The organism is Microbacterium sp. SA39 (genome assembly GCF_000967865.1).
Taxonomy (GTDB): Bacteria; Actinomycetota; Actinomycetes; order Actinomycetales; family Microbacteriaceae; genus Microbacterium.
In genome coordinates this window covers 55,203-109,957 of sequence record NZ_JXRU01000039.1, presented here as the reverse complement: position 1 = coordinate 109,957, position 54,755 = coordinate 55,203, and the positions used below count along the sequence as shown (strand labels likewise).

Sequence of the window (54,755 nt, the reverse complement as noted above, 5' to 3'; positions counted from 1 at the left end):
TCGGGCTGAGGAGTTCGGTGGGGCGTTGCAAGCGTCAGTAGGATCTTCCCGGCTACTCGGGGCAAAGCGACGAGCTGGTCGAGGAGGGCACCCTGGCCTTTGGCATTCCGCACCTTCACCGGGATGCGTGTCAATATTTTCAGTGCCACTTCGGCCAGGTGCGACGCGGTGAGTGCCGTCATGGGATCCCGGTCCGCAAGGATGGCCTCCGCATCTCGCTGAAGACCGAGAATCACCTCGAGCAGGCGGTCGTGGGCGCGCGCGGTATTTCCGGCGAGCAGGAACCATTCCGCGGCCTCCTCGCCATCGAGCCGTTCGCCACGTTCCTGGAAGCGGAGGTCGAACGATTCTGCGATCTCGGAAGCGCGGTCGCGCGCTCGCTTGTTCTCGCGGAGATGCTGGCTCACCCACACGTGCTCAAGCTGATTGCTCGAAGTCATAGCGCGCTGGACAAGGAGTGCCTCGATGTCTGACAAGACCTCTCGCACACTGCTGCCGTATCCTGCGACCGCGAAGGCCCGGTCAATCGTTCTGAAGTCGGATGGCTCTAGCGGAGCCTGGGCAAGCGAGTCACGCAGAACCACCAGCATGTTCACCATGCGATTTACGCGGGCGACGCCGGTCTCACGGATCGCGAGAATATCCAGGCACCGAACGCGAAGGCGCCAGTCCTCGGCCTCTGTTGCGAGGTGCGAAAGGATCGCGAGTTCGTCGTCGCTGAGTTCGCTCGGCACGGGGTGCGGCAGGTCGCTCCACAGCTTGAGGTAGGGGGTCGACGTGTCTTCTGCGCGCAAGACGTAGTCGCGAACATGATCCGCGAGTCGCATCACGGCGGTCGCGTCCTCGTCGTCAGTCGGCGGTGATGCCTGGCGGGTCATGATGTTCTCAAGCAGGCCGGCTTCTTTGGCGCGTCGCACCGCGTCCAACCACCGCTGATTTTCGGGCTGCGGGTCGGCATTGCTCATGAGTGCGACGTTACCGGCAGGGGCAACGCCCTGCGCATCGCGCGCTTTTCAACTGCTCCATGCCCAGGCAGTGTGACGGGCATCGAGCAGCACGTCGTCGAGTTGGCCTGCGCGCAGCTGTTCGATGGCGCTTAGGGCCTCCTCCCCGGATTCGTCATCGATTCGTGTGTTGAGCCACTGCGCCCACGTCCACCGCCCCTTCGTGCCGGTACTCAGTACCTGGAGAACCTGCGCGAGTGCCGGAACCAGGCGCCCCTCCCAAACCTGGAATGCGGGGTAGAGGAGGACGCCGTCGTCGGTGAGGAGTTCGAGTACGGTGAGCGACGCGGCAGCCGTCTTCACCTCGGCCTCCGTCCACCGGAGGGCGCGCGACAGGGATGCGAGCGTGTAGCAGGGCCCAATGATCTCGGCCCACGGGTTCTTGTCGGTCATCGACCCGCGGCTTCCCGGATCTGACGGAGTGTAGGCGTTTCGATGCGCAGCGTCTCCATGTCGAGGAACCCGACATTGCCCTGCTGTCCGTCCTGGCCGAGGCTCGCCACACGTAGGCCGTTCTCAGTCTGACCGCCTCCGGGCGTGTGCATGTGACCGTGGATGAGAAGCTCCGGGTACACGATGTTCCAGACCTTCGCGACTCGTGCGCGGGATGTGGCCGAATCCCGGAGGGCGTCTTCAGGGAAGCCCATGGGGTTCGTGCGCAGGATCTCTCGGACCGCGCGCACTGGCGTTCCTGCGGGCGACTCGTGAGTCAGCATCAGGTCCGCGGGTCCTCCGGCGATGGCCGCAACCACATTCTCCCGCGTGATTTCTTCGTCCTGCCACCAACTGACGCCTTCCTGTCGCCACGCCTTATCGACGGATACGGCGCCGCCCAACGACAGCACACTACGGCCCCCGATTGTCAGACGGGCGGGCCTGGGCAACAGCCAGGTGACCTTCGAGACCCGAACGGCTTCGCCCGGATGTGCGTCGAGCAGCGGCGAGACCTTGTCCCAGGACTCGTGGTTACCGAGCGTGACATAGATCCGTTGAATGCCGGTGCCATCCAGCGCCTCGTCGGTCGTATCCGAGTCCATCGCCCAATCTCCGAGCTGCAGCATGGTGGTGACGTCAGGGGCGAGCGTTTGAGTCGCCTTGGCGACGATGTCCAGCCATCTGAAGTTGCCGTGGATGTCGCCGACGACGGCGACGCGCTGATCCGGCAGGACGATCTGACGCTGGTACTCGAGCGCTTTCATGCGATGCCTCCGATGAATGATTATCCATGTATACAGGGCATGATGGAGAATATCGAGGGCTAGTCTTCCGAGGATGCGGAGACTGCGTTTCCCCATACCCAGCAGCGGAAGGTCTCATCTCCGGCGCGGAACTCGATTCCGGCGGCGAGCGGGGTGGAACGGGCGAGTTTCGCATCGACGCGGATGGCGCGGGCGCCGAAACGGACCCAGGCCTGAACGACGCGGTATGGCTGCGGGTAGATCGTGATGGGCTGCTCTCGCAGCGCGAGCTCGCGGTCGGTGAGCGATTGCAGTGGTCCGGATCGGGCGGCTCGAAGGATCTCCTGGTGCTGCGCACGCATGTCGTAATGCGCCGCCAGACGCTTGCTCGATCCCATGCCGGCATCCTTTCCCCGGCCAGGAACAGACTAGCAACCTTCGAAGCTATGTTCTATTCTCGAACTATGAGACCCGCGACCGCTGACTCACCTGCGACGATATGGATGGCCAACGATATCCCCGTCAGGATGGTCTTCGCCGGTCGACGGTGGAGGGTCACGGACACCCCCACTCGTCTGCGCCACTCGATCTGGACTGCACCTGTGAAACATCGCGCCGGACTCTACGGATGGCGCTTTCAAGGGACAGACGACGGCGGGCAGTCACTCGTGTTCGATGTCTTCCGAGGCGAGGACGGCTGGCACGTGCAGCGGAGCTACGAGTAGCTCAGCTGGTTACGCGCGGTGTCGCACGGTCCTTATCTCCGGCCCAGAAAGAGTCTTGTCAGGACGGATCGGGCCCCTCGTTATTCACGTAAATCTCGAGCCCCATTTCTCGCAGCGCGGCGGGGAACCGCATCAGGACATCGGCTGCCGTAGCAGCGAGGAGCTCCAACGCCGCATCGCTTTCCGCGCACATGTCGTTCAAATCCGGGAGGGTGTTATCGCGAGGGGGGAAGATCGCCGTGCGTCCCCCACCCGCGAGTGCGCTCCACAAGCTTTCGGCGGCGACTCCACCGACCACGCTCTGCGGCCGCCACTGGTGATAGTCCAGCGCCCTCCTGAGGTCTAGGGCTTCCCAGCGTTGGTCCTTGCGCAGCTGCAGCAGAGCCTCAGCCGACGCTTGCAGCTCCGGGGCGTCCACCGCATCGACTGCATACCGGACCGTGGTGAAGGCCTTCTCGCTGAACTGAATCCAGTCGTTGCGGTCAGAGGAGAAAGGATGAAAGCCCACGTTGTTCTTCCACCGCTCTTCTATTCGTGCGCGGATGTCCGAGTTCAGCAGTCCGATGCGCAAGATGACATTGGCCAGTCCCGCGGCCGCGGAGAGCGTGTAATAACCCTGCATCTCGGTGAGAGCGCGGACCGGAAGGTGGACCTCCGTGTCGTTCGGCTTCGCCATCCAGCGCCGGGCATCCAGCCGCAGAGTCAGGGCCAACCCGAGCTGCTCACCGGCGGACGCCGCGCGCCCGAAGATCTCGATGGCTCTCCCTTCCTGCACGCCGTTCAGCGTGGCGTGAAGCTCGGCGATGTGAGCGTTGGGTCCCACGACCTGCCAGTCGTTCGCAACTGTAGCGATGCGCTTGTCGGCGTCGGTCAGAGCGATCTTCTGAGCACCGAACAGTGTGCTCAGGACGGCCGCGACCTGCGTGCCTTCACGAGGCTCGTGACTATCGGTCATCGGATTCCTCCAGAAAGCGCGGTCATGGCTTGAGTGATTCGGCCTTCCACCGTTTCAACGTGTCAGGCGCCAATGGGGACGAGCCTCTCATCTGAACTGTGCGACCGGCATCGATTTTCTCGGCTATCTCCCGCAGACGCTCCGCCCCTCGAGCGGGCCAACCGTTCGACAACGCCCACTCGTAGACCGCCTCGTGAGGCAGCGCGTACCGCCCCTTGTGGAGAAGGCGGAGGACAGCGACGGCGTCACGATGGTCGAGAGCGCCCACCAGATTGTTGGAGTGGTTGACCGTCCCGGTCAGCTGCGTCAGCGCGACGACGACCACAGGGTCCAGCGGGGTGACCACCGGTGAGGTGGTTTCGCCGAGCCGCTCGGGTGTCGCGGCGATATCCCATGCCCGGGTGTCCTGCTCGAGCCACGGGATCACGCAGAGTGCCTTAACCCGTGGGTCGTCGGCGATGGTCGCGAGTGACTCCCGGTTCGGCCATGCCGCGAGAACCGCTCCACCGCGCCACGCGAGACCGCCGCGGAGGGTGTCGACGGTCACCGCGTCCAGCTTGGCGAGTTCGGTGAGCAGCGTGTTCATGTTGCGGAAAGTGCCCTTGTTTGGAATGAGAAGGAGGATCTGTCCGCCGACACGTGCATGCTGTCCGAGCGTCCAACGGACAGCGAGCTCGTGGGACAGCTCCTGGTGTGTGGCGCCATTCACGGTGATGGCCGTCGGGTACGTCCGTCGTTCCGGCATTCCCACTCCTCTCCATGGGGATAGTGGAAGTGTGCCACCTCCCAATCATGGGAGGGACACCGAGGCGGCGCGCCTCGCGTCTCCTCGAAAAACTGGTCGCGTTCCTCATCGCCCTCGTATCCGCGAGAATCCCACTCGTGCGGGTGTCGCGGGTTCACTCGCGCCATCGCAGGTCTTGACGTCTCGCGTAAGGGCGCACGCTGCCTATCTGAGGAGGGCGAGGCCCGTTTGCGCCTCCTCCTGAGGGTCCGGCGGAGCGAAGTAGCACCTGTCACCGCTGCATACGCTCCTCGACGGCGGGTTCATCTTCCGGCAGCTCCGACACATCCAGCCGACTGGCTTCTGACGAAGAACTCCGTCAAGTACCGCGGCCGCATCGGAAGCGGGTGCGCTGACAATCCGTGCTACGGCGGCCGCCTGGACGTGGCGGTCCGCGTCGTGGTGGGCCATGGTGCGCAGGAGTGGATCATCCTCGGGCAGCGTTGCGGCGACTGCCTGCCGAAGAACCGGGTTCGCATGCTCCGCCCATGGCGCGGGCTCCCAATTCGGAGATGCACGGGCGAACGCTCTCGCCACGAGATACTGGTGCCGGGGGGAGCTCTCGAACTCCGAGACGGCGACGTCCAGCAGCCCAAGGACGATATCGGCTGGTCCCTGCTGGAGAGCCCAAGCCGCGAAACCCGCCTGGGCGCGCGGGAAGCGGAGGAGCTTGTTCAGCTCAGCCGCGGTCGCTACTGCGTCCACTGACTCCCACTCCGGGTAGCCGTGGGGATCCATGCTTTCCATCACGGCGAACAACGGATCCATCCCCCATCGGTCCACCCGTGCCTTGACGATGTCAGCTTCAGCGGAGAGCACCCCGCGGTCGATGCCGAACAGGTTGGCGGTTGCGGTGAACGCGGCGCCTACTTCGGATGGGTCGGAGTTGACGAACGTGATGGACCCGGCGACATTCAGATTGAGCAGGGTGAACAGGCGTGCGAGCTCGGGAGTTGCAAGCGTCTGCTTGGACGTCAACGGCACCGGGCTCGCCTCGCTCAGAATGTCGAGAAGGTTCGGCCAACGGTTGACCTCAGGGTCCCACCCCGGCTCTGTGACGGCATCGATGAAAGCGTCCCGCATCTCGTTCGTCTTATCCAGGGCATATGCGTTACCACGCTCCACCAGGATCTCCAACAAACGCTGATGCAGGAAGAATGGAGCGTCGCCATTCAGACGTGCCGCAATCTCGTCTGCTGTCGCGGGATCGATGACGAGCATGTGCTCCGCGGCTCGAACCTGCGCGTCCACGAGGCCAGCGTTGGACGCAGGCCCCGACGGCAGCTCGTCCCCCATCAGGGGCAGCGTCTCCGTGGCGAGCGTCATCCGCATCAGGTCGAGTGCCGCATCGTCGGCGAGCGACGATTCCCACAACAGGTGAGCCTCGGAGCGAACAATGTGTTGATAGCCCGCAGGGAGCGCGGTCAACGTATATAGGAGGTCGTCCACCTGATCCGGTTCCAGGTCGAGAGCGCGCAGGGCGCGCCAACTAGACCACCCGTCCATCGTCGCCTCCGAAAGGTGCGAAATCAGGCAACCCGCCACCAGCCGGGTCGCCTCCGCGTCCAGGTTGGCTCCGTGCGCGACGGACGTCGCGATGGACTGAGCGAGCGGGCGTGAATGGGTGGCCTCGAGGCTGCGCATTGCGATGCGCACGATATCCGGGGAGAGCGTGAGCGCAAGGATGAGCGGCTCATACTGCTCCGCGGAGATCCGCTGCGATACCCAGGCGTCGCCGTCAAGGCAGTCAATTGCCATCATCGCGTCGCCGACCTCCGCCAATAGCGAGATACGCGGCGTGATGGAGCCGCTCGTGTCGATGACGAACACTCCGGCCTCGTCGAAGACCCGGACGATCCGCTGAGCCATCACCACGCTCTTCGCGGGAGGTAGCCCCCACGCCGGTTCCAGACGTTTCGCGATGGCCGCGACGACCTCAGCTTCTGTGGCCGTAGCCCGACTGTTCAGCAGGGTATGCGCCTCGGTCGCGAACGCCTGCTCTCCGAGCAGAAGTGCTTCATCAGGTCGAAGGTCAAGAAGATCCGCCGTCTTCTTCAACTCTCGTTTCAGGATGAACATACGAACCACAGCAGACAGAATCGCGCCTCGGCTTGTCGGGAGGGAGTTCGCTGTCCCGACGCCTGCGAGTAGAGCCAGCAGGGATCCGAATAACGGCGTCTCCGCGAGGACGGAGTCATCCGCGAGAATCCCCTCCACCCACTCGGCGCGCTCCGCGATCCAGCGCCCACGCTCGTCCTCTGGGATCCCCTGGTTCGCCGCGGTGAGGGTGAGGATGCTACGGACGGGCTTGTCCAGACTTTTCGGTGGCAGCAGGCGCATGTCGTACCAGCCGAGCGACCGGGCATCCGCGTGTCCGATGTCGCGAGTTGCGAGGAGAATCGCGGTCCCTCCCGGCAACTGGCGGGTGAGCGCCGCCAGAGCTTTGACCACCTCGAAGCGCCGGTCATAGGTTTCGTCTAGTGAGTCCAGGATTAGAGCGAGGGGGCTATCCTCGGCGATGCGTTGGCGTACCTCAGCCGCCACTTCGGTCCGGCTGACAGAGTCCACGATGCTGGTCGCCTCATCGAGAATGTGCTCGAGGAGGCCCGTTCCGTTCACAGCCGGGTGGTAGTTCCGTAGCGAGGCATAGATCGGCAGAGGCATGTCAGCACCTTCGACAAACTGCGCAGCTAATTGCTTCAGAGCCGTGGACTTCCCCGACCCTGGGAGGCCCGTCAACACTGCACGATGACGAAGCATGAACGCCCACCGCAGCTCCGATGGGTTGCGCTCGCCGTCTGGCCCGGCAGCGATCCGCAACCCCACGTCGCTGTCAGCGAGAGGCAGGTCCGGAAGCGCGGGACCCATCGCCTCCAACTGAATGTGGGTACCGCGATGGGTGACCTGGTCGCGGTATGTGGCGAGCGCAGCCACACGTCGCGCAGCGCTTGCCGCGGGCGTCGCACCGTCGGTTCTGAGCGGGATCGATGCTCCGGTGAGCAGTCCGGCCCAATCTCGGATCGTGTGGCCGCTGCGCAGTCCTGAGACGCGGCCAGCGAAGCCTAGAAGGTGTGTCCATGCGTGGTGGGCGTTGACGTTGTTATCCCCGGACACCACGAGGCGGAGCTGCTGCAGGGCGTTCTGGGCGTTCGAGCTCCCCGCCTCTCTCACCTGCAGGTGCCACACTGCTCCGCAGGCCCAAACGTCAGCCTTCTGTCGCTCAGTGAGCCCGTCAAGAAGCGCGTCCAGCGCGGAAGCGGCTCGCTGCTCCGCATCGGTGAACTTCGCGTACCGACCGGAGCGGCGCCGTTCGAGCGCGTCACCCAAATCCTTCATCGGCCCGGAGACGTTCTGCGACGCGATGACGAGTCGGTGACGCTCACGGTCCAAACCGCCCTGACGAGCCGCGGAAACCCACTGAGAAACCGCTTCGTTTATCGGCCGACCCGTCTTCAGAGTGTGTTTCGCCTGGATGTATGCCACGCGACCTGACGCGAAGGTGACCCGGACGTCGTCGACAGGGTCATCTGTCTCCGCGTCGACAGCTGAGACTTGTCTTGGGTCGTCCGCGAAGCAGTCCAACGGCAAGGTCGTTCCCGCCAAGCCGTATGCGATGGCGAAAGCGGCCACCCCTCGCTTGTACTCCGTGCCGGCATCATCGCTCGCCCCGCCGATACTGCCTCTGGACGCTGCCATTGCTCAAGACTATGGGTAGGGAGGGTGACCTCCCCTGCACCTGGAGCCCTGTCGAGTCAGAAGCGAGATCCGGGCGCGCCTTCCGCTACACGCGAGAGCCGTGGGTGTTCAGACGCGGGCGGCGTTCGTTGCCGGGGACGCGATTCGACGCGCTGAATCGGAGCGGGCCAATCAGCGGTACCCGGCGGCGCCCGGATCTCAGAACTGAGACGCCGCAGGGACAGTCGATGAGCGACGGTTCGCGACCCCCAGCAGTGTTCGCGGAAAGTGGTGCTGATCTGGAGAATCCCAGAGGTTTTGGAATTTCTTGAGGCTTAGCGTGGAATCGCCTCGGAATCGACTGCTCGAGATCCCTTGAGGCTCAAGGCATCCGCGGATAAACGAACACAGCCACAGAACGACAGAAGGCCGGGCCCGAAGGGTCTGGCCTTCTGTCGTTATAGGCGCGAGGGGGGACTCGATGATCAGGGCCCCACCGGCGCGGAGGCTCCGCGCGCCGCCCGATGCTCCTGCGCTCGCCGATGTCACGAACGAGGCGGCGGGTGGAGTGCGCCGGAGGGACTCGAGTCCCGGCTGAAGCACAGCACGTTCAATACTTTAGACATAAATTGCACTTAGGTCTAAACTATTGAACATGGGACGAACGCGCGTAGGAACCTCGCGGGCGGCCGAAGACGCCATTGCGGTGTTGGGCCAGCAGATCCGTATGGCGCGCGCTGCACGTGGCATGACGGCCGATGAACTCGCGGGCACCGCAGGCATATCCAGGACGACGGTGCACTCCATCGAGCGAGGCGCCGCCACCACCAGCATCGGAACGGTCTTCAACGTCGCGACGATCGTCGGCGTGCCACTGTTCGGAGTCGACGACCCCAGCGAGCTCATCGCCCTACGCCGCCGGGGCGAAGAGCGCCTCGCTCTGCTGCCTGCCCGCGTCGACCGGCCACGAGGGGGCAACAGCGATGGTCTCGACTTCTGACATCTACGTCTGGGTGTGGTTGCCCGGCGAGACCACACCTGTGCCGGCGGGGCGACTTCGGGAGAATGCTCCCGGCCAGTTCTCGTTCGACTACGGGCGGCTCTATCAGGAACGAGACAACGCAGTCTCTCTCTCACCGACCCTTCCGTTGTCGGGTGACACATACGGCCCCACCGGTTCGATGGGCTTGCCGGGGGCGCTCCGCGACGCCTCGCCGGATGCATGGGGGCGTCGGGTCGTGCAGTACCAGGTGACCGGCGACCGCGGCCGGGACGCGGATACCGGCGACGTGGACGAGCGCACGTACCTCCTCCAGTCGGGGTCCAACCGATTCGGCGCCATCGACTTTCAGCTGTCGACGGAGCAGTACGTACCCCGCAGCGCGGCGCCAGCACCACTGGACGACCTTCTCACCGCCGCTGACATCGTGGAGGCCGGAGGCAACCTGCCTTACGAGCTGGAGCGCGCTCTGTTGAGCGGTACCGCGATGGGCGGTGCACGTCCGAAGGCCATCGTCCACGACGGCAACCGCGAGTACATCGCGAAGTTCAGTGCATCCAACGACGAGTTTCCGGTCGTCGGCGCGGAAGCAGCCGGCATGTTCCTCGCCGGGCGAGTAGGTATCGACGTCGCCCCGACTCGCGTGGAACCGGTGCTGGGCCGCAGCGTCCTTCTCGTCGAGCGATTCGACCGCATCGCCGGGAGCCAGCGCGTGCTCGCCGTCAGCGCATTGACGATGACCGGCCTCGACGAGCTGCAGGCGCGCAGCGGAAGCTACGTGGACTTCTTGGACTCCTTACGTGTTCACCGAGCTCCAGAGGGTACCGCGGAGGAACTCTTCACGCGCATCGCCTTCAACATGGCGATCTCGAACTCTGACGACCATCTTCGAAACCACGCCGCCCTGTGGGACGGGACGAGGGCGGTTCTCAGCCCTGCGTACGACCTCTCTCCGATGCGGCGAAGTGGCGAGACCGCGTCGCAGGCCATCGCCTACGACCGGCGCGGGTCACGCACCAACAACTTCGCCGACCTCCTGTCCGCAAGAAGCCTCTACGGGCTGACCGAGGCTCGTGCCTCGAGCATCCTCGAACGGATCGAAGGCGTCATTCGCGACGACTGGGACGAAGCGGTCGAGCACGGGAAGTTGACGGTCGCGGACCGCAAGCTCCTCTGGGGGCGGCAGTTCCTCAACCCGGGAACGCTGTACGGTTTCGGGGGCCACTAGGAACTGTCGCTCTCCTCTCCATTTGGGCCACCATTCTCACCGGATCAGCCCCGAGGCGGCTGGATGAGATCCCACGGGGCACCGTAGAGGTCCTCGAAGATCGCAACCGTCCCGTACGTCTCGTGGCGTGGAGCCTCCCGAAAAAGGATGCCGTGCGCGGACAGCCGGGCGCAGGTCTTCTCGAAGTCGTCCGTCTCGAGGAAGAACGCGACGTCGTCGCCGGCCTGGTGGCCCAGCCGGTCGAGTTCCATGGTGACCGCGAGCACGAGACCGGTGCCGCCGTCTTCGGGGCCGACGACGACGCGTCGCCAGCCGTTCTCGAACGTCTCGTCCTGGCGCACGACGAATCCCAGCGCGTCGACGAAGAACGTGAGCGCCTTGTCGTGGTCGTGCACGAGGTACGTGACGTTCTGAATGCGGATCATGACCGCATGCTAACCCGTGATCGCTGAGCCGCAAGAGCTTCGTCCGTCTCGGATGAACCGGGGAGAATGACTCCATGCGTCTCCACTCGACCACCACCGGCTCCGGCGAATTTCACGTCGGACTCATCCACGGACTCGGGGGAGCGAGTGCCACCTGGCAGCCGCTGATCGACCGGATGCTGGCCACCGGCCGCTACACGGTGACCACACTCGACCTGCGCGGACACGGTGAGAGCGACCGCGCACCGTCGTACACGCTCACCGAACTCGCAGACGACGTCGTCGAGTCCCTCCCGCGGGGTCTGCACAGCGTCGTCGGCCACTCGCTCGGGGGAGCAGTGCTGGTCCGGGCCGTCGCCCGCCTGCATCCGGATCACGCCATCTATCTGGACCCCGGGTTCGGCCTCACGCTGCCCACCTCGGGCCTGGCGGGCCGGGCGTTCTGGGCCCTGCCGCCCGTTTCGCTCGGCGTCATGGGGCTGCTCCAGTCGCGTCGAAGCCGGGCGATTCGCGCGGCCTATGGCCCGAGCATCCGGGACGCACTGAAGAAGGCCCAGCAGCAATTCGACGCGAAGATGGCGGTCGGCGTCTTCCGTGAGGTGGCCTTCCATCCGATCGCGATCGCCCCGCCCGAGGCGCCCTCGACCATCGTGCTCTCCGATGAGTCGCCTGCCGTGCTGCCGGACTCGATGGCCACCGCCCTCGAACGCGAGGGATGGCAGATCCGTCGGCTCGCCGGCATCCATCACGACATGCACCTCGAGGATCCCGACCGCACTTTCGAGGCGGTCGCCGACGTGCTGTGAACCCCTACGCGTCGTCCGCCCCCGACAGTAGGGTGACAGAGTGACCCATTCCGAGGCGACGCTGCTCGCGGCGATCATCGCCGCGGTCGTCGCCGGCGGTGGTCTCATCTGGTCGATCATCAGCTTCGTCCTCGTGCGACGAGCGCAGAGAGCCACGGATGCACGCGAGCAGTGGGCCCAGCGGTTCGAGCAGGCGCACGCCCTAGCGCTGAGCGCGGACGCGCGCGAAGCCCGCACCGGACTGATGCTGATCGAGGCGCTCACCAAGGAGCAGTGGGTCACCGACGAGGATCGCGCCACCGCCGTCAGCGTGCTATCGGCGCTGTCGCACACCGACGCGGCGACTGCGGGTGTGCGCGCCGGCATCCTCGGGGACATCGCGAATCGCGACATCGCGGCCGTGCTGGCTGAGGCGCCCGTCGGTCCGAAGGGACGTTTCGAGGTCTTCGCCGATGTGGTCGGCGGCTATTGCTGGCGCCTGAGAGCAGCGAACGGGGAGGTGCTCGCCGTCGGCGAGCCCGCTCAGACCAAGGCCGCGGCCCTCCGATCGCTCGAGCAGGCGCGACGTCACCTCGGCGGCGGCGAGACCGTCACCGTCTCGGACAACTGAATCCCCGGCGAACAGCCGCCCTCCACCGACAGGACACAGAACGATGACCGATGACGCATGGCTGACCCGCCTCGAGGCCGAGCACTCCGCGCTCGACCTGCCCCGCTTCGACCGCGCGGACGCCTGGCGCCTCGGAAGCTCGATCGCCGAGCGTGCACTGGCAGAGGGGCATCCGGTCGCGATCGACGTGCGGACGGCATCCGTCGTCCTGTTCCACGCGTCGATGCCGGGGGCGACGGCCGACAACGATGACTGGGCGCGGCGGAAGGCCGCGACGGCGTTCCGCTTCGAAACGAGCACGGCGCTCCTCGAGGCCCGCGTCGCCGCCGGAGGGCGCGACATGTTCGAGCCGGGGTGGTTGGATCCGGCGGAGTACGCCGTCGCCGGGGGAGCGGTGCCCGTGCGCGTGACGGGCGTCGGAGTCGTCGCGGTCGCGACGGTGTCGGGGCTTCCCTCGGCCGATGACCACGAACTGGTGGTGCACGGGCTGACGGAGTTGCGCGCAAGGCACGGAAGCTGATGGCTCGCGGCAGAGCGATGAGTGCGGGCGCGCTCGTCGTCGCGGCTGTCGCGCTCGCCGGGTGCGCGCCGGTGGAGCGCGCGGCTGTTGCGGCGCCGACCCCCTCTCCTGATTCGTTACCGACCGCGCCGACGAGGGCGACCCCGCTGAGCGTCGCGATCCCCGAGGGCGAGACCGTGCTCGGCGACGTGGTCGAGATGCGCGGCTCCGCTCAGGCCGGTCCCTTCGAGAACCCGACCGGGCGTGTGGCGCTCTACGTCCGCTGCCTCGGCGAGGGGGAAGTCGTCGTCGAGATCGTCGGCAACGCCTCGGTCGAGCAGCCGTGTCAGACCGACCCCGAAGATCAGGGAACGCGGAACACCCTCGACGTCTGGGCGACGGATGAGGTCGTGATCAGCGGATCCGCGGAGATGACGGCTCGCTGGGCGGTCGCGGTCACCGCGATCCCCAACTCCTGATCCGGCCCGTGCCTGCGCAGAGCGGGGCAGACTGGGGAGACCCCCGCATGCCCCGACTCCGGAGAAGTGATGACGCAAGAGCAGCCGCGCCGAGCACCCGAACAGGCGATCCTCGCCGTGCAGCAGGTCGAGCAGGTGAGCCCCGACCTGATCCGGATCACCGCCGGCGGCGCGGGATACGACGCGTTCCGCGACAACGACTTCACCGACAAATACGTCAAGATCCTGTTCGCCGACTCGCGCCACGGACTCACGCCGCCCTACGACCTGGCACGGCTTCGCGAGGAAGCGCCGGAGAAGCTCCCGACTCCGCGCACGTACACGATCCGCTCCGCCGATCCCGAAGCCCGTCGGCTCGTGATCGACTTCGTCGTCCACGGTGACGAGGGGATCGCCGGGCCGTGGGCCCGCGGGGCCAAGCCCGGTGACACGCTCGTGGTCAGTGGCGCCGGCGGCGGCTACCGGCCCGATCGCGCGGCACCGTGGCACCTGCTCGTCGGAGACCACACCGCCCTGCCCGCGATCTCTTCTGCGATCGAGGAGATGGATGCCGCTGCGCGCGGACACGTTCTCGTCTCGGTCGCCGTCGCGCAGGACCGCATTCTGCCGGAGCCGCCGGCGGGGATCACGGTGCAGTGGACGCGGACCGACGACGAACTGCTCGCGGCCTTGGACGCGCTGCCCTGGGACGACGGCCACCCGCACGTCTTCGCGCACGGTGAGCGCGGAACGATCAAGGCCGTGCGGGCCGTGCTGAAACAGCGCGAGGTGCCGCGAGAATCCCTGTCGATCTCGGCCTACTGGGCGCGCGGCCGGGCCGAAGACCAGTTCCAGGCCGAGAAGCGCGAGCCGATCGGGCAGATCGAGTAGTCCCCCTCCCTGCCGTGCGGGGAGGGGTGCGGCAGCTTCACGCCGTCGGCATCCACCCGCCCTGCTCGCGGATCGCGCCGGTGATGCGACGGCTCGCGGTGCGCAACTGCGTCGCCTGGGTCGGCGAGAGCGCGTCGAAGACCAACCGTCGCACGAGTGCGACGTGCCCGGGTGCTGCGGCGCGCGCGGCATCCGCTCCTTCGTCGGTCAGCGTCGCGAGCGTGATTCGTCCGTCGGCGGGGTCGGGAGCGCGGCGGACCCAACTCTTCGCCTCGAGGCGCGCGACGGCGCGCGAGAGGCGGGAGAGCGTGCTGTTCGCGTAGCCCGCGAGCTCGCTCATCCGCAGCGTGCGCCCGTCGGCCTCGGAGAGTGGGAACAGGATGCCGTACTCGAAGTGACTGATGCCAGAGTCGCGCTGCAGCTGGGTGTCGAGGGCGGTGGGAAGCCACTCGAGGAGTGTCGCGAGCGCTGACCAGGTCTCGAGTTCGTCGGGGGTGAGTGCGTCGGGTGATGCCGGTTCAGCCATGGCATCAGCCTACGCGATCACTTGCTCAGGAAACTTCCTGCGCTACGCTTTACTTTCTCAGGCAAGTAAACCGAACGGATGTACCATGAATCTTCAACTCGCTGTCAAGAGCGTCTTCGTCAGCGGTTCCACGCAGGGAATCGGCTACGCGGTGGCACTCGCCTGCGCGCTCGAGGGCGCGAGCGTCGTCATCAACGGACGCACGGAGGCCCGCGTCGCCGAGGCTGTGGTCCGGCTCCGCGCCGAAGCGCCCGGCACCGATATCTCGGGCATCGCGGCGGATCTGGCGGATCCGGGCCAGGTGAGTGAGCTGCTGGACGAGCTCGGCGAGGTCGACATCCTGGTGAACAACGCCGGGGTGTTCGATGTCGCGCCGTTCACGCAGATCACTGACGAGGAGTGGTCACGCTACTTCGAGATCAACGTGATGGCCGGCGTGCGGCTGTCGCGTCGACTGCTGCACGGCATGCTCCAGCGCGATTGGGGGCGGATCATCTTCATCGGCACGGAGTCGGCCGTCGACGTGCCGGCCGACATGATCCACTACGGCGCGACGAAGGCGGCCGCGCTCGCCGTGGCGAATGGTCTCGCCAAGCTGACGCGTGGCACGGGAGTCACGGTGAACACGATCCTCGGTGGACCGACGTACTCGGACGGCGTCGCGCAGACGGTCGAGCACATCGCCGCTCTGCAGTCGATGGACGTGGGGCAGCTCAAGGGGTCGCTCGTCAGGGAATCTTCGCTTCTGCAGCGCTTCATCCACCCGGCCGAGATCGCACACCTCGTGGCGTTCCTCGCGAGTCCGCTCTCGTCGGCGACCAACGGCGCCGCCCTGCGGGTGGACGGTGGGGTGCTTACGACGATCGTGTGACCTCGCCGACCGGCCCCTCTGTGGCCGAGCGGCCCCCTCGCGTGCGCTCACAGAGGGGCCGCTCGCGCAGAGAGGGGCCGGTCGGCAGGAGGTCGGCAGGGTCGGGAACGTGCAAGGCTGGGACGACGCGCTGCCCGCGCAGGAACCCGAGGGAGAAGACGGATGCTGGAGACGACCGACAACGTACGGCTGGGGAACAGCGGGCTCCGGATCTCGCCGGTCGTCCTCGGCTGCATGAGCTTCGGCGCCCCGGATCGCGGAACGCACCGCTGGTCGCTCGACGAAGAGACCAGCCGTCCGCTCATCCGCCAGGCGCTCGAAGCCGGGATCACCACGTTCGACACGGCCGACGTCTACTCCGACGGCACGAGCGAGGAGTTCGTCGGTCGCGCGCTCGCCGACTTCGCGCAGCGTGACCAGGTCGTCATCGCCACGAAGGCCCACGGCCGCATGGGGCCGGGTGCCAACCAGGCAGGGCTCAGCCGCTCACACATCCTCTCCGGCATCGACGCGAGCCTGCGCCGCCTCGGCACGGATTACGTCGACCTGTACCAGATCCACCGCTGGGACCCCGAGACGCCGATCGAGGAGACCATGGATGCGCTCCACGACGTCGTGCGCTCCGGCAAGGCGCGCTACATCGGCGCCTCGTCGATGTGGACCTGGCAGTTCGCGAAAGCGCAGGGCGTCGCGAAGCAGAATGGTTGGACGCCCTTCGTCTCGATGCAGGACCAGTACAACCTGCTCCAGCGCGAGGAGGAGCGCGAGATGCATCCGTACTGCCTCGACTCCGGCGTCGGGGTGCTGCCGTGGTCGCCCCTCGCGCGCGGCCGCGTCACCCGCGACTGGGACGAGACCACGAACCGCACCGCGACCGACGAGTTCGGGGCGACGCTCTACCGCCGCGAAGAGGAGTCGAACCGGGCGATCGTGGAGGCCGTCGGCCGGGTCGCCGCGGAGCGCGGCGTCTCGCGTGCGCAGATCGCCCTCGCCTGGGTCGCGCAGCAGTCGGCCGTGACAGCACCGATCGTCGGCGCCACCCGCGCGGGGCACATCGAGGATGCCGTCGCCTCGACCGGCATCCGTCTGGAGGCGACCGAGCTCGCCCAGCTCGAGAGCGCGTACACGCCGCGGGAGCCGGAAGGATTCTGACCCGGATGCCTGCCGAAACGCTGACCGAGCGTCTGATCCTCACACCGCTCGACGCGGCATCGCCCGAGCTGGTCGAAGAGCTGTTCCGCATCCAGTCGGACCCGGCGACCTGGGAGCACCTGCCGGAGGGCGTGGATGTCGATCTCGCCGAGACGCAGAGCCTCGTCGATGGTTACGCCCGATCGTGGCGCGAGCGCGGTCTCGGCTGGTGGGCGGTTCGGCTGCGGTCCCCGCTCGGACAGCTTCCCGCCGGGTCGGTCATCGGGCTCGGCGGCGTCGCGATCCGGCAGCCGGAGGTGCCGGCCTGGAATCTCGGGTTCCGGCTGACGCCGGCATCCTGGGGTCACGGATTCGCCGCAGAGCTGGGCAGGGCGGCTCTGGACGCGGCGGCCGTCGCCCAGCCGGGTGTCCCGGTCACCGGGCGCGCGCTTACGCGAAACCCGGCCTCGTGGCGCACCCTCGAGCGCGCGGGGCTGTCGCTCGTGTGGGAGGGCGACGCCCCCGCGGACTATCCGCTGACCTCGGGCGTCGAGCGCCGGGTGTACAGCGACCGTCCGCTGACTCCCGAACTGCTCGACCGGTTGATCGCTCTCGGCTAGTTGACGCAGATCCGCTCTGGGCTCTTGTTCTTTATATATAGAATAAGCCGCATGATCAAGCTCACCCGCGTCACCGAGCCGACCCTCGACGTGCTGCGCATCCTTGTCGCTTCGCCTGCTCCGGTCTGGGGGCTCGCGCTCGCGAAGGGAGCGGAACGCGCCCCGGGCACGGTGTATCCGATCCTCTCCCGCCTCGAGGACCTCGGGTGGCTCGTCGGCGAATGGGAGGGCGAGTCCGACCATTCCGGTCCGCGTCGCCGGTACTACCGGCTGACCGACGAGGGACGCGTCGAAGCCGCCTCGCTGCTCGCCGCCCGTGCGAGGCGCCCCGTCGCCGCGACGACACCGCGTCTCGCCTTCGGGACGTCCGGATGAACGGGTCTGAGACCCTCGTCCGGATCGCCGCCGCGACGCTGCCCCGTGCACTCCGCGCGCAGCGGCGCGAGGAGTGGCTCGCCGACCTCGCCGGCGCGGAGGAGCTCGGCATCCCCCGATCGCAGGTGGCGCTCGGCGCCCTGCGCGCGGCACTGACCGAAGGCTCGCGCGCAAGGCGGGCCGCCGTGACGCCTCGCCGCGCCCTGGCGGTCGTCGCGATCGGCGCCGGGGTCGTCGCGATTGGCGCGCCCGTGGCGGCCTTCGCCGTCATGCTCGCCTCCGACGCGCGTGGCGTGGTGACGGTCGAGGCCGGTGAAGACGGCAATCGTGAGGTGTTCTGGCGCGACTATCCCGGCATCCCCGAACTCGACCCGGAGGACGTGCTGGCCGGTCCCACGCTCGAAGAGGGGAAGGCTACCGGAAGAGCTTTGATGGCAGAGATCGAAGCCGCGCTCACCGCAGAGTTCGGTCTGGCGTGGGCGCCCGCGCCAGAGACGAATGGCGGGCAGGACGACTTCCCCGCGCAGAACTACTACGGCGGAGAATCGATGCTCCGCGTCCTCAACGTGGCCGGCCGGTCGTCGACCACGGTTCCCGCCACGTGGACCGAGAAGGAGCGAGTGCTGGCGGTCATCGCCGACGTCGCCGCGGGCTACGGCTACACCGACATGTCGTTCGATCACGAGGCAGGTTACATGACGGAGGAAGAGGTCGTCGAAACCTTCGGAGCCTCCACGCCCGAGGAGATGGTGCTCCTCTCGGGAACGCTGCAGGGGCCGACCGGGCAGTGGATCATGTTCTCGATGTACGATTCCTCGCTCGACCACGAGGGCCGCTTCGCGGAACAGTTCGAGGACGGCGGACCGGACAGCTCGATCGGGTTCGTCTACGGCGCGAACGGACTGCTACCCAGCGCCGACAGTGACGGTTCGAGCGTCGGCTCGAACCGTACATCGGTCTCGACCGCCCGGAGCCGCTGCCCAGCTGAGACACCCTCGCTGTATCGCCACGCCGCCGAGGCGTCAAGATCCTCGCCGTCGATCGGGCGTCCGGGTTGAGTGGCAGCATCACACCCGCACGACCGAAGGACTCCCCGCGTGACGACCACCCCGACCCTCGCCGAGACACGACGAACCGCTCGCGAGGCGTTCGGATGGGACACGCTGCTGCCGGGTCAGGCCGAGGCCATCACCTCGGTGGTCGGCGGTCGTGACACGCTCGTGGTCTTCCCGACCGGCGCCGGCAAGTCCGCGGTCTACCAGATCGCGGGGCTGGAGCTTGGCGGCGTCACCGTCGTCATCTCGCCGCTCCTCGCCCTGCAGCGCGACCAGGTCGCCTCCATCGATGCCGCACCGGATGCTCCGGCGGCCGTCGCGCTGAATTCCCGCACGTCCGCCCGCGCCGAGCGTGCTGCGTGGCAGGCCATCGAGAACGGGCAGCCGGTCTACGCCTTCGTCGCGCCCGAGCAGCTCGCGCGCGACGAGGTGCTGCAGCGGCTGCTCGCCGCCGACGTCCGCCTGCTCGTCGTCGATGAGGCGCACTGCGTCTCCGCGTGGGGTCATGACTTCCGCCCGGACTACGCGCGCATCGGCGACGCGGTGGCGGCGCTCGGGCATCCGCCGGTCCTCGCCCTCACCGCGACGGCATCCTCGCCCGTGCGCAGCGACATCATCGAACGTCTCGGTATGCGGGATCCGCACCTCGAGGTGCGCGGCATGGACCGCCCCGAGATCCACCTCGCCGTGCGGCGCTACGAGGAGGATGGCGCGAAGCGTCGCGCCGTGCTCGAGGAGGTCGCCGCCGAACCGGGCGCGACCCTGCTCTATGTCGCGACCCGTCGCGAGACCGAGGAGTACGTCGCTGCGCTGGAGAAGCGGGGACGCCGCGCTGCCGCGTATCACGGCGCCATGAGCACGAAGAGGAGGGATGCCGTGCATGCCGCGTGGTCCGCCGGCGAGCTCGACGTGGTGGCCGCCACGTCGGCGTTCGGCATGGGCATCGACAAGCCCGACGTGCGTCTGGTCGCGCACGCCGATGTCACAGAGTCGCTCGATGCGTACGCGCAGGAGATCGGCCGCGCGGCGCGTGACGGCAAGCCGGCCCGGGCTGTGCTGCACTACCGGCCGGAGGACTTCTCGCTGCGGTCGTTCTTCGCCGCCGGTCACTCGAAGCCCGCTCAGGTCACGGCCGTCTGGTCGGCCCTCACGCACGCCGACGGCCGGGTGCGCGCGAAGGCCGTCGCCGAGGTCGCCGGGCTGTCGGGCCGCGCGGTGTCGCGCATCCTCGGTTCGCTCGTCGCGGTGGGTGCGGCGACCTCGACGGCGAAGGGCTTCGCCGCGGTCGCCGGCCGCACCCGCGATGAGGTCGTGGCGGACGTCCGCGAGGAGGACGACGCGCAGCAGCGTATCCGGGAGTCGCGCATCGCGGTCATGCGCGGGTACGCCGAGTCGGTGCGCTGCCGTCGCATCGCCCTGCTGGACTACTTCGGGGTGGACGCCCCGGATGCCTGCGGGGCGTGCGATCGATGCGATGCGGCGGATGCCGGCGCGGCACCGTCCATCGCCGAAGGCCGCGATGACGACGACCTGCACCCGGACGACGCCGTGCGACACGCGGAGTGGGGCGCCGGCACGGTGGTCAGCATCGAAGCCGACCGGATGACGGTGTTCTTCGAGCAACAGGGGTACAAGGTCGTGGCGCGCGAGGCGCTCGACCGTGGCATCCTCGACGTGGTGTGATCAGACCCTGATCCGGCGGGCTGCGAGTCCCAGCATCCGGTCGATGACGACGTAGAGGAACCCGACCGCGACGAGTGCCGCTGTCAGCGCGAGGATCCACATCGCGACGCCGTCGAGGCCGAGCTCGTCGATGTTCATGAAGGGGTAGGGGTACTTCTGGCCGGGCGTGAACTCGCCGCCGAGGGCTCCGAAGCCGAAGGCGAACGCCAGGTACGTGTAGGGGATGAGCGTCCACAGGAGCGGGTCGGACCACCGGAACGCACCCTTCGGGACGAACAGCAGCCAGTCGGCGATCAGCAGGCAGGGCGCGACGATGTGGATGAGAGTGTCGGTGAGGGAGAACACGTCGGCGTCGCCGTCCTGGAACCTGGTCGGCACGAGGACGACCAGGTAGATGAGCATCGTGACCGTGATCGCCATCATGACAGCGCCGCTCCACCGGGCGCTCGGGATCGACGTCCCGGCGGGGCCGCAGCGACGGAGATCCCGTGTAGTGCGGATGACGAGCAGCAGCATCCACACGAGGCAGAGGAGGTTGCTCAGCATCGTGTAGAACAGCGGCGTGGACCAGTCGGGTGATCCGGTGAGGATGTCGGAGTAGCGGATGATGCCGGTCAGGATGACCGCGAACGCGAGGATGCGGTAGGCAAGCGCGACGGGTCGGGAATTGAGCGCAGCATGCAGAAAGAGCGGGTGGCGGGGGTTGCCGACAGGCGAGTTCGCGGAAGCCGCGGGCGGAGAGGCGGGGGCTTTCGTCATCAGTCGAGGCTACGACCTGCGCCTATGCGTTCTTGTGATGGTCGGCCGCCGCGCCCGCGCGCGCCACCGCGCCCGGGCTCAATCCCGGTCGAGCGCGGCCAGCTCATCAGCCGTCAGTTCGAGGTCGGCGGCCGCGGCGGAATCGCGGATCGACTGCGGCCGCTTGGCACCCGGGATCGGGATGACGACCGGCGACTGCGCGAGCTCCCAGGCGAGCGCCACTTGCTGGGCGCTCACGCCACGGGCGTCGGCCACCTGCTGGAAGGCGGGGTGGTGCGCCGCCAGCTCCTTGGCATCCGACAGCCCGCCGAGCGGACTCCAGGGCAGGAAGGCCAGGCCCAGCTCGGTGCAGACGTCGATCTCGGGGCGGCTGCTGCGGAACTTGGGGCTGAACTGGTTCTGGACGCTGACCAGGCTGTCGCCCAGGGCCTCGTGGGCGGCCCGGATCTGACCGGGGTCGACATTCGAGAGCCCGATCATCCGCACCTTGCCGCTCGCGGCGATCTCGGTCAGCGCGCCGATCGTCTCGGCATAGTCCGTCTTCGGGTCGGGGCGGTGGTGCTGCCACAGCGAGATCTGCTCGAGACCCAGCCGGGACAGGCTGGCATCGACCGCCCGGTGCAGGTGCTCGGGGCGTCCGTCGATGTCCCACTTGCTCCCCTCGGTGCGGAACGCGCCGCCCTTGGTCGCGAGGAACACGCGATCACGCACGCCCAGCTCGTCGAGGATCGAGGCGATGAGCTTCTCGTTCTCACCCTGGGCGTCCGCGCCCAACTCCTCGCCGGGCCCATACGCGTCCGCTGTGTCGAACAGGGTGACGCCCGCGTCGAGCGCGGCGCGGACCGTGTCGAGCAGCTGCTCGCGAGGCTGGTGTCCGGTCTGGTCGAAGGTCATCAGGCCGAGCCCGATCGCTCCGACCTCGACGCGGCCGACGGTGTCATTGCCCAGTGTGCGTGTGTGCATGGGCCGATCCTAGGCGCGGGATATCGCGTGCGGGATGGGGTGGACACGGGCGCGGATGCCCGCGAAGATACGCGAGGCCGCGATGTCGTCGAGCCTCAGAGGACTCTGTCGGGCCCACCGGAACGATCTCCTGAATGCTTCGCTCGCCTCCGACGCATCGATCTGAGATGAACCGCGACAGGCCTTTCTTTCGAGTCGCTTAGTTCGTGTAGGCGATCACGGGGTCCTCGCGCTCGCGACGGGCGGGATCGGTAAGGCGATGCATCAGCGTTGCGGTGCCGCGTCTGCTGATGAACCGACTGAGGGTTGCGATGAGCCGGTTAGAGGCGCCGTCGATCACGCTGGGCCCGGGTTGCGGCGCTCGAGATGCGCGAGTGCTGTCGCGACCACGTCTTCGGCGGTGCGCATCCGCGCTACGGAGGTGGCGTCGTCGGTGCCGACGACGGAGTTGAACTCCGTGCTCGTCGCGCCCGGCGAGAGAGCAAACACGGTGACCCCTGATGCGCGGGTCTCGGCCCAGAGCGACTCGGTGAAACTGAGCACAAAGGCCTTCGCCGCGCCGTAGACAGCCATCCGCGGGGTCGGGGTGTAGGCGGCCAAACTGGCAACGTTGATCAGGAATCCGTTACCGGCCGCCACCATCTCGGGCAAGAAGGCTCTCGAAGTTGATGTACGGGACGCCATCGCTGCGTGCTCGCAGCATCGAGAAGCATCTGCATTGGCAATCGTTACTGATTCCGGACATCCGGCGCCGCCTCGGGATCGCGGCGGACGATGTGACAGATCCTGCACCCGGAGCGATCGTGGTCAGTGCCATCGCCCAGCACCAACCATTGTGGTAGAAGATCGACCACAATGGTTGGTTTCATGTATGCTCGCGTCATGCCTCGTCAGACAACCACTGAAATCGACGCTGAGATCATCGATCGCGCCGCCGCTCTCTTCGCTCGGCATGGCTTCGAGCGCACCTCGCTGCAACAGGTCGCGGATGCTGTTGGTTACACCAAAGCGGGCTTGTTGCACCACTTCCCGAGCAAGCAGGCCATCTATGACGCAGTTCTCCTGGCCGTCAAGGACCAAGCAGCGGGACTGGTCTCCTCGGTCGAGGGTCTCAGCCCGGGCGCCGAGCGCGATCAGGTGGTCATCGCGACGCTCGTCACTCTTACCGAGAGGTGGCCCGGAATCTCCGAATTCACGGCCACCCTGGTCAGCGACACGCATGCTCCCCGACCGGAACTCGAGCAAGCGGGGCTCGCGATCTTGCTCGCCTTCGCCGTGGACCTCGAATACCCGAATGAGGAACGACTCATTCGAATCGCCGGTGCTGCCGTAGCACTCAACGCGACAGTCCTCCAAGCGGTCCGCGACGATCTGACCCCGGACCGGCGAGGAGCGATCATCGAAATGACGATGAACACCCTCGGCCATCCGGGCAGCTTCCCCCACTGAAACTCGACCCTCGAACCCTGGAGCACCGCCGTGACCCTCGTCCGCAACGCGTTCGCCATCATCAAAGAACACAGACGCACATTCATCATCTTCAACGCCGTGTTCTACGGCCTCTTCGTGGTCGCCATGATCATCACTGCTGTCCTCCCGCATCTACAAGGAGACGCGATCGACGGGGTACAGGGTGAGCTCGACCAGCCGGGACTTGGTTCGGCGGTCAGTGCCGGTTACGAGAGCGGCAATGTTCTGTGGGCCGCTGGAATCACCCTCGTCGTCAACTTCTTCATCGGCGCCCTGCTGACCACCACGATCCCCTCTCTCGTTGTGCCGTTCTTCGGGATCGCTTTCACGATCTATCGGGTGATTCAGTGGGGCATTCTCTTCGCGCCCGTTGATGGCAACTGGGGTGTGTTCCTTCCACACCTCATCACCCTCATCATCGAGGGGCAGGCCTACCTCATCGCCGCCTTCGCCGTCTGGATCCACGGACGGAAAGTTCTCCAGCCCCGGCACTTCGACCTCACGTCCCGTGTCGTCGGCTACAAAGCCGGATTCAAAGACACCCTGACCCTGTACCCGCTGGTGATCATCCTTCTGATGATCGCCGCCATCTACGAAGCCATAGAGGTCATCTTCATCATTCCTCAGTACGTGTGAATCACAGCAGGTGGTGCTCGGACTCCTCGTCATCACCACGGCGCCGTGGCTCTGGGGTCAGTTCAGGACGCCCAGGGTGAACCCGATCGCACCCTGAACGATCGTTTTCGGCTAGACCGCGCCACTAGCGCCCAGTAAGGTACCGATCCCAAAAGTGATCCCCAGTGCCAGCGCGCCACCGAGAAGCACCCGCAGCGTCGGTCGCAGCATCGGGCTTCCCCCGAAGCGAGCGCCCAGGGCCCCAGTGAGCCCCAATCCCACGAGTACGGCCACGAAAGTAACCGGGATCCGAATCGATTCCGGGGGCAGCAGTATCGCGATCATCGGCAGCAATGCCCCGAGTGTGAAAGCGAGGCCGGAGACCCAAGCCGCGTGCCAAGGGCTCGCCACGTCGCGTTGATCGATGTTGAATTCTGACTGGAGGTGCGCGGTCAAAGCGTCGGCTTCGGTGAGTTCGGTCGCGATTCGCTCGGCTGTATCGGCGCTGACGCCTCGTGATTCGTAGTAGGCAGTCAGCTCGCGGAGTTCCTCATCAGGCTGTTCTGCCAGGTCACGTCGTTCGCGCACGATCGCCGCAGCCGTGCTGTCGCGTCCACTCGATACGGACACGTACTCTCCAAGAGCCATGGAGATCGCGCCTCCCACCACTGCAGCAACACCGGCGGCAATGATGGGCGCGATCTGCGGAGTCGCTCCAGCGACACCGACAACAACGGCGGCCACCGACACGATGCCGTCATTGGCTCCGAGGACACCTGCCCTGAGTCGATTCAATCTGATGGCAGACGCTGAAGCTGCAGACGTTTCGGAGGTCATCGGAGGCCCTTTCCAGGGGCCACGGTACCACTCGGGTCGAGCAACGCGGCGAGCGTCTTCGATCGCTTCCGGAGCGGCATCCTCGGGGCACGGGCGTCACGCGGTGAGCGTGATGAGCAAGGACGGAGTGCAAGCTCGCGAGGTTCCGGACGCCGCGCTGCGTCAGTGCGACGTCGGAGGAGGAGATCGCATCCGCCTACCTGATCGACCTCGAGGTGCCAGCGGAAGCCACGACGTGCATACAGTGATGGCGTGAGGCCGATCGAGCGCGAGCTGCGCTCGATCATGGAACGGCGGGACCGAGGAGAGGGAGCGTATGGGGTGGAGTACACGGGAACTCGCGGACTTGGCAGGTACGTCGATCAACACGACTCGCAGTTCCTCGACAAAGGCACACTCGACGACATCGCCCGCATGATCGACAGCGAACCCCCTGACATAGAACGCGATTACACCCTGCTGGCTCGTGATGCCAGCGACGACGAGCGGCAGCGGCTCGCCGAACGGATCGCACCGACCCTGGCGCGGCATTCCCACGACTTTCCCTGGCTGAAGGATGGAACGAAGCGCTGTCCTCCGTCGCGCCATCCTGCTCGCCCACGATCCGGCCACCCCGCGACGCGAGCAACGAACTCCTCCCTCGCTGGAAGGCGGTATGACCGCGGAACGGTCAGCCCACGTACAGCAGCGGTGACACCTGTGGCCGCGAGACGGTTAGTCTCCGACGAGCGGCCGTATGACGCGCCATCGGCCTGCCGAGCGTGACGATGGAACGACCGGTCACCGCGCGCACACCTCGACGAACGCCTGCGCTCGATCGCGCAACGCCACCGCGTCTCCGCCGGCGAACGCATCGCCGAGCAGCGGCCCGCCCACGCTGACCGCGGCCGCACCGGCCGCCAGCCACGCCGCCGCTCCGTCCAGATCGACCCCGCCGGAGGGGACGACCTCGATGTCGGGGAACGGTCCGCGCAGATCCTTCAGATACCCGGGGCCGACCTGTCCCGCCGGGAAGACCTTCACCGCTGATGCTCCTGCCGACCACGACGCGAACAGCTCGGTCGGCGTCAATCCTCCGGGAACGATCGGCACACCGGCATCCGTCGCCTGCTCGACGAACGCCGACGACGTGATCGGGGTGACCAGATAGCTCGCACCGGCGTCGACAGCGCGGGCGAGGTCGGCCGCGTTCGTCACCGTGCCGATGCCGAGATCCGCCACCTCGCCGAACTGGGCGAGCAGCTGCGGCATCCGGTCGAACGTCCCCGGCGTCGTGAGCGTGAGTTCCAGACTGCGGATGCCGGCATCGATCAGCACCTCGAGCACGGCGTCGTAGTCCTCCGCGCGTTGCGCGCGGGCGACGACGATCAGGCGGGAGTCGACCGTGCGCTGCGGCAGCGCGACTCGGCGGACTACACCAGACAAGGGCTCACCAGTCATGGACGGTCCCGTCGAGCAGACGGTTCACCGGCAAGTATGCCTTGGTGTACTCGTGGCCGGCGGCGGCTTCCTCGTCCAGTTCGACACCGAGCCCGGGCTGCTCGCCCGGGTGCAGGAAGCCCTGATCGAACGTGAACGAGGACTGGAACACCTCGAGCGTCTGCTCGTTGTGGGGCATGTACTCCTGGATGCCGAAGTTGTGGATCGCGAGGTCGAGGTGCAGCGCGGCGGCCATGCCGACCGGCGAGATGTCGGTCGGACCGTGGATGCCCGACTTGATGCCGTAGATCGCGGCGAAGTCGAGCAGCTTCTTCATGGCCGTGATGCCACCGGTGTGGGTGACGGCCGAGCGGACGTAGTCGATCAGGCGTTCGGTGATGAGCGTCTGGTAGTCGTAGACCGAGTTGAACACCTCGCCGATCGCGAGCGGCGTCGTCGAGTGCTGGCGCACCAGCCGGAGGGCGGTCTGGTCTTCACCGGGCGTGCAGTCCTCGAGCCAGAACAGGTCGTAGGGCTCGATGTCCTTCGCGAAGCGCGCGGCCTCGATCGGCGACATCCGGTGGTGTCCGTCATGCAGGATGCGCAGATCGGTGCCGAACTCCTCGCGGATCTGCGAGAAGATCCCCGGCATGTGGTGCAGGTAGTTGCGGGTGTCCCAAGTCTCCTCGGCCGGGCGATCGCCGGAGCGCTTGGCGGGCTCGTAGTCGTAGCGCACACCGGGGCCGGCCGCCGAGACGCCGTAGATCTGACCGAGTCCCGGGACACCGGTCTGCACGCGCACGGCCGTGAAGCCGAGCTCCTTGTACCCCGTGATGGCGTTCGACAGCGCCGCGTAGTCGGTGCCGGATGCATGGGCGTAGACCCGCACGCCCTCGCGGCTCGCGCCGCCGAGCAGCTGGTACAGCGGCATCCCGGCCTTCTTGGCCTTGATGTCCCAGAGCGCCATGTCGACCGCGGCGATCGCGGCCATCGTCACTGGTCCGCGGCGCCAGTACGGCCCGCGGTACAGGTACTGCCAGGTGTCTTCGATCCGGTCCTCGTCGCGTCCGATCAGCGTCGATGCGACGTGGTCGGCGAGATAGGAGGCGACCGCGAGCTCGCGGCCGTTCAGGGTGGCATCCCCGAGACCCGTGATGCCGTCGGAGGTCGTGATCTTCAGCGTCACGAAGTTGCGGCCGGGGCTGGTGATGTTGACGTCGACGAGCTCGATGGTCATGGCGGTTCCTCAAAGAAAGGGGGTGCGGCTGTTCGGGCAGCCGCACCCCGGGTCGGTGGTCAGATCGCGTCGCGCGGGTCCGTGAGGTCGCGGCCGGCGACCTCCGGCATCCAGATCGAGGCGATCAGTGCGCTCAGCGTGAAGATGAAGAGCATGATGATGATCGGGATGAACGAGCCGGTGACGGCGGACACCCACGCGGCGGCGATGACGGGGCCGGCGCCGGTCGCGATGATGGCGGCGATCTCGCGAGCCATGGCGGTGAACGTGTAGCGGTTGCGCGAGCCGAACAGCTCCGGGAGCGTGAGGTTCTCGAGCGACGCGAAGCTCATCACGGCGAGGTTGTGCAGCACCACGTAGCCGATGAACACCTGGAGCGTGACGCCGCTGCTGATCATGAGCACCGTCGGGACGATGATGATGAGCGCGATGACCGACCAGATCATGTACATCCGCTTGCGGCCGAACCGGTCTCCGAGCCAGCCCGAGAGCGGAACGGTGATGAAGGCGACGAGCGACGAGACGATCACGGCGTTGACGCCGATCGAGCGGTCGAGCAGCAGCACGACGGTGATGTAGCTGATGAGGTACGTCTGGATCATGCCCGAGTTGCCGGCCTGACCGAAGCGCAGCATGAGCGCGATCGCGAACGCCTTGATCGGCTTGCGCTGCATCGCCTCGAGGGTGCGGACGTCGCCGGTCTCGGTGGCGAGCTCGAAGGCCTCCTGCTTGGAGAGCGCCTTGCCGTCGACGACGTCGTCGCGCTCCTCGAAGACCGGGGTCTCCTTGAGGTTGAAGCGCACCCAGATCGCGAAGAGCATGATGATCGCGCTGCCGATGAAGGGGATGCGCCATGCCCAGTCGATGACCTCCTGCTCGCTGTACGCGACGAGGAGGATCGCCCAGATGCCGGAGGCGAGGAGAGTGCCGCAGTTGGTGCCGAGTGCGACGAGCGAGGCGATGATGCCGCGGCGCTTGGCCGGCGCGTACTCGGCGAGCATGACGCCGGCGCCCGAGATCTCGGCGCCCGCACCGAAGCCCTGCGCGATGCGGAGCAGCACGAGCAGGATCGGGGCGAGGATGCCCACCTGGTTGTAGGTCGGCAGGAAGCCGATGAGGGTGGTTGCGAGCCCCATCAGGAGGATCGTGTAGAACAGCACCTTCGTGCGACCAGTCTTGTCACCGAGGCGGGCGAAGAAGAACGCGCCGACCGGGCGGGCGACGTAGCCGACGCCGTAGGTCGCCATCGCGGCGACGACGGCGATGGCCGGGTCTTCCGACGAGAAGAACAGGTCGGCGAACACGAGGGCGGCTGCCAGCGAGTACAGCTGGTAGTCCATGAATTCGAGAGCGGTGCCGAGCCATCCGGAGATGGCGGCGCGCACGAGGTCGCGGATCGACCTCTTCGCGGCGGGATCGTCGACGGCCTGAGTCGTCGTCTGCGGTTCTGACATGGGAGGTACTCCTTCGGACCAGGAACGGGTGGGGGTGGAGCTAGAGGGAGAGCAGGACCTTCGCCGAGGCCGACGAGTCGCGCGCGAGTTCGAAAGCCTGAACGGCGTCGGATGCCGGGACGACGTGGGAGACGACGGAGTCGAGAGCATCCGACTCGGCCAGCATCCGGACCGCGTCATCGATCTCGGTGGAGAAGCGGAAGGCGCCGCGGAGCGTCAGTTCCTTGGCGAGCATCGGCGCGAGGTTCACGCCGATCTCGGCGTTCGGGAGCATGCCGACCTGCACGATGGTGCCGGCGCGACGCGCGGCGCGCACGGCCTGGGTGAGCGAGACGCCGACGCCGGAGCACTCGAAGACGACGTCGTAGGATTCGTCGTCGATCGTGTCCTGGCCGACGAGAGCGACCTCGGTCGCGCCGAGTGCCCGAGCGCGCTCGAGGGGTTCGGGACGCAGATCGCTCGCGCCGACGACGGAGGCCCCGGCGTGCACGGCCGCGGCGACGACGAGCAGTCCGATGGGACCCGAGCCGATCACGAGCACGCGCTTTCCGGTGACGTCTCCGGCGAGGTTCACGGCGTGGATCGCGACGGCCAGCGGCTCGGCGAGCGCGGCCCGCTCCAGGGGCAGACCGTCGGGGAGCACGCGGATCATGCCCTCTTCGACGATCAGGAATTCGGATGCTCCGCCCTGACGGTGCGGGTCGGCCGCGGCGCTGCCGAAGTAGTCGCCGCCGGGGCGCAGGTGCGGGCGATCCTCGAGGCCGGGTACGGTGGGCCCGTACCGCGCCGGATGCACGGTGACGGGGGTGCCAGGAGCCAGGCGGCCGGACGGGTCGAGGTCGACCACGCCGGACAGCTCGTGACCGGGGGTCAGCGGTTCGCGGATCGTGTACTCCCCGTTCGCGCCGTGGAAGTAGTAGTGCAGGTCGGAGCCGCAGATGCCGACGTAGTTCACCCGCAGGCGCACCTCGCCCTCACCGGGAACCGGGACCTCGCGGTCCTCCCAGCGGATGTCTTCCTTGCCGTGGATGGCGAGAGCCTTCATGGCTGCATCTCCTCTGCGCTGGTGAATGATGATGTGATCGTGTCGGAGGCGGCGACGGCATCGGCGATGGCCGCTGCGACGCCCTGACGCCGGATCGTATCGATCAGTTCGCCCACACGCTCGACGAACCCGTCCTGAGCGGCCAGTCCGTCGCCGAACAGCTGCAGCTCGGTGATCACTCGCGCGGCGAGTGCGCGGCCGTCGCGGGCGGTGGCTGCGAGGGCGGCGAGGCGCTCGCGGGCGGCATCCGTCATCGCCGTCGCGTGCACGCCAGGGTCGAATCCCGGCAGCGGCGCGATGCAGGAGAGGTATCCGGCGACGGTCAGCGCGATCAGATGCGGCATCTCGCCGCGGCCCAGCGCCTGGAGGGCGGGCTCGGGGATGCGCTGGCGCAGCTTGACCGAGCCGTCGGTGCCGACCTGGCTGGTGCGGTGACCGAGGGCGCTGTTGCCCCAGCGCTCGAAGAGCTGGGTCTCGTACTCGCGGATGTCGACGCCGGAGGGCACCTCGATCGACGGCTCATACTCTCCGCGCAGGACCGAGAGCGCGGCTTGCGCGATGTCGCCGAGGCCGATCGCCTCGGGGATCGTGCCGACCCCGCGCAGTGCGCCGAGGTAGGCGATCAGTGAGTGGGTGCCGTTGAGCAGCCGCACCTTCATCTGCTCGTAGCGGCCGACCTCGCTGGTGAACACGGCGCCGCCGGCTTCCCAGGCGGGGCGTCCGCCGGCGAACCGGTCTTCGATGGCCCACATCGTGAACGGCTCGGCGGGGACGGGGATCTCGTCGCGCGATCCGATGAGCGCACTGACGCGATCGCGCAGTTCGGGAGTGGTGGCGGGGACGATGCGGTCGACCATGCTCGACGGGAATGCGACGGACTGGTCGAGGTAGGCGAGGGTGTCGGTGCCTTCGCCGTGGGGCAGCGCCTGCAGGAACTCGCGGACCAGCTTCTCGGTGTGTGCGCCGTTGGCGGAGAGGTTGTCGCAGCTGAGCACCGAGAGCGGGGCGGCGCCGGCCGCCGCGCGCGCCTGCAGGCCTCGCGCGAGCTGGCCGATCGTGGAGCGCGGAGCACCTCCACCGAGGTCGGCCCGAACGGTGGCGTCGTCGAGATCGAGATGCTGCGTGGCGGCGGAGTAGCTGTATCCGTTCTCGGTGACGGTGAGTGTGACGATGCGGATGCCGGGATCGGCGATCTGCGCCACGACGCGCTCCGGCTGCTCGGCGCCGACAAACGCGTCGGTGTGCACGCCCGGGACGCTCAGGGAGATGCTATCGGGCGAGATCGTCGCGACGGAGTAGAGCAGGTCCTGCGCGTGCATGGCGTCGACGACGGTGCGCGAGCGTGAGGCGACGCCGACGATGCCCCAGTCGCCGCCTGCGGACTGGAGGGCGGTGGCCGTGTAGACGGCCTGATGCGCCCGGTGGAAGCTGCCGAGACCGAGGTGCAGGATGCCTGCGCGCTCGGGCCGGGGGTGATCGGCGATGATCGTCATGTAAACAGTGTGAATGAGTTGTACAAACTTGTCAACCAGTTTCACTTGGGGATGCACGATCATAGGATGACGGGACGAGGGAAAGGCGATCGTGGCAGCGACGTTGACGGATGTGGCCAAGCACGCGGGAGTGTCGATCGCGACGGCATCCCGCGCCTTCGGTGAACCCGATCGACTGGCGCACGGCACACTCGAGCGGGTGCTGCGCGCAGCCACCGATCTCGGATACGCGACGCCGCAGTCGGCCACCGCCACCCGCACCCTCGGTGTGGTCGTCCCCGACGTCGCGAACCCGGTCTACGCCACTCTGCTCAAGGCGATCCAGGGGCAGGCGTGGCACGGGCGGCACCGCATCGTGCTCTTCGACGCCGACGAGGATCTGCGCCGGGAGAGTGAGCAGATCGAGCAGGCGCGCAAGCTCGACGGCATGCTGCTGTGCTCGCCGCGTCTTCCGGATGCCGACGTGCTCTCTCTGGTCGGGACCACCCCCTACGTGGTGATCAACCGGCAGATCGACGGCTCCTCCTGCGTGCTCATGGACACGGAGCACGGCCCGTCGCAGGCGATCGAGCACCTCGTCGCCCTCGGCCACACGCACATCGCCTACGCTGCCGGACCTCGTGGCTCCTGGGCCGACGTCCGCCGAGCGGACACGATCGCGCGAGCTTGTGAGCGGCACGGCATCCGTCTCACCCCGCTCAGCCACCACGCGGCATCCATCCAGGGCGGCCGGGCCGCTGCCGCACCGGCCGCGGCGAGCGGCGCCACGGCCGTCGTCGCGTACAACGACCTCGTCGCGCTCGGCCTCGAGGCGGGGATGATCGAGCTCGGACGCCGGTGCCCCGCCGACATCAGCATCGTCGGCATCGACGACATCGACCTCGCCGGTGCGGTGACACCGGCGCTCACCACCGTGCGGATGCCGATCGCGCGCAGCGGCGAGCTGGCGGTCGACCTGCTTCTCCAGTCGATGTCGGGCGCCGCGATCAGCGACGTCGTGACACTCGGCTCGCAGCTCATCGTGCGGGCGTCGACGGCGGCGCCGCGCGCCTGAGCACGTTCTGCGTGGATCAGAAACGTCTCTGAACGCGCCCTCTCAGCTGCGTTTCTGATCCAGCATCGTGCTGATTCGCCTCAGAGAGGAAGCGGCTCGACCTGGTCGAGATCGTCCTTCTTCGGGATGCCAGAGAGCGACGGCGAGACGAAGGCGATGAGCAGCACGATCGCGAGGAGGCCGACAGGTATGGCGATGGTGAGCTCGTAGCCGACCTGCTTCAACAGCAGACCCGCCACGGCGGGAGCGATCGACGCCGCGATCGCGGCGATCAACGACTGGATCGAGAGCACCCGACCCCGAAGGGAGTCGGGGATCAGAAGCGCCAGGTATGCCCCTTGCATCGCGTTCAGCGGGATGAGCGGCAGGGAGGCGATCAACGCCAGACCAGCGATCACCCACACGTGCTGAGTGAAGATCGCGCCGAAGAAGGCGACGCCGACAACGCAGATCGAGAGCCGGATGATTGCGCCTCCGCTGAGTGATCTCGAGATGCGCATGAGAATTATGGCCCCGAGAAGGATGCCGACGCCCTGGAAGGTCTGGATCAGACCGATCTTCCACGGCTCGGTCATGATCTGCTGCTGACTCAGGACGATGGCGGTGCCGCACGTGGCGAGCGAGAAGTTCACGCAGACGACGAGAAGGATCAGGAAGCGCGGCTGCGGCCATCGTCGCAGCCAGGTGAATCCCGCCGACGCTCTGGTGCTGTCTGCCTCCGTCTCGTCCGCGCGAGGACGCAGGTCGGTCCGGATCGCGATCCCGGCCCCTGCCTCTCCCAGACGGGCCGCGGCGCCGAGAAGGAAGGGAAGGGACGGATGCACACCGAAGAGGAGACCCGAGACCGGTGACGAGCCCAGTTGGATCGCCGCATCTCGCGCCTGGTTGGCGGCGGATGCATCGGGAAGCAGCGGGCCGCCCACGATCCGCGGCAGGATCACATCCGTCACGTTCGCGAACAGCCCGCCGATCACGCCGCTGACGGCGGCGAAGGCGAAGAGAAGCGGCACATCGAGCAGGCCGAGAAGGATGCTGAGGGCCAGAGCGCCGTACACGACGAACGCAGCGACACCCGAGACGATCATGATGATCCGACGATCGACTCGATCCATCAGGTACCCGCCGGGAAGGATCGAGAGCGCATGGGCCAGGGCATTCACGCTTCCGACGAGACCCGCGACTGCCGTGTCCTTCGAGACGCCGAACGCGAGAAGCGTGAAGGCGAAGGTGCCGATGAACACGCCGATCTGCGTGAACGTGTCGCCGATGAACCACACCCGATAATCGCGAACGCGCCACAGAGTAGGGCGGACTTCGTCGGTCATAGCGGCGCGATCTCGAAGATGTGATCGTACTGGGCGTCCCGCTCGCCGCAGGTGGGGCAACCAGGCTGACGTCCCCATTCCATCACTGTGCCGAGAGTCCCAGCGATGTAATCGACCTCGACCTGCTTGCCGACGGCGAAGGGCGGGGCGTACCGCGTGATTAGGCGGACAACCTCGTCAATGCCGAAGGAGATCAGCCGCTGGATGTGAGGTGCGAGGGCGGCGGTCGCGCCAGCACGATCAGGCGACATCAGAGCGCGGTACTGAGGAAGGAAGTCGTCAGTGTTCACCTCATCATGGATCTGTAGGCAATCCATGCAGCCAGACTCCCCGGGAATCACGGAGAAGATGCGCCCCCGAGTGTGTTGGGAGAGGAGAAATACGGCCGGCACGTCGAGGGCGACGGCCGCAGCATTCACCCTGCGTTGCGCGACGAACGGCGGCTCATCTATTGCGCAGATGATCGCGTCGCCATCGATACCCAGTTGCCTCACCTCGTCGGCGCCGGAGATCCGCTGGTTGATCGCCGAGATACAGACGTCGGGAGCGAACGAGTGAGCGTACTCCACTGCCACATCGACCTTCGCGCGTCCGAGGTCGGTCGTTCGAAACAGCGTTTGCCGATTCAGGTTCGACGCTTCGACGACGTCGTAATCGACGATCGTGAGCTTCTTCACTCCGAGTGCGAGAAGGAGGGGAAGGCTGGCACTTCCTCCTCCTCCTAGCCCGAGGAGGAGGACATGGGAATCGGAGATGTGCCGCTGTGCGACGTTTGCGGGCGAACTCGTGTTCGCGGCAGCCGCGGCGAAGAACGACTGATTCGCATGAAGTCGCTCGGGCAGATCGTCGTACCGAGAAGCGTCCTCCAAGAGCCCGCAGTCGTCTAGAACGGCGATTCCGGCCCGAAGTTGCTCCCGCGTGAGAATCGGCAAGGCGCGTCCTGCAACGTCGAGAAGCTCGTCCACTTCCCGTGTGCCATCAAGCAGCGGCAACAGAGCTCGAAGCTCCCCCGCGGGGTCCTTCAGTTCCTGAGTGATGCCCTGCTGTGCGCCGATGCGCACCGTTTCGTCGTCGAGCCAGTAAATGGGCAAAGCGCGCTTGACCTGCAATCGCATGACAGTCTCCTCGAGGCGAAGCCACGATCGTGCGAACGTCGATCGTGGCCTCGCCCCTGTTCAGGCGCATCGCTCAGATGATGCCCCAGCTGATCTTCTTGTCGGTCGGAACTCGGTTGACAGTGAATGCCATGTGGTCACCTCCTCCGCGTCGATAGGACAGGGAGCGGTGTTTCCCCCGTGACGCATGACTGCGTCTCGTCGGAGCGTACGGGGGAAATGGGAGATGGAATGGGCGCTGTTCCGGCATACCGATATGCAGCACGGCATCCGCAGGCATCGCGGCCGAAGAAGCAAGAGGATGGCGCAGATCCGTTTCTGACCGGATGCTCGAACCATGAGGAAATCCGCGAAGCAGGCGCACGCAGCCGGTCCCGTCGTGATCGTCGGCGGGGGGAACGCGGGCGTGTCGATCGCCGCCCGCCTGCGTCGACGCGGTGTTGCCGAGGTGACGATCATCGAGCCGCGGAGCGAGCACGTCTACGCGCCGCTGCAGTCGCACATCGCGGGCGGTGTCGCCGATCGACGTGAGGTCATCCGCCCTCAGGCGAAGGTCACTCCTCGAGGAGTGACCTGGCTGCAGGAGCGCGTCGTGGCCGTGCACACCGACGAGAATGCCGTGGAGCTGTCGTCCGGCAGGCGCGTCGGCTACGGCCAGCTGATCATCGCCGCCGGCATCGAGCAGCGCTGGGACGCCATTCCGGGACTTGCAGAGGCGGTCGCCGGCTCGGCGGTGGTCTCGAACTACACGCTCGAGCTGGCCGAGGAAGCCTCGAACGTGCTCCAGAATCTCGATTCGGGCACGGTGGTCTTCACCCAGGCCGCGGAGCCGGCATCATGCGCCGGAGTCGCCCAGAAGCCGATGTATCTCGCCTGCGATCGCTGGCAGAAGCTCGGGCGGCTGCCCGGCATCCGCGTGGTCTTCGTCACCCCCGAGGCGGCGCCCTTCCACATCGGCGAGGTCGCGTCCGAGCTCCACCGCTCGCTCGATGCATACGGGATCGAGGCGCACTACGTCGCCAGCATCGCGGAGGTGCGAGCGGATGCCCGAGAACTCGATGTCGTCGTCGACGGACAGACGACCACGATCCGCTACGACGTGCTGCACGCGGCACCTCCACACGCCCCCGCCGGCTGGATCGCAGAGAGCGGCCTGCAGGGCGCTGACGGCTTCGTCGACGTCGACCCCGAGACCCTGCGTCATCGGCGGTGGGCGAACATCTGGGCGCTCGGCGACGCGGCATCCATCACGCCCATCCGTTCCGGCGGCGCCATCCGATCGCAGGCGAAGGTCATCACCGATGCCCTCACGAGGCCGCAGAAGAACAGTCGCTACGACGGCTACAGCGAGACGCCGTTCACCGTGACCCGACGCACCGCGGTGTTCGCCGAGTTCGATCGCGCAGGCCGCCTGCAGCCGTCGATCCCGTTCTGGCGCACGCTGTACCGCGAGCGCCGCTTCACGTACGCGATGGATCGATGGGTGCTGCCGTGGGTGTACTGGAACCTCATCCTCAAGGGCAGGGCGTGAGCGCTACCCCCGGCGCCCCCGTCTGTCAACGGACCTGCCCCGGCGCGGCATCCGGTCGATGCTGGAACTCCCCAACCGAAGGAGCGCAGGATGTCGAACCCTGAAGGACTCATCAACAGCATGGACCCGACCGAAGGTGCCTTCGTCTTCCCGTCGGACGTCGAGCAGCCGGAGACGCAGGGCGACGAACCCCTCGAGGCCGAGCTCGGCGAAGACGGTCAGGGCGACCTCGCTCCCGAAGACGACGGTCAGCACAGCGGTGACGCCCCCGACGACCTGCGGACCTCCGAGTGAGCGGCAGCGACGAGCAGTCCGGATCGGCGAACGTCGGCTCGGCCGCCGAGTCCGACGCGCAGGCCCGCATCTCCGAGCACTTGGAGGCGCGCGAGGGCGAGGACTCCGGCGAACTGCTCTACGTCGGCGACACCCCGGCGGGCGGCGGCGGTGCCGACTCCGGTGCCGCGGCCGCCGTGGGCGTCGACGACGTGACCGAAGAGGCAGCGGAGAAGGAAGCCCGCTCGTACTCTTCCGAGCACAACGACGAACCCGGGATCGGCAATCGTCCTGGCGAGTCAGACGACTGAACTACTGCGGGGCCGGAGAGGAAGCCCGTCCACCCTCCGTGGCGCATCTCGCCGGCCCCGCATGTCTGTGGGCGTCGACTACACGGTCGACGGATGCAGGACGACCTTGATGCAGCCCTCCTCCTTCTTCTGGAACGTGCTGTAAAGGCCGGGCGCGTCCTCGAGCGGCGCGTGATGCGTCGTGAGGTCCATCACTCCGAGCGGATCAGAGGCATCCTCGACCAGGGGCAGCAGATCATCGATCCAGTTCTTCACGTTGCACTGCCCCATCCGCATCGTGATCTGCTTGTCGAACATGGTCTTCATGGGGATGATGTCGGCGTCACCGGCGTACACCCCGCTCAGCGACACGGTCCCGCCGCGTCGCACCGCGTCGATCGATGCGTACACCGCGGCGAGCCGATCGACGCCGGCCTTGTCCAGCACCTGCCGTGCCGCGCCGTCGGGCAGCAGCCCGACCGCTCTCTGCATGAAGGCAACCCCGCCGTTGCCGTGCGCTTCGAGGCCGACGGCATCCACGACCGAGTCCGCGCCGCGCCCCTCGGTGAGGTCGCGCAGCTCGTCGACGATCGAGTCGGTCAGATCGAAGGTCTCGATACCGTGTCGCTCGGCCATCGCACGCCGCTCGGGCACGGGGTCGACGGCGAGCACGCGGTAGCCGCGATGATGGCCGATGCGCGAGACGAACTGCCCGACCGGGCCGAGGCCCATCACCGCGAGCGTGCCGCCCTCCGGGACCTGGGCGTACTCGACGCCCTGCCAGGCGGTGGGGAGGATGTCGCTGAGGAACAGATACCGCTCGTCGGGCAGATCGGCGCCGACCGGGATGTGGTTGTAGTCCGCCAGCGGTACCCGCAGGTACTCCGCCTGACCGCCCGGAACCTGACCGTAGAGCTTCGTGTAGCCGAACAGTGAAGCGCCGCTGCCGTACTCGCGCACCTGCGTCGTCTCGCACTGCGACTGCAGGCCGCGGGTGCACATGAAGCACTCGCCGCAGGAGATGTTGAAGGGGATCACGACGCGGTCGCCGACCTGAAGCTTCGTCACGGCGGAACCGACCTCGACGACCACTCCCATCGGCTCGTGACCGAGGATGTCGCCGCGATCGAGGAACGGGCCGAGCAGCTCGTACAGGTGCAGGTCAGAACCGCAGATCGCCGAGGAGGTGACGCGGATGATCGCGTCCTCCGGCTGCTCGATCACGGGGTCGGGAACCTCTTCGACCGTCACCGTGCGCTTCTTCTGCCAGGTCAGTGCCTTCATCGCATCTCCTCATCCTCGTGCGCTCTCGTCACATCGTCCGAAGCCACGTTGCCCGTATGCGGAGCATCGCGCAGCGGGGTTGACACACTGGCTTTGACGGACAACGGGAGGATTGTCAACGGTCTCGTGCCCCTGCGCGCGCCGGGCGCACGATGAACGCGGACGGAGGCGACATGGCGACCAACACGCGAGCGATGGACTGCACACCGGAGGACGTGTTCCGGGTGCTCGAGAACGGCTGGCTCTACCCGACCTGGGTGGTCGGGGCATCACGGATGCGGGATGTGGACGAGGCGTGGCCGAGCACGGGCGCGGAGCTGCATCACTCCTTCGGTGTCTGGCCGGTTCTCATCGATGACACCACGCAGATGAAGGAGTGGGACCCGCCGCACCGAGCCGTGATGCGCGCCCGGGGCTGGCCGGTCGGCGAAGCCACGGTCACGATCCGCGCGCGCCGGCTCAGCTCCGGCTGCCTCGTGCGCATCGACGAGGATCCGGTGAAGGGCCCGGCGACGATCGTGCCGCGCTTCCTCACCACGCCGATGCTGCGGTGGCGCAACGCGGAGACGCTGAACCGGCTCGCCTATCTGGCCGAAGGGCACGCCGACTGATCCGGGTCAGTCGCCGGAGTTCTGCGTGAACTGCCGCTCCCAGTCGCGCAGTTCGGAGCGCCCGATGAGCGAGTCCAGCGACACCTGGAACAGCAGCCCCTTGCGCGCGTTCACCTGCTTGATGTTGTCGACGATCTGGATGGTGACTGCTGCCAGCGCCTCGCGGACCTCGCCGATGCGCTCATCCGGTGCATCCCACAGATCCGGACGCGTGAGCAGATCCAGCAGGTAGTCGCGGTCGAGGGCGGCCACGAGACGGGCCAGCTTGTCGGAGTATTCCGACTCCGCCAGCACGCTCTGATCCTCACCTGCCTTCGCGTCGAGCCGCACGAACAGCTGCTCGACGTGCGAGGCGAGGGCGTCGATGGCGACGGCCGTCTCGGCCGCGGCGGCATTGCCGGGAAGCGACGCGTAGTCGGCCCGCAGCTCCCGCAGACGGTTTACCCGCAGACGGATGCCGGCGGGCACCGGGTCTGCGCTCGCCGCAGGCTTCCTGCGACGCCGAGCGATCCGGCCGATCGCGGTGCCGGCTGCGGCGAGGAGGACCACGCCGCCGATGACGAACGGCAGCACGAAGTCCGCGCCCCCGCCGGCGGAACCCCCGGGCGACGACGGGGTCTCCGCGACGATCTGCTGCACGGTCTCGGTGAGCGCCTGCGCGGTGTCGCCGGCTGCGGCGGTCTCGCTCTCGTTGGCGATGCGGAGGGCCTCGCTGCTCTCGATCGCCGAAGAGATCGCCTGCACGTCGTCGCCGATGGCGAGCACGATCGTCGGCTGGTCAGCGCCCTTCGCGATGTCGGTCCGAACCTGGCCGGCGTACTCGTCGCTGTCGTCGACCTGCGCCGGGAGCACCACGATCGCGATCGAGCCATCGCCCGGAGCGGCCTCCAGCAGCTGGGCTTTCAGGGACTCGGCCCCGGGAACGCTCGGGTCGACGTAGACGTTCTCGGCGTCGAGTCCTGCCACGGCATCGTCCACCCACGGATTGCCGGATGCCGCCGCGATGATCATGCCCACCTCAGAAGTTGTTGATGACAGAGGCGAAGACGAGGTCGATGCGCTCGGCATCCGAGGCGTCGAACATCTGCCCGCCGGTGGCATCCGCGATCCGCTGCAGAGCCGTGGGGTCTGCGCCCTCGCCGTAGGCGATGGTGAAGATGCGCACGGGAGTGTCGTCGCTGCCCTCCTTGGAACTCTTGCCGATCTTCGCGATGAGCGAGTCGAGCGAGGTCGTCGAATCCGTGTCCTCGCCGTCCGACAGCACGACGATCGCGTTGATGCGACCCGGTTCTGCCCGCGCGCTCATCGCCTCGTATGCGGTGAGGACCGCGTCGTAGAGCGGAGTGCCGTTGCGCTGCGCGTAGCGGAGGTCGGCGAGCGAGGAGTCGAGCTTCTCTCCGTCGGCCCCGAGCGCTGTGACGTCCCGCAGCACCTGGATACCTTCGCCCTCGTCGGAGGAGATGCCGGTGGTGAACGCCCAGACGCCGACCTCATCGGTGGAACGGAAGTGCCCGAGGGTGGTCTGCGCACCCTCGATCGCGCCGTCGAGCCGCGAGCGTCCGTCGCCGATCGGGTCGTCCATCGAACCGGAGATGTCGATGAGCTCGAGCACCGACGAGGGTTTGCGCACCTGCGTCCACTGGTCGATGGCGGTGGAGATCACATCGACCTCCGGCTTCGGCAGCGAGACCGCCGGCTGTGCCGGATCGACGCCGAACTTCGCCGAGAACTGGTCGCCGAGGGGGACCGACTCATCGAGGGGGCGGAATCCGTACTCCGGGAGGATCTTCTGCGCCGGTGCGCTCTGCAGGTACTCGGCGAACGCCTCGCCGGCCGTGCGCTGCTCGGGCGTCACCCAGTCGGCGCCGAGGACGGTCACCGGGTTGTCGGACCACATCGACCCGCCGGACGGATACACGGCGACGAGCTTGGTCTTCGGCGGCGTCAGCGTCTCGCCCGGCTGCACGGTGTGGGAGTCGGGGTTGCCCTTGTTGTAGTTGAGCAGCGACGTCTCCTCCAGAGCGACCGCTGAGACGTAGGCCGAGCCGTTCGCGCCGTTCTGCGTCTCGTCGTACAGCGTCGAGAGCACGTTGCCGGTGGTGTCGCCGTAGTGGATCACGCACTCCTCGAAAACGCGGGAGAAGTCGGCCGCGGCGTCCACGTCGGCCGAGGTGAGGCCTTCAGCCTTTCCGGATGCCTCATACGACTGCATGAGGATCGTGGAGAGGCCTGTCGTCGAGGTGTTCGGGTTCGTCTTGGAGATCTTGAAGGCGCCCCAGATGTCCTTGCCAACGCTGCCCCAGCCGGCCGGATCCTGGCACAGCCCTTCGAGGTCGCTGATGCTGATGGGCTTCTCCGGCCAGCCGAGAGCCTTGGCCATCGGCTCGGGCATCCCGAACACGATGGGGGTGCGGGTGAACGAGGCGGGCTCGCCGACGAGGCTGGGCGATGCGGCGGCAGCCACGCGGTCGGTCCAGACCGTGGATGCCGGCGACCAGAGGGTCGGCCACAGCGTGCGGTCGTCGCTCGGCCAGTCGTCACCTGCGGTGAGGTAGCGCGCCGCGTTCCCGGACGAGACGTTGGTCGGGCGGACGGTCGCGCAGGTGTCGAGGCCCTCGTGCTCGGGCGAGTCCTTGAACGCAGTGGCGAGCTCGTCGAGCATGTTCACCTTCTCCGACGAGGTCGCGATGGTGATGTGCGTGCATCCGTCGTCGGGGAACCCCTGGCTCCCATCGGTCGTCGTGCCGTCGTCACCGCCGGCGGTGCAGGCGGCCAGCACCAGCGCGGCGATAACCGTGCCGGCGAAGGCGGCGGTCGTCCGCCGGGCGATGGACCGGGGGGCGTTGCGAGGCGCGCTCATGCGCCTAGGCTACCCAGGTATCGCTCTTCCGATCAGGAAGTTCTGCGATATCGCACCAGGGTCACGACCCTGCGCGCATGAACTCCTCGGCGGCCCGCACCTGATCGGCGGACGGACGGATGCCGGTGTAGAGCACGAACTGCTCGAGGGCCTGCAGCGTCGCGACCTCTGCGCCGCTGATCACGGTCTTCCCCGCTGCGCGGCCTGCGGCCACGAACGGGGTCTCGGCCGGGAGGGCCACGACGTCGAAGACGACGGATGCCGCCGCGATCGCCTCCGCAGAGAACGACAGCGCATGCTCGTCTGCTCCCCCCGCCATGCCGATCGGCGTGACGTTGACGAGCACGTCAGCTGTGGCGTCGCCGGCATCCGGCAGCCACGCGAAGTCGTACAGGTCCGCGAGGGCGCGTCCGTTCGCCTCGTTGCGCGCGACGATGGTGACGTCGTCGAAGCCCGCGTCGCGGAACGCGGCTGCCGTCGCCTTCGCCATGCCGCCCGATCCGCGCAGAAGAACCGTCGAGCCGGCATCCAGGCCGTTGCGCTCGATCAGCTGCGCGATGGCGGAGTAGTCGGTGTTGTAGGCCGTGAGCACGCCGTCGTCGTTCACGATCGTGTTGACCGAGTCGATCGCCGTCGCCGAGGCATCCATCCGATCGACCAGAGCGATCACGTCTTCCTTGTAGGGCATCGAGATCGCACAGCCCCGGATGCCGAGACCGCGGACTCCGGCGATCGCCTGAGCGAGGTCGGTCGGCGCGAAGGCCTTGTAGATCCAGTTGAGCTCGAGCGCCTCGTAGAGGAAGTTGTGGAACCGCGTTCCGTTGTTGCTGGGTCGCGCCGACAGCGAGATGCACAGCGTCATGTCCTTGTTCAGCATGGTCACCGGACAAGCGTAGCCGTGACGGGTCGTGGCGAAGATCGCGAGTCCTCCCCTATGGTGAAGGTGCGTGCACAAGGGGATCGATCGTCTCCGTCTCTCCCCAGATGACGGGCAGCCTTCCCCAGAGGCAAGACGGTCCGTGCACGCGATTGGGCCCTCTCGAGTAGTTCAGTCCCCAATGGACTACTCGAGGGGGCCGCTATCGTCTCCCGACCAACTTTTTCGGTTTTGTCCCCCAAAAGGGGGACAAGGAGGTGGAAAAAGGGTTAGGCTGTTTCTGACGCACCCTCCGGTCGTCTTCGGCCCTCATCGCTCCCCCCGCGGTGAGGGCCACACCATTTTCCGGGCGCCTGCCGTATCACGGGCGGATGCCGCTCGTGCAACATTTGGATTACCTTCTCCCAGGTGCTGTTCCCCTCGGGGCCTCCTCCACTAGCGTTAGCGCTGTCGGGGCATCCCTGCGTCGGCTTCTTCATCAGCAGAGCGAACAGGCAGTACATGAGCACTCAGGGCACGGTCAAGTGGTTCAACTCGGAGAAGGGCTTCGGCTTCATCTCCCCCGACGACGGCGGCGCCGACGTTTTCGCGCACTACTCCGCCATCGAATCCTCCGGCTACCGGTCTCTCGATGAGAACCAGCGAGTCGAGTTCGATGTCGCGCAGGGCCCCAAGGGCCTGCAGGCAGAGAACATCCGTCCGCTCTAAGCGGTCGGAACAGAGAACTCCCCGCCCGGATTCGCCTCGTGCGACATCCGGCGGGGAGTTCTGTGTTCTCCGCCCTGTTGCGGGGCTCGTCGGCACGGTTCAGACGAGGAGCAGGGAGCGCAGTTCGTCGACCGACGCGGCTCGGAATGCCGCCTCGTCACCTTCGTGCTGCTCGCTGAACCCCCACTCCACGAAGATCACGGGGACGCCGTTCGCGTTGCCGCCCTCGACGTCGTGGTGGCGGTCGCCGACGAGCACCGGCCGCGAGGTGTCGGCGCCGAGCTCCCGGAGGCGCCGCAGCGCTTCGGCGACTATGTCGGTCTTGGTCGCGAGCGTCGCCTCGTCGGGCGTGGCCCCGACCGTCGTCAGGAACGAGGGCCGTAGACCGAAGTGGTCGACCAGGGCGTCGACCTGAATCTCGGGCTTCGAGCTCGCCGTCGCCTGCGGGACTCCTGCGGCGTGCAGCTCGTGGATGAGGTCGATCATGCCCGGGTACGTGGCCGCGTCCGTCGTGTAGCCGTCGGCCTTGCCGAGCGTGCGGTAGAAGGTGACCGCCTCGGTGGACTCGGCGGGAGTCATGCCCGCCTGATCCTGGAAGGAGTCGAACATCGGCGGCCCGATCCAGTGGATCAACTGCTCGCGCGTGGGAGCCGGCCGGCCGAAATGGGTGAGGGCGATGTTGAGGCGGCGCAGGATGCCGACGGAGGCGTCGACGATGGTGCCGTCGACGTCCCACAGCACGCAGGAGTAGGGAGAGGAGGGCATCCCCCCAGCCTATGGGGAGCTGAGCGCGTGGCGGCTCCTCCTGCACAGGTGTGCAGCGGATGCCGTTCTCCACAGTTCGTGGCCGGGCAGAATTCGTCGTCCTAGGGTGGTGACAGCGGGAGATCTGCGGGTGAGAATGGGGGCATGTTCGTGTCGATGGAAGCGATAACGACGATCGCGTGCGCAGTGTCGGTCGTCGGTTCGATCACGGGCCTCGGCGGATGGTTCATCCGTCGGGTGGACGCGCGATTCGACAAGGTCGACGCGCGATTCGATCGGCTGGAGGATCGGGTGAGCGGCGTCGAGCACGAGCTGACCGAGGTGAAGATCGCCGTCGCGCGGCTGGAAGGCCCGCCGCCGCGGCTCGCGACAGCGCGCTGACGCTCAGAAGAGGCGCGGGATGCCGGACTCGATGCCCTTCATGTCGTCGTAGTCGAGCACGAGGCAGCGGATGCCGCGGTCCTCGGCGAGCACCCGGGCCTGAGGCTTGATCTCCTGCGCGGCGAAGACCCCCTGCACGGGGGAGAGATGCGGATCGCGCCCGAGCAGTTCGAGGTAGCGCGTCAGCTGCTCGACACCGTCGATGTCGCCGCGGCGCTTGATCTCGACTGCGATCGCGGCACCGTCGGCATCCCGCACCAGCAGGTCGACCGGGCCGATCGCGGTCGGGTACTCGCGGCGCACGAGGATCGCACCCTCGGAGATGCGCTCGACCTGCTCGGCGAGGAGGCGCTGCAGGTCGGCCTCGACGCCGTCCTTCTGCAGGCCGGGGTCGATCCCCAGTTCGTGCGAGGTGTCGTGGATGATCTCGTAGATCTGCACGCGCAGCGCGTCGCCCGTCTTCTTGTGCGAGACGCGCCAGACCTCGACGACGCCGGCGCTCGCCTCCTCCTCGCCCGGAACCTCGGTCGAGAGCGAACACGGCGGACTCATCCAGTTGAGCGGCTTGTAGCTGCCGCCGTCGGAGTGCACCAGCAGACTCCCGTCCCCCTTGTGCACGAGCAGACGCGTGGCGAGGGGGAGATGGGCGTTGAGCCGACCGGTGTAGTCGACCGAGCAGCGGGCAATGACGAGGCGCACCCGTCGAGCCTAACGGCATCCGATCGGCCCTTCGGCGAGCTGAGTCTCAGCCCTCCCGCACGGCGACGGCCGGGGTCTTCTCGTCCTCGCGGAGCGGGCGGGCGGCGCCGGAGAACAGTCCGGATGCGACGACCAGCACGACGAGGATGAAGAGCGTGTTCAGCAGTCCGATGTGCTCGCTGATGATGCCGAGGACCGGAGGCCCGCCGAGGAAGGCGACGTAGCCGATCGTCGCGGCGGCACTCACGCGCGCTGCCGCCTTGGCCGGGTCGTCCGCCGCGGCCGACATGCCGAGCGGGAACCCGAGCGAGGCCCCGACACCCCAGAGCGCGGCGCCCACCAGCACGAGCGGGAAGTTCGGCGCGAGGATGAACAGCAGGATGCCGGACGCCGCGGCCACCGCCAGGATGCGCAGCACCAGCACGCGGCCGAAGCGGTCGACGAGCGGCCCCCCGAACAGGCGCAGCACGGTCATGCCGATCGAGAAGACCGCGAGCGACACGGCTCCGGTGCCTTCCGGGAAGCCGTGGCCCTGCTCCGTGCCGAGAGCGATCCAGTCGTTCGCCCCGCCCTCCGCGAAGGACATGCCGAGCATCACGACTCCGAGCAGGTACGTCCGCGGCTCGCGCCACGCTTCCAGCGCCACGTGCATCCGCTGTCGGAACGCCGGCTTCTCGTGGTTCTCGGGGTCGAGTGCCGCTTCGCGCACCGGCACCTGGAAGAAGCAGATCACGGCGATCACGACGATGAGGGCGCCGACGATCCCGGAGTGCACGGCGACCGTGACCGACAGGCCGGCGGCCAAGGCCCCGATACCGGCGCCGATGACCGTGCCGAAGCTGAACAGCGCGTGGAAGACCGGCAGGATGGTCTTCCCCATCTGCTGCTCGATCGCCGTCGCCTCGACATTCATCATCACGTCGACGCAGCCGTTGCCGAAGCCGAAGAGCACCATGCCGAGCAGCACGATCGGCACCGAGCCGAAGACGTTGGCGCCGAGGCCCACGAGGGCGATGCCGACGGCGAACATGAGCATGGCGAGCAGCATCCCCCGCCGCGCGCCGGTCCGCGCCATCACGGCCGGACTCGTCGAGATGCCGATGATCGATGCGAGGCCCATGCCGAGCAGGATCAGCCCGACCTGCGCATTGTCGAGCTCCAGAGCCTCTTTGATCCCGGGCACGCGGGACGCCCAGGTCGCGATCGAGAGACCGCTCGCGAAGAAGATGGCGAAGATGGCTGTGCGCCAGCGCACGAACTGCGAACGGGTGAGGGCGGTGTCCATGCGGGACAGCCTATCGAATCGATTCGACTCCTGGGAACGGAACCGGGCTATCCTCGGAGTATGAGCAGCAGGGAGACGCCGCGTCGTGCGACCATCGCCGACGTCGCGCGGCACGCGGGGGTGGCGACGTCCACGGCCTCCGTCGTGTTCAGCGGCAAGGCGAAGGTCGCGGCCGCGACGCGGGAGCGGGTTCTCGCCGCCGCCACCGAGCTCGGCTACGCCGGCCCGGATCCGCGCGCGGCATCACTGCGACGCGGACGCAGCGGGATCGTCGCGGTCGTGCTCGAGGGGGAGTTGCGCGCGGCGTTCCTGGACCCGGTCACCACCGCCATGATGGACGGACTCACCGAGGGGCTGGCCGACCTCAGCGCCGGCATCCTCCTGCTGCGCGACGAACCGGGGGACGAAGGATCCGCCCTGGCGAACGCCCCCGTCGACGCCTTCGTGCTCATCGGATGCTCCGGGCGCATGCGCGACTCGCTCGAGGTCGTGCGGGGCCGAGGGCTTCCCGTGGTCGTGATCGAAGGCGATGCCGGCGAGGGCATACCGCGCATCACGCTCGACAACACCGCGGCTTCGGCCGACATCGCCCGTCACCTGCACGACCTCGGGCACCGCGACGTCGCGATCGTCACCCTCCACCTGAACAGTGACAGGGAGCGCGGCGTCGTGACCCCCGAGCGCCTCGCCGCCGCCACCGTCGACGTCGCGGTCGACCGTCTCGCGGGGCTCCGGCAGGTCTTTCCCGACGCCCCGGCGATCTCGGCATCCGGGAGCCTCATCGACGAGGGGGCGCGCGTCGGACGGATGCTGCTCGCTGATGCGGCCACCCGTCCGACGGCCGTCATCGCCCAGAGCGACCTGCTGGCAGCGGGGGTCGTCCGCGCCGCGGAGGAGCTGGGGTTGCGGGTGCCGGGAGACCTCTCCGTCGCCGGGTTCGACGGGATCGCCGTCGACGGCCTCTCACACCTGACTCTCACCACGAGCGTGCAGCCCGCGGTCGACAAGGGTCGGGCCGCCGGCGAGCAGGTCGCCCGGATGCTGCACGGCGAGCCCGGGACCTCGCAGCACCTGACCTGCCGGCTCCGCGTGGGCACGACCACCGCCGCGCCCGCCGTGCGCTGAGCGCTCAGCTGCGGGTGTGGTCGCCGGCGGATCAGGGTCGGGAACCCGGCGCACCCTCGCCCCGGTAAACTGGACGGACACCCGCCCGCCTGAGCCATTCGGCCGACGAGCCCCGAGGGAGCCGCGTATATGCTGACGCTCCTCGCCGTGTTCCTCCTCGGGTCGCTGCTCATGCCCGTTCTGGTGCGCTGGCTGGGATCGCAGGCATTCCTCATCGCCGCTCTCATTCCCGCGGCGGCATTCGTCCATGCGCTCGTGCGCACCCCCGAGGTGCTCGACGGTCCGGCGCCCTACGTCTCCGTCTCATGGATCCCCCAGCTCGGCCTGAACCTGTCCATGCACATGGACGTCCTCGGGTGGGTGCTCACACTGATCGTCACCGGCGTCGGCGCGCTGGTGCTGCTCTACTGCCGCTGGTACTTCCTCGACGACTCGGCGGGGATCGGCTCCTTCGCCGGCGTGCTGCTCGGATTCGCCGGAGCGATGTACGGCCTCGTCCTCACCGACGACCTCGTGATGCTCGTGATGTTCTGGGAGGTGACGAGCATCCTCTCGTACCTCCTGATCGGCCACTACCGTCGACGTGCGGTCAGCCGACGCGCGGCTCTCCAGGCACTGCTGGTGACCACGCTCGGCGGGCTCGTGATGTTCGTCGGCGTGGTGCTGTTGGTGGTGGATGCCGGCACGTCGAGCATCCGCGAGATCCTGGAGCTCGCTCCCACGGGTCCGATCGTGGACGCGGCGATCGTCATGCTGCTGATCGGCGCCATCAGCAAGTCGGCCCTGTTCCCCTTCCACTTCTGGCTGCCGGGCGCGATGGCCGCGCCGACGCCGGTGAGCGCCTATCTGCACGCCGCCGCCATGGTCAAGGCCGGCATCTACCTGATCGCCCGCTTCGCGCCGATCTTCGCTTTCAGCGGACCGTGGCGGCCGATCGTCATCACCCTCGGCATCGTGACCATGCTGCTCGGCGGCATCCAGGCGCTGCGCGAAACCGACCTCAAGCGCATCCTCGCCTTCGGCACCGTCAGCCAGCTGGGATTCTTCGCGGTGGTCGTCGGCTACGGCACGCAGGCCTCGGCGCTCGCCGGGCTCGCCCTGGTCATCGGGCACGCGCTCTTCAAGTCGGCGCTCTTCCTGATCGTGGGAGTCATCGACCGCCAGCTCTCCACCCGTGACATCGATGAGCTCTCCGGCGTCGGACGCCAGGCGCCGGTCATGGCGACAGCGGCATTCATCTCGGTGGCCTCGATGGCGGGCATCCCGCCGACCCTGGGATTCGTCGCGAAAGAGTCCACGCTCATCGCACTGCTCGACGATGCTCAGCACGGCTCGCCCTGGGGCCTCGTCGCGATCATCGGGGTCAGCGTCGGGTCCATGCTCACCGCGGCATACGGCATCCGCTTCCTCTGGGGAGCCTTCTGGACCAAGCGCGACGAGCAGGGCCAGCGCGTGCCCGACACCGCCTGGCCCGACCCGCCCGTCGGCTTCCTGTCGGCGCCGATCATCCTCGCCGGCGTCACGCTCGCCGCGGGCATCGGCGCCCCGGCTCTGGATGTCGCGCTGCAGGGATACGCGGTCACCGCGACACCCGGTCTCGACGCCGCGGGTGAGGCGGCCGAGGGGCCCGGGTATCTCGCGCTCTGGCACGGACTCGAGCCGGCGCTCGGCATCTCGATCCTGTCGATCCTGCTCGGCTTCGGCGTCTTCTGGCTGTCGCGTCGTACGGGCTGGGACACCAAGGCACGGATGCTGCCCTTCACGGCCGCAGACGCCTACTACCTCGTCGTCCGCGGCGTCGACCGCCTCTCCGTGCTCAGCACCACTCTCACCCAGCGCGGTTCGCTGCCGGTCTACGTCGGCACGATCTTCGTGGTCTTCGTCGCCGCCGAGGTGACGGCGCTGATCGCGAGCGACGTCGATCGGTACAACCTCTCGGCCTGGCACACCCCGGCCCAGATCGCCGTCGCGCCGATCATGGCCGTCGCCGGAGTCTTCGCCGTGCGTGCGCAGAAGCGCTACACGGGCGTGGTGCTGGTCTCGGTCACCGGGCTCGGCATGGTCGTGCTGTTCGCGACGAGCGGTGCCCCCGACCTCGCGCTCACGCAGATCCTGGTCGAGACCGTCACCATGGTGACCTTCGCCCTCGTGCTGCGGCGGCTTCCGGCACGGATGGGCGAGCACAACGCCTCGGTCGGCCGGATTCCGCGCGCCGTGCTGGCGATCGGCGTAGGCGTCACCATGGCGTTCGTCGCGGTGGTCGCCACCCAGTCGCGCGTCGCCGAGCCGATCTCCACCGTGTTCCCGAAGCTGGCCTACGAAATCGGCCACGGGAAGAACGTCGTCAACGTCGCGCTCGTCGATCTGCGCGGCTGGGACACGATGGGAGAGCTCTCCGTGCTCGTGCTCGCCGCGACCGGCGTGGCATCCCTCGTCTTCGTCACCCACCGCGCCGACCTGCTCGCCGCGACCAAGGACCTGCCGCGCGCCACGCGCAAGGCGGCTCGCAGTCGACCCCTGGTCGAGACGACCGAGGGCATCCGCTTCCAGACCTCCGAGAACGAGGACAGCCCGCGGGCGTGGCTCATCGGCGGGCAGAAGATGAAACCGGAGAACCGGTCGATTCTCCTCGAGGTGATCGTCCGCATCCTGTTCCACACGATCATCGTGGTCTCGATCTTCCTGCTCTTCGCCGGGCACAACCTTCCCGGCGGTGGCTTCGCCGGCGGCCTGGTCGCAGGCATGGCCTTGGTCATGCGGTACATCGCCGGCGGTCGCTGGGAGCTCGGCGCGGCCGCGCCGACGGATGCCGGTCGGCTCCTGGGCGCCGGCCTCATCATCGCCGTGGGCACCGCGGTCGTCCCGTTGTTCTTCGGGATGGCGCCGCTCACGAACTCGTTCTGGGAGTGGGAGATCCCCGGCATCGGGCATATGGAGTTCGTGACGTCCACCATCTTCGACATCGGCGTGTACCTGGTCGTGATCGGACTCGTGCTCGACGTGCTGCGCAGCCTCGGCGCCGAGGTCGACCGCCAATCCGCGCTCCGCCCGCAGGAGAGCCCGACGCAGGGAGGGGTGCGCAGCTGATGGACGTCTCGCTCACCCTGATCGTCGTGATGGCGGTGCTCTTCGCCTGCGGCGTGTACGCGATGCTGGAGCGCAGCCTCACCCGCGTGCTGATCGGTTTCCTGCTTCTCGGCAATGCCACGAACCTGTTGCTGCTGATCGTGATGGGAGTGCCGGGGACCGCGCCGTTCTACGGTGCCGAGGGTGAGATGAGCGATCCGCTCCCGCAGGCGCTCACCCTCACGGCCATCGTGATCACCTTCGCCGTGTCGGCGTTCCTCCTCGCCCTGATCTACCGCTCCTGGCAGCTGGGCCAGGCCGACACGGTCGAGGACGATGCGGCCGACATCGCGCTCCGCGCCCGTACGGATGCTGACGAAGACGTTCTGGAGGACGACGCCAACCTCGAGGAGGAGGCGACCACCGACTTCGTCGGCGTGCAGACCGCCCCGATCACCGTGCTCCACATGCGCGATCATCCGTCGATCCAGGACGACGCGCCCGTCGATGCGCCGGTAGCCCGACCCGGAGACGGGCGCGATCCTGAGGACGACGAAGGGGCCCGGTCATGACCGCACTCGTCCCGCTCCTCGTCACCCTGCCGCTCCTCGGCGCCGCCATCACCCTCATCTTCGGCCGCAACGCCCGCCTGCAGGTGTTCGTCACCGTCGCCACCCTCGCGATCGTCTCGATCATCGCCGCCGTGCTGCTGGTGGTGGTGGATGCCGGCGCCCCGATCGCCGTCTCCGTCGGCGGCTGGCCGGTGCCGTTCGGCATCGTGCTGTACGTCGACCGGCTGTCGGCCCTGCTCGTGCTGGTGTCGAGCATCGTGCTGCTCGCGGTGCTCCTGTTCTCGATCGGCCAGGGCGTCGCCGACGGTGCGGAAGAGACCCCGATCTCGATCTTCAACCCCTCGTACCTGATCCTCGCCGCGGGCATCTTCAACGCGTTCATAGCCGGCGACCTCTTCAACCTCTACGTCGGCTTCGAGATCCTGCTCGTGGCCTCGTACGTGCTGATCACTCTCGGCAGCACCGAGTCCCGCATCCGCACCGGTGCCGTCTACATCGTCGTGTCGCTGGTGTCGTCGATTCTGTTCCTCGCCTCGATCGCGATGATCTACGGGGCGCTCGGCACTGTGAACATGGCGCAGATCGCCGAGCGGATGTCGGAGCTCCCACAGGAGACGCAGCTCGTGCTGCACCTCATGCTGGTGGTCGCCTTCGGCATCAAGGCGGCCATCTTCCCCGTGTCGTTCTGGCTGCCCGACTCCTACCCGACCGCCCCGGCACCGGTGACCGCGGTGTTCGCGGGATTGCTGACGAAGGTCGGTGTCTACGCCCTCATCCGCACCGAGACGCAGCTCTTCGCGTCGAACAGCATCGACACCGTCCTACTCATCATCGCGTTGGCGACCATGATCATCGGGGTGCTCGGCGCCGTGGCGCAGGCGGAACTCAAGCGAATCCTGTCGTTCACGCTCGTGAGTCACGTGGGCTACATGATCTTCGGCCTCGCGATCGCGACGCCCGCCGCGATCGGTGCGACGGTCTACTACATCGTCCACCACATCGTCGTGCAGACCACTCTGTTCCTCGCCGTCGGACTCGTGGAGCGCCGAGCCGGCAGCACCTCGATCCTGCGGGTCAAGGGACTGCTGAAGGTGGCCCCGGTGATCGCCGTGCTGTACTTCGTGCCCGCGATCAACCTCGGCGGCCTGCCGCCGTTCTCCGGGTTCATCGGCAAATTCGCGCTGTTCGAGGCCGCGGCATCCGTCGGCACCCCGCTCATGATCGTGCTGATCATCGGCGGCATCGTCACCTCGCTGCTCACCCTCTATGCCCTGATGCGTGCGTGGAACCTCGCGTTCTGGCGCGAGGAGGAGGACTCCAGCGAGACCGAGGGTCGCATCTCACACCTCGGCAACGCCCCCGCGGCCGACGACCAGCAGGAACGCCGCCGCATCCCGAAGATCATGACGCTCGCGACCGGGGGAATGGTCGCGGTGACCCTCGCGCTGACCATCTTCGCGGGCCCCCTGTACGCACTCTGCGACCGCATCGGTGCAGGCCTGCTGCAGCCGGTGAATCTCGTTCAGCTGGAAGAGGAGGTGGGCTGATGGCGCGCGACACCCGGCGTCACCTCTGGCGCGACATCCGCGTGCAGCTGCCGTTCCTCGCCTGGCTGGTCGTGCTGTGGATGCTGCTGTGGGCGCAGTTCACCCCACTCTCGTTCCTGACCGGGCTCATCGTCGCGGTGTTCGTGACGCGTGTGTTCCGCCTGCCGACCGTCGCGCTGTCGGGTCGGATCAACATCTGGTACGCCGTGGTGTTCACGATCTCGTTCCTGTTCGCGGTGCTCCGCGGTGCGCTGGCGGTCACCATCCAGGTGTTCGACTTCCGCCGGCAGCCGGGCGCCGCCATCATCGCGGTGCCGCTGCGCTACGCAGATGACCTGGTCATGACGCACGTCGCTGTCACCTCGTCGCTCATTCCCGGCTCGCTCATCGTCGAGGCCGACCGCGACCGCCGCATCCTTTACCTGCATGTGATCGGGGTGCGTACCGCCGCCGATGTCGAGCATCAGCGTGAGCACGTGCTGCTCTGGGAGGAGCGGATCGTGCGGGCCCTCGGAGATCCGGAGCAGTACCGTGCCCTGAAGGCCGACCAGCGCGCCGGCCGTCTCACACGCCCATCGAAGGGCGGTGCCCGATGAACATCCTGCTCCTGGTGATCATGGTCGTGTTCGCCGTCGCGGCGATCCTCGCCGTGATCCGGATCGTGCGCGGGCCGTCGATCCTCGATCGCGCCGTGGCATCCGACGTGCTGCTCACCGAGGTGATGTGCGTGCTCGGCGCCGAGATGGCGATCAACGGGCACACCCGCAGCATCCCGGTGCTGCTGATCATCGCCGCGATCGGGGTGTTCGGCTCGATCGCCGTCGCCCGGTTCGTCGCGAGAAGGGACACCACGACGCAATGAACGTGCTCGGTCTCATGATTCCGGATGCCGTCGTCGATGTGGCGGTCCTCATCCTCATCCTGCTCGGCGCCCTGCTCTGCCTGTCGGCAGCGGTCGGTCTCCTGCACTTCCGCGATGTGCCGTCTCGACTGCATGCGGCGACCAAGCCGCAGGTGCTCGGCCTCGTGCTCATCTGCGGAGCCATCGCGCTGTCGCAGCGCTCTGTCGGCGGCATCCTGCTCGGGCTGGTGCTCGTCGCCCCGATCGTGCTGATGCAGTTCGCCACAGCGCCGCTCTCGGCGCACATGGTCGGGCGGCAGGCCTACCGCAACGGCACGACCGACCAGCGCGGCCTCGTCGTCGACGAACTGGCCGAGTCGAAGCAGACCCCACCCGCCGCCGGTTAGCGGCGGGCGACTGCGACGTCGGTCACCGTCGTCCGGCGTTCACAATTCAGCAAGAACTGGGCTAGGCGGCGCTCACGGGCCGCTGAGAACCGAATCCCCGGAATTCTTGCTGAATTGTGAACGAGGACCGGCCGAGACACCAGTCCTGCACCGATCTCCCGGTGCCGAAAACCGTTCACATTCCCCGGTCCCGGCATCCGGTCTGATGTCGTGATTCGCACACTTCTCTGATGACCGAAGAGAAGCAGACCGTCGCGCAGCGCGCCGCCGCCATCTATTCGCGGGTGGCATTCACCCGCGCCGACCTCATCGACCGGCGCCTGTCCGGCCGTGCGATCGCGCTCGCCG

At 67.5% G+C, this 54,755-nt stretch carries 60 protein-coding genes (2 of these 60 cut by a window edge); 33 read left to right on the top strand and 27 right to left on the bottom strand.

All coding sequences use genetic code 11. The features are described from left to right. The 4 genes in view from RS85_RS16890 to RS85_RS16875 are tightly spaced (at most 59 nt apart) and all read right to left on the bottom strand, a layout consistent with a single transcriptional unit that may run on beyond the window. Nucleotides 1-965, bottom strand: the 5' portion of a protein-coding gene (locus RS85_RS16890) for a DUF4209 domain-containing protein (protein WP_082087681.1). The gene continues 835 nt to the left of window position 1, outside the view; only the first 965 of its 1,800 coding nucleotides appear in the window; its start codon is at nt 963-965; the stop codon falls past the left edge of the window. 48 nt (nt 966-1,013) lie between these two features. Continuing rightward, nucleotides 1,014-1,397, bottom strand: coding sequence for a hypothetical protein (locus RS85_RS16885; protein WP_046014635.1), 384 nt, complete (start codon nt 1,395-1,397; stop codon nt 1,014-1,016). Beyond that, the gene (locus tag RS85_RS16880) at nt 1,394-2,203 is read right to left on the bottom strand and encodes a metallophosphoesterase family protein (RefSeq protein WP_046014634.1); all 810 of its coding nucleotides are present in this window, start codon (nt 2,201-2,203) and stop codon (nt 1,394-1,396) included. The genes RS85_RS16885 and RS85_RS16880 overlap by 4 nt, the downstream gene beginning before the upstream one ends. A 59-nt stretch (nt 2,204-2,262) precedes the next feature. Beyond that, entirely contained in the window at nt 2,263-2,580 is a 318-nt protein-coding gene (locus RS85_RS16875) for a hypothetical protein (protein ID WP_046014633.1), read from the bottom strand. Nucleotides 2,581-2,784: 204 nt separating this feature from the next. Here RS85_RS16875 and RS85_RS20170 point away from each other — a divergent pair, with 204 nt between their 5' ends. Then, nucleotides 2,785-2,907, top strand: coding sequence for a hypothetical protein (locus RS85_RS20170; protein ID WP_268748014.1), 123 nt, complete (start codon nt 2,785-2,787; stop codon nt 2,905-2,907). A gap of 58 nt (nt 2,908-2,965) precedes the next feature. Here the strand turns inward: RS85_RS20170 and RS85_RS16865 are convergent, their stop codons facing one another. From RS85_RS16865 to RS85_RS16855, 3 genes are all read right to left on the bottom strand, one after another. Next, nucleotides 2,966-3,862: a hypothetical protein gene (locus tag RS85_RS16865; protein ID WP_046014631.1), complete on the bottom strand. Its 897-nt coding sequence runs from the start codon at nt 3,860-3,862 to the stop codon at nt 2,966-2,968. A gap of 22 nt (nt 3,863-3,884) precedes the next feature. After that, nucleotides 3,885-4,607 carry a hypothetical protein gene (locus tag RS85_RS16860; protein WP_046014630.1) on the bottom strand — a complete coding sequence of 241 codons (723 nt, stop codon included), beginning with the start codon at nt 4,605-4,607 and terminating at the stop codon, nt 3,885-3,887. A gap of 204 nt (nt 4,608-4,811) precedes the next feature. After that, nucleotides 4,812-8,342 carry an NACHT domain-containing protein gene (locus RS85_RS16855; protein ID WP_046014629.1) on the bottom strand — a complete coding sequence of 1,177 codons (3,531 nt, stop codon included), beginning with the start codon at nt 8,340-8,342 and terminating at the stop codon, nt 4,812-4,814. A 634-nt stretch (nt 8,343-8,976) separates the two neighbouring features. Here RS85_RS16855 and RS85_RS16850 point away from each other — a divergent pair. Together RS85_RS16850 and RS85_RS16845 are read left to right on the top strand one after the other, a co-directional pair. Beyond that, entirely contained in the window at nt 8,977-9,321 is a 345-nt protein-coding gene (locus RS85_RS16850; RefSeq protein WP_046014628.1) for a helix-turn-helix transcriptional regulator, read from the top strand. Further along, nucleotides 9,305-10,549: a type II toxin-antitoxin system HipA family toxin gene (locus tag RS85_RS16845; RefSeq protein WP_046014627.1), complete on the top strand. Its 1,245-nt coding sequence runs from the start codon at nt 9,305-9,307 to the stop codon at nt 10,547-10,549. Before RS85_RS16850 ends, RS85_RS16845 begins: the two co-directional genes overlap by 17 nt. Before the next feature lie 44 nt (nt 10,550-10,593). On the opposite strand, the gene RS85_RS16840 is transcribed toward RS85_RS16845, so the two are convergent. Then, nucleotides 10,594-10,974 carry a VOC family protein gene (locus tag RS85_RS16840; protein ID WP_046014626.1) on the bottom strand — a complete coding sequence of 127 codons (381 nt, stop codon included), beginning with the start codon at nt 10,972-10,974 and terminating at the stop codon, nt 10,594-10,596. A gap of 74 nt (nt 10,975-11,048) precedes the next feature. Between RS85_RS16840 and RS85_RS16835 the strand changes: the two genes are divergently transcribed. The 5 genes from RS85_RS16835 (at nt 11,049) to RS85_RS16815 (ending at nt 14,238) form a co-directional block, all read left to right on the top strand. Then, nucleotides 11,049-11,780: an alpha/beta fold hydrolase gene (locus RS85_RS16835; protein WP_046014625.1), complete on the top strand. Its 732-nt coding sequence runs from the start codon at nt 11,049-11,051 to the stop codon at nt 11,778-11,780. A gap of 40 nt (nt 11,781-11,820) precedes the next feature. Further along, nucleotides 11,821-12,390, top strand: coding sequence for a YegP family protein (locus RS85_RS19920; protein ID WP_052703612.1), 570 nt, complete (start codon nt 11,821-11,823; stop codon nt 12,388-12,390). A gap of 43 nt (nt 12,391-12,433) precedes the next feature. After that, nucleotides 12,434-12,910 carry a heme-degrading domain-containing protein gene (locus tag RS85_RS16825; RefSeq protein ID WP_046014624.1) on the top strand — a complete coding sequence of 159 codons (477 nt, stop codon included), beginning with the start codon at nt 12,434-12,436 and terminating at the stop codon, nt 12,908-12,910. Further along, nucleotides 12,910-13,368, top strand: coding sequence for a hypothetical protein (locus RS85_RS16820; protein WP_046014623.1), 459 nt, complete (start codon nt 12,910-12,912; stop codon nt 13,366-13,368). Before RS85_RS16825 ends, RS85_RS16820 begins: the two co-directional genes overlap by 1 nt. A gap of 69 nt (nt 13,369-13,437) precedes the next feature. Further along, complete coding sequence (locus tag RS85_RS16815; protein WP_046014622.1) at nt 13,438-14,238, top strand: siderophore-interacting protein; 801 nt, start codon at nt 13,438-13,440, stop codon at nt 14,236-14,238. A 37-nt stretch (nt 14,239-14,275) separates the two neighbouring features. On the opposite strand, the gene RS85_RS16810 is transcribed toward RS85_RS16815, so the two are convergent. Next, a complete protein-coding gene (locus tag RS85_RS16810) occupies nt 14,276-14,764 on the bottom strand; it encodes a MarR family winged helix-turn-helix transcriptional regulator (protein WP_046014621.1) in 489 nt (162 codons plus the stop codon). A gap of 85 nt (nt 14,765-14,849) precedes the next feature. On the opposite strand from RS85_RS16810, the gene RS85_RS16805 reads away from it, so the two are divergent. From RS85_RS16805 to RS85_RS16780, 6 genes are all read left to right on the top strand, one after another. Further along, complete coding sequence (locus tag RS85_RS16805; RefSeq protein ID WP_046014620.1) at nt 14,850-15,635, top strand: SDR family NAD(P)-dependent oxidoreductase; 786 nt, start codon at nt 14,850-14,852, stop codon at nt 15,633-15,635. A 162-nt stretch (nt 15,636-15,797) separates the two neighbouring features. Further along, complete coding sequence (locus RS85_RS16800; RefSeq protein ID WP_046014619.1) at nt 15,798-16,787, top strand: aldo/keto reductase; 990 nt, start codon at nt 15,798-15,800, stop codon at nt 16,785-16,787. 5 nt (nt 16,788-16,792) lie between these two features. Next, the gene (locus RS85_RS16795) at nt 16,793-17,386 is read left to right on the top strand and encodes a GNAT family N-acetyltransferase (protein ID WP_046014618.1); all 594 of its coding nucleotides are present in this window, start codon (nt 16,793-16,795) and stop codon (nt 17,384-17,386) included. A 51-nt stretch (nt 17,387-17,437) separates the two neighbouring features. Continuing rightward, on the top strand, nt 17,438-17,761 hold the full coding sequence (locus RS85_RS16790; RefSeq protein ID WP_046014617.1) for a PadR family transcriptional regulator: 324 nt from the start codon (nt 17,438-17,440) through the stop codon (nt 17,759-17,761). After that, entirely contained in the window at nt 17,758-18,819 is a 1,062-nt protein-coding gene (locus tag RS85_RS16785) for a hypothetical protein (protein ID WP_046014616.1), read from the top strand. The genes RS85_RS16790 and RS85_RS16785 overlap by 4 nt, the downstream gene beginning before the upstream one ends. A gap of 39 nt (nt 18,820-18,858) precedes the next feature. Further along, nucleotides 18,859-20,499, top strand: coding sequence for a RecQ family ATP-dependent DNA helicase (locus RS85_RS16780; protein ID WP_046014615.1), 1,641 nt, complete (start codon nt 18,859-18,861; stop codon nt 20,497-20,499). Here RS85_RS16780 and RS85_RS16775 read toward each other — a convergent pair whose 3' ends face one another. The 3 genes from RS85_RS16775 to RS85_RS19915 form a co-directional block, all read right to left on the bottom strand. Next, nucleotides 20,500-21,258 (bottom strand): Pr6Pr family membrane protein, encoded by a 759-nt coding sequence (locus RS85_RS16775; RefSeq protein WP_052703611.1) that lies wholly within the window; start codon nt 21,256-21,258, stop codon nt 20,500-20,502. A gap of 78 nt (nt 21,259-21,336) precedes the next feature. Next, nucleotides 21,337-22,221 (bottom strand): aldo/keto reductase, encoded by an 885-nt coding sequence (locus tag RS85_RS16770; protein ID WP_046014614.1) that lies wholly within the window; start codon nt 22,219-22,221, stop codon nt 21,337-21,339. Nucleotides 22,222-22,557: 336 nt separating this feature from the next. After that, on the bottom strand, nt 22,558-22,905 hold the full coding sequence (locus tag RS85_RS19915) for an SDR family NAD(P)-dependent oxidoreductase (RefSeq protein WP_268748013.1): 348 nt from the start codon (nt 22,903-22,905) through the stop codon (nt 22,558-22,560). On the opposite strand from RS85_RS19915, the gene RS85_RS20255 reads away from it, so the two are divergent. Genes RS85_RS20255 through RS85_RS16755 form a run of 3 tightly spaced genes read left to right on the top strand, consistent with a single transcriptional unit; the run spans nt 22,890 to nt 24,327 of the window. Continuing rightward, nucleotides 22,890-23,063, top strand: coding sequence for a hypothetical protein (locus RS85_RS20255; RefSeq protein ID WP_160298658.1), 174 nt, complete (start codon nt 22,890-22,892; stop codon nt 23,061-23,063). The genes RS85_RS19915 and RS85_RS20255 overlap by 16 nt on opposite strands. A 13-nt stretch (nt 23,064-23,076) precedes the next feature. Continuing rightward, complete coding sequence (locus tag RS85_RS16760) at nt 23,077-23,670, top strand: TetR/AcrR family transcriptional regulator (RefSeq protein WP_152642452.1); 594 nt, start codon at nt 23,077-23,079, stop codon at nt 23,668-23,670. Between the two features lie 30 nt (nt 23,671-23,700). Beyond that, the gene (locus RS85_RS16755) at nt 23,701-24,327 is read left to right on the top strand and encodes a hypothetical protein (RefSeq protein WP_052703609.1); all 627 of its coding nucleotides are present in this window, start codon (nt 23,701-23,703) and stop codon (nt 24,325-24,327) included. A 111-nt stretch (nt 24,328-24,438) separates the two neighbouring features. Here the strand turns inward: RS85_RS16755 and RS85_RS16750 are convergent, their stop codons facing one another. Further along, nucleotides 24,439-25,143, bottom strand: coding sequence for a VIT1/CCC1 transporter family protein (locus RS85_RS16750; protein WP_046014613.1), 705 nt, complete (start codon nt 25,141-25,143; stop codon nt 24,439-24,441). Between the two features lie 252 nt (nt 25,144-25,395). Here RS85_RS16750 and RS85_RS19565 point away from each other — a divergent pair, with 252 nt between their 5' ends. Beyond that, the gene (locus RS85_RS19565) at nt 25,396-25,908 is read left to right on the top strand and encodes a hypothetical protein (protein WP_152642451.1); all 513 of its coding nucleotides are present in this window, start codon (nt 25,396-25,398) and stop codon (nt 25,906-25,908) included. 15 nt (nt 25,909-25,923) lie between these two features. On the opposite strand, the gene RS85_RS16745 is transcribed toward RS85_RS19565, so the two are convergent. From RS85_RS16745 to RS85_RS16725, 5 genes are read right to left on the bottom strand one after another with little or no spacing between them, the layout of a single operon-like run. After that, the gene (locus RS85_RS16745; protein WP_046014612.1) at nt 25,924-26,583 is read right to left on the bottom strand and encodes a bifunctional 4-hydroxy-2-oxoglutarate aldolase/2-dehydro-3-deoxy-phosphogluconate aldolase; all 660 of its coding nucleotides are present in this window, start codon (nt 26,581-26,583) and stop codon (nt 25,924-25,926) included. After that, entirely contained in the window at nt 26,573-27,799 is a 1,227-nt protein-coding gene (gene manD, locus RS85_RS16740; RefSeq protein ID WP_046014611.1) for a D-mannonate dehydratase ManD, read from the bottom strand. Before manD ends, RS85_RS16745 begins: the two co-directional genes overlap by 11 nt. 59 nt (nt 27,800-27,858) lie before the next feature. Further along, complete coding sequence (locus RS85_RS16735) at nt 27,859-29,253, bottom strand: MFS transporter (protein ID WP_046014610.1); 1,395 nt, start codon at nt 29,251-29,253, stop codon at nt 27,859-27,861. A gap of 40 nt (nt 29,254-29,293) precedes the next feature. Next, entirely contained in the window at nt 29,294-30,298 is a 1,005-nt protein-coding gene (locus RS85_RS16730; protein ID WP_046014609.1) for an L-idonate 5-dehydrogenase, read from the bottom strand. Continuing rightward, the gene (locus RS85_RS16725; RefSeq protein ID WP_046014608.1) at nt 30,295-31,791 is read right to left on the bottom strand and encodes a mannitol dehydrogenase family protein; all 1,497 of its coding nucleotides are present in this window, start codon (nt 31,789-31,791) and stop codon (nt 30,295-30,297) included. The genes RS85_RS16730 and RS85_RS16725 overlap by 4 nt, the downstream gene beginning before the upstream one ends. Before the next feature lie 91 nt (nt 31,792-31,882). Here RS85_RS16725 and RS85_RS16720 point away from each other — a divergent pair, with 91 nt between their 5' ends. Continuing rightward, nucleotides 31,883-32,845 (top strand): LacI family DNA-binding transcriptional regulator, encoded by a 963-nt coding sequence (locus tag RS85_RS16720; RefSeq protein WP_046014607.1) that lies wholly within the window; start codon nt 31,883-31,885, stop codon nt 32,843-32,845. 80 nt (nt 32,846-32,925) lie between these two features. On the opposite strand, the gene RS85_RS16715 is transcribed toward RS85_RS16720, so the two are convergent. Together RS85_RS16715 and RS85_RS16710 are read right to left on the bottom strand one after the other, a co-directional pair. After that, a complete protein-coding gene (locus RS85_RS16715) occupies nt 32,926-34,170 on the bottom strand; it encodes an MFS transporter (protein WP_046014606.1) in 1,245 nt (414 codons plus the stop codon). Then, a complete protein-coding gene (locus RS85_RS16710; protein ID WP_046014605.1) occupies nt 34,167-35,285 on the bottom strand; it encodes a HesA/MoeB/ThiF family protein in 1,119 nt (372 codons plus the stop codon). The genes RS85_RS16715 and RS85_RS16710 overlap by 4 nt, the downstream gene beginning before the upstream one ends. A 337-nt stretch (nt 35,286-35,622) precedes the next feature. Here RS85_RS16710 and RS85_RS16705 point away from each other — a divergent pair, with 337 nt between their 5' ends. The 3 genes from RS85_RS16705 (at nt 35,623) to RS85_RS16695 (ending at nt 37,400) form a co-directional block, all read left to right on the top strand. Beyond that, on the top strand, nt 35,623-36,816 hold the full coding sequence (locus tag RS85_RS16705; protein WP_046014604.1) for an NAD(P)/FAD-dependent oxidoreductase: 1,194 nt from the start codon (nt 35,623-35,625) through the stop codon (nt 36,814-36,816). A gap of 90 nt (nt 36,817-36,906) precedes the next feature. After that, nucleotides 36,907-37,110 carry a hypothetical protein gene (locus RS85_RS16700; protein ID WP_046014603.1) on the top strand — a complete coding sequence of 68 codons (204 nt, stop codon included), beginning with the start codon at nt 36,907-36,909 and terminating at the stop codon, nt 37,108-37,110. Beyond that, nucleotides 37,107-37,400 carry a hypothetical protein gene (locus RS85_RS16695; protein WP_046014602.1) on the top strand — a complete coding sequence of 98 codons (294 nt, stop codon included), beginning with the start codon at nt 37,107-37,109 and terminating at the stop codon, nt 37,398-37,400. The genes RS85_RS16700 and RS85_RS16695 overlap by 4 nt, the downstream gene beginning before the upstream one ends. 78 nt (nt 37,401-37,478) lie before the next feature. On the opposite strand, the gene RS85_RS16690 is transcribed toward RS85_RS16695, so the two are convergent. Continuing rightward, complete coding sequence (locus tag RS85_RS16690) at nt 37,479-38,663, bottom strand: zinc-dependent alcohol dehydrogenase (protein WP_046014601.1); 1,185 nt, start codon at nt 38,661-38,663, stop codon at nt 37,479-37,481. 173 nt (nt 38,664-38,836) lie between these two features. On the opposite strand from RS85_RS16690, the gene RS85_RS16685 reads away from it, so the two are divergent. After that, the gene (locus RS85_RS16685) at nt 38,837-39,274 is read left to right on the top strand and encodes an SRPBCC family protein (RefSeq protein ID WP_046014600.1); all 438 of its coding nucleotides are present in this window, start codon (nt 38,837-38,839) and stop codon (nt 39,272-39,274) included. A 6-nt stretch (nt 39,275-39,280) separates the two neighbouring features. Here RS85_RS16685 and RS85_RS16680 read toward each other — a convergent pair whose 3' ends face one another. The 3 genes from RS85_RS16680 to RS85_RS16670 form a co-directional block, all read right to left on the bottom strand. Then, nucleotides 39,281-40,291 (bottom strand): hypothetical protein, encoded by a 1,011-nt coding sequence (locus tag RS85_RS16680; RefSeq protein WP_160298645.1) that lies wholly within the window; start codon nt 40,289-40,291, stop codon nt 39,281-39,283. Between the two features lies 1 nt (nt 40,292). Further along, on the bottom strand, nt 40,293-42,134 hold the full coding sequence (locus RS85_RS16675) for a substrate-binding and vWA domain-containing protein (protein ID WP_046014598.1): 1,842 nt from the start codon (nt 42,132-42,134) through the stop codon (nt 40,293-40,295). Between the two features lie 61 nt (nt 42,135-42,195). Next, a complete protein-coding gene (locus tag RS85_RS16670) occupies nt 42,196-43,017 on the bottom strand; it encodes a shikimate 5-dehydrogenase (RefSeq protein WP_200894858.1) in 822 nt (273 codons plus the stop codon). 495 nt (nt 43,018-43,512) lie between these two features. Here RS85_RS16670 and RS85_RS16665 point away from each other — a divergent pair, with 495 nt between their 5' ends. After that, nucleotides 43,513-43,719, top strand: a complete 207-nt coding sequence (locus RS85_RS16665) for a cold-shock protein (RefSeq protein WP_046014597.1) — start codon at nt 43,513-43,515, stop codon at nt 43,717-43,719. A gap of 99 nt (nt 43,720-43,818) precedes the next feature. Here RS85_RS16665 and RS85_RS16660 read toward each other — a convergent pair whose 3' ends face one another. Further along, entirely contained in the window at nt 43,819-44,484 is a 666-nt protein-coding gene (locus RS85_RS16660; protein WP_046014596.1) for an HAD hydrolase-like protein, read from the bottom strand. Nucleotides 44,485-44,628: 144 nt separating this feature from the next. Here RS85_RS16660 and RS85_RS16655 point away from each other — a divergent pair, with 144 nt between their 5' ends. After that, nucleotides 44,629-44,865: a hypothetical protein gene (locus RS85_RS16655; RefSeq protein ID WP_046014595.1), complete on the top strand. Its 237-nt coding sequence runs from the start codon at nt 44,629-44,631 to the stop codon at nt 44,863-44,865. 3 nt (nt 44,866-44,868) lie between these two features. Here the strand turns inward: RS85_RS16655 and nucS are convergent, their stop codons facing one another. Both nucS and RS85_RS16645 read right to left on the bottom strand, forming a co-directional pair. Next, nucleotides 44,869-45,564, bottom strand: a complete 696-nt coding sequence (gene nucS / locus RS85_RS16650; RefSeq protein ID WP_046014594.1) for an endonuclease NucS — start codon at nt 45,562-45,564, stop codon at nt 44,869-44,871. Nucleotides 45,565-45,610: 46 nt separating this feature from the next. Next, nucleotides 45,611-46,849 carry an MFS transporter gene (locus tag RS85_RS16645; protein WP_082087680.1) on the bottom strand — a complete coding sequence of 413 codons (1,239 nt, stop codon included), beginning with the start codon at nt 46,847-46,849 and terminating at the stop codon, nt 45,611-45,613. A gap of 60 nt (nt 46,850-46,909) precedes the next feature. Here RS85_RS16645 and RS85_RS16640 point away from each other — a divergent pair, with 60 nt between their 5' ends. The 8 genes from RS85_RS16640 to RS85_RS16605 all read left to right on the top strand — a co-directional run. Further along, complete coding sequence (locus tag RS85_RS16640; protein WP_046014954.1) at nt 46,910-47,974, top strand: LacI family DNA-binding transcriptional regulator; 1,065 nt, start codon at nt 46,910-46,912, stop codon at nt 47,972-47,974. Between the two features lie 129 nt (nt 47,975-48,103). Then, nucleotides 48,104-51,061 (top strand): Na+/H+ antiporter subunit A, encoded by a 2,958-nt coding sequence (locus RS85_RS16635; protein WP_046014593.1) that lies wholly within the window; start codon nt 48,104-48,106, stop codon nt 51,059-51,061. Further along, entirely contained in the window at nt 51,061-51,612 is a 552-nt protein-coding gene (locus RS85_RS16630) for a Na(+)/H(+) antiporter subunit C (protein ID WP_046014592.1), read from the top strand. Before RS85_RS16635 ends, RS85_RS16630 begins: the two co-directional genes overlap by 1 nt. Then, nucleotides 51,609-53,159, top strand: coding sequence for a Na+/H+ antiporter subunit D (locus tag RS85_RS16625; RefSeq protein WP_046014591.1), 1,551 nt, complete (start codon nt 51,609-51,611; stop codon nt 53,157-53,159). Before RS85_RS16630 ends, RS85_RS16625 begins: the two co-directional genes overlap by 4 nt. Next, a complete protein-coding gene (locus tag RS85_RS16620; protein WP_046014590.1) occupies nt 53,159-53,755 on the top strand; it encodes a Na+/H+ antiporter subunit E in 597 nt (198 codons plus the stop codon). The genes RS85_RS16625 and RS85_RS16620 overlap by 1 nt, the downstream gene beginning before the upstream one ends. Further along, entirely contained in the window at nt 53,752-54,021 is a 270-nt protein-coding gene (locus RS85_RS16615; protein WP_046014589.1) for a monovalent cation/H+ antiporter complex subunit F, read from the top strand. Before RS85_RS16620 ends, RS85_RS16615 begins: the two co-directional genes overlap by 4 nt. Next, nucleotides 54,018-54,407: a monovalent cation/H(+) antiporter subunit G gene (mnhG, locus tag RS85_RS16610; protein ID WP_046014588.1), complete on the top strand. Its 390-nt coding sequence runs from the start codon at nt 54,018-54,020 to the stop codon at nt 54,405-54,407. Before RS85_RS16615 ends, mnhG begins: the two co-directional genes overlap by 4 nt. Nucleotides 54,408-54,637: 230 nt before the next feature. Beyond that, on the top strand, nt 54,638-54,755 hold the 5' end (the start) of the coding sequence (locus RS85_RS16605) for a hypothetical protein (RefSeq protein WP_052703608.1). 788 nt of this gene lie beyond the right edge of the window; the window shows 118 of its 906 coding nt (coding positions 1-118); the start codon lies at nt 54,638-54,640; its stop codon lies beyond the right edge, outside the window.

Bases quoted from the DNA above. Each gene is read 5' to 3' on its own strand.
- RS85_RS16885 (WP_046014635.1), bottom strand. From the start codon at position 1,397: ATGACCGACAAGAACCCGTGGGCCGAGATCATTGGGCCCTGCTACACG.
- RS85_RS16880 (WP_046014634.1), bottom strand. From the start codon at position 2,203: ATGAAAGCGCTCGAGTACCAGCGTCAGATCGTCCTGCCGGATCAGCGC.
- RS85_RS16875 (WP_046014633.1), bottom strand. From the start codon at position 2,580: ATGGGATCGAGCAAGCGTCTGGCGGCGCATTACGACATGCGTGCGCAG.
- RS85_RS16865 (WP_046014631.1), bottom strand. From the start codon at position 3,862: ATGACCGATAGTCACGAGCCTCGTGAAGGCACGCAGGTCGCGGCCGTC.
- RS85_RS16860 (WP_046014630.1), bottom strand. From the start codon at position 4,607: ATGCCGGAACGACGGACGTACCCGACGGCCATCACCGTGAATGGCGCC.
- RS85_RS16855 (WP_046014629.1), bottom strand. From the start codon at position 8,342: ATGGCAGCGTCCAGAGGCAGTATCGGCGGGGCGAGCGATGATGCCGGC.
- RS85_RS16850 (WP_046014628.1), top strand. From the start codon at position 8,977: ATGGGACGAACGCGCGTAGGAACCTCGCGGGCGGCCGAAGACGCCATT.
- RS85_RS16845 (WP_046014627.1), top strand. From the start codon at position 9,305: ATGGTCTCGACTTCTGACATCTACGTCTGGGTGTGGTTGCCCGGCGAG.
- RS85_RS16840 (WP_046014626.1), bottom strand. From the start codon at position 10,974: ATGATCCGCATTCAGAACGTCACGTACCTCGTGCACGACCACGACAAG.
- RS85_RS16835 (WP_046014625.1), top strand. From the start codon at position 11,049: ATGCGTCTCCACTCGACCACCACCGGCTCCGGCGAATTTCACGTCGGA.
- RS85_RS16825 (WP_046014624.1), top strand. From the start codon at position 12,434: ATGACCGATGACGCATGGCTGACCCGCCTCGAGGCCGAGCACTCCGCG.
- RS85_RS16820 (WP_046014623.1), top strand. From the start codon at position 12,910: ATGGCTCGCGGCAGAGCGATGAGTGCGGGCGCGCTCGTCGTCGCGGCT.
- RS85_RS16815 (WP_046014622.1), top strand. From the start codon at position 13,438: ATGACGCAAGAGCAGCCGCGCCGAGCACCCGAACAGGCGATCCTCGCC.
- RS85_RS16810 (WP_046014621.1), bottom strand. From the start codon at position 14,764: ATGGCTGAACCGGCATCACCCGACGCACTCACCCCCGACGAACTCGAG.
- RS85_RS16805 (WP_046014620.1), top strand. From the start codon at position 14,850: ATGAATCTTCAACTCGCTGTCAAGAGCGTCTTCGTCAGCGGTTCCACG.
- RS85_RS16800 (WP_046014619.1), top strand. From the start codon at position 15,798: ATGCTGGAGACGACCGACAACGTACGGCTGGGGAACAGCGGGCTCCGG.
- RS85_RS16795 (WP_046014618.1), top strand. From the start codon at position 16,793: ATGCCTGCCGAAACGCTGACCGAGCGTCTGATCCTCACACCGCTCGAC.
- RS85_RS16790 (WP_046014617.1), top strand. From the start codon at position 17,438: ATGATCAAGCTCACCCGCGTCACCGAGCCGACCCTCGACGTGCTGCGC.
- RS85_RS16785 (WP_046014616.1), top strand. From the start codon at position 17,758: ATGAACGGGTCTGAGACCCTCGTCCGGATCGCCGCCGCGACGCTGCCC.
- RS85_RS16775 (WP_052703611.1), bottom strand. From the start codon at position 21,258: ATGACGAAAGCCCCCGCCTCTCCGCCCGCGGCTTCCGCGAACTCGCCT.
- RS85_RS16770 (WP_046014614.1), bottom strand. From the start codon at position 22,221: ATGCACACACGCACACTGGGCAATGACACCGTCGGCCGCGTCGAGGTC.
- RS85_RS20255 (WP_160298658.1), top strand. From the start codon at position 22,890: ATGTACGGGACGCCATCGCTGCGTGCTCGCAGCATCGAGAAGCATCTG.
- RS85_RS19915 (WP_268748013.1), bottom strand. From the start codon at position 22,905: ATGGCGTCCCGTACATCAACTTCGAGAGCCTTCTTGCCCGAGATGGTG.
- RS85_RS16760 (WP_152642452.1), top strand. From the start codon at position 23,077: ATGGTTGGTTTCATGTATGCTCGCGTCATGCCTCGTCAGACAACCACT.
- RS85_RS16750 (WP_046014613.1), bottom strand. From the start codon at position 25,143: ATGACCTCCGAAACGTCTGCAGCTTCAGCGTCTGCCATCAGATTGAAT.
- RS85_RS16745 (WP_046014612.1), bottom strand. From the start codon at position 26,583: ATGACTGGTGAGCCCTTGTCTGGTGTAGTCCGCCGAGTCGCGCTGCCG.
- manD (WP_046014611.1), bottom strand. From the start codon at position 27,799: ATGACCATCGAGCTCGTCGACGTCAACATCACCAGCCCCGGCCGCAAC.
- RS85_RS16735 (WP_046014610.1), bottom strand. From the start codon at position 29,253: ATGTCAGAACCGCAGACGACGACTCAGGCCGTCGACGATCCCGCCGCG.
- RS85_RS16730 (WP_046014609.1), bottom strand. From the start codon at position 30,298: ATGAAGGCTCTCGCCATCCACGGCAAGGAAGACATCCGCTGGGAGGAC.
- RS85_RS16725 (WP_046014608.1), bottom strand. From the start codon at position 31,791: ATGACGATCATCGCCGATCACCCCCGGCCCGAGCGCGCAGGCATCCTG.
- RS85_RS16715 (WP_046014606.1), bottom strand. From the start codon at position 34,170: ATGACCGACGAAGTCCGCCCTACTCTGTGGCGCGTTCGCGATTATCGG.
- RS85_RS16710 (WP_046014605.1), bottom strand. From the start codon at position 35,285: ATGCGATTGCAGGTCAAGCGCGCTTTGCCCATTTACTGGCTCGACGAC.
- RS85_RS16705 (WP_046014604.1), top strand. From the start codon at position 35,623: ATGAGGAAATCCGCGAAGCAGGCGCACGCAGCCGGTCCCGTCGTGATC.
- RS85_RS16700 (WP_046014603.1), top strand. From the start codon at position 36,907: ATGTCGAACCCTGAAGGACTCATCAACAGCATGGACCCGACCGAAGGT.
- RS85_RS16690 (WP_046014601.1), bottom strand. From the start codon at position 38,663: ATGAAGGCACTGACCTGGCAGAAGAAGCGCACGGTGACGGTCGAAGAG.
- RS85_RS16685 (WP_046014600.1), top strand. From the start codon at position 38,837: ATGGCGACCAACACGCGAGCGATGGACTGCACACCGGAGGACGTGTTC.
- RS85_RS16675 (WP_046014598.1), bottom strand. From the start codon at position 42,134: ATGAGCGCGCCTCGCAACGCCCCCCGGTCCATCGCCCGGCGGACGACC.
- RS85_RS16665 (WP_046014597.1), top strand. From the start codon at position 43,513: ATGAGCACTCAGGGCACGGTCAAGTGGTTCAACTCGGAGAAGGGCTTC.
- RS85_RS16660 (WP_046014596.1), bottom strand. From the start codon at position 44,484: ATGCCCTCCTCTCCCTACTCCTGCGTGCTGTGGGACGTCGACGGCACC.
- RS85_RS16655 (WP_046014595.1), top strand. From the start codon at position 44,629: ATGTTCGTGTCGATGGAAGCGATAACGACGATCGCGTGCGCAGTGTCG.
- RS85_RS16645 (WP_082087680.1), bottom strand. From the start codon at position 46,849: ATGGACACCGCCCTCACCCGTTCGCAGTTCGTGCGCTGGCGCACAGCC.
- RS85_RS16640 (WP_046014954.1), top strand. From the start codon at position 46,910: ATGAGCAGCAGGGAGACGCCGCGTCGTGCGACCATCGCCGACGTCGCG.
- RS85_RS16635 (WP_046014593.1), top strand. From the start codon at position 48,104: ATGCTGACGCTCCTCGCCGTGTTCCTCCTCGGGTCGCTGCTCATGCCC.
- RS85_RS16630 (WP_046014592.1), top strand. From the start codon at position 51,061: ATGGACGTCTCGCTCACCCTGATCGTCGTGATGGCGGTGCTCTTCGCC.
- RS85_RS16625 (WP_046014591.1), top strand. From the start codon at position 51,609: ATGACCGCACTCGTCCCGCTCCTCGTCACCCTGCCGCTCCTCGGCGCC.
- RS85_RS16620 (WP_046014590.1), top strand. From the start codon at position 53,159: ATGGCGCGCGACACCCGGCGTCACCTCTGGCGCGACATCCGCGTGCAG.
- RS85_RS16615 (WP_046014589.1), top strand. From the start codon at position 53,752: ATGAACATCCTGCTCCTGGTGATCATGGTCGTGTTCGCCGTCGCGGCG.
- mnhG (WP_046014588.1), top strand. From the start codon at position 54,018: ATGAACGTGCTCGGTCTCATGATTCCGGATGCCGTCGTCGATGTGGCG.